The sequence below is a fragment of the Pseudohalioglobus lutimaris genome (genome assembly GCF_002866825.1).
Classification (GTDB): domain Bacteria; phylum Pseudomonadota; class Gammaproteobacteria; order Pseudomonadales; family Halieaceae; genus Halioglobus; species Halioglobus lutimaris.
Genome location: NZ_PKUS01000005.1, coordinates 230,686 through 283,738, shown reverse-complemented (window position 1 = coordinate 283,738; position 53,053 = coordinate 230,686). Strand labels below are relative to the sequence as shown.

The 53,053-nt window shown below is 58.3% G+C and carries 45 protein-coding genes; 18 read left to right on the top strand and 27 right to left on the bottom strand.

The annotated features are described in order from the left end of the window. A partial coding sequence (locus C0039_RS07180; RefSeq protein ID WP_207796389.1) for a hypothetical protein occupies positions 1–981 on the bottom strand: 981 nt, incomplete at its 3' end. A 233-nt stretch (positions 982–1,214) separates the two neighbouring features. Here C0039_RS07180 and C0039_RS07175 point away from each other — a divergent pair. The 6 genes from C0039_RS07175 to C0039_RS07145 all read left to right on the top strand — a co-directional run bounded on the left by C0039_RS07175 (position 1,215) and on the right by C0039_RS07145 (position 10,662). Further along, positions 1,215–2,909, top strand: a complete 1,695-nt coding sequence (locus C0039_RS07175; RefSeq protein ID WP_133125957.1) for a peptidase domain-containing ABC transporter — start codon at positions 1,215–1,217, stop codon at positions 2,907–2,909. A gap of 7 nt (positions 2,910–2,916) precedes the next feature. Continuing rightward, positions 2,917–5,112, top strand: coding sequence for a peptidase domain-containing ABC transporter (locus C0039_RS07170; RefSeq protein WP_101517679.1), 2,196 nt, complete (start codon positions 2,917–2,919; stop codon positions 5,110–5,112). Next, positions 5,109–6,464, top strand: a complete 1,356-nt coding sequence (locus C0039_RS07165) for an HlyD family type I secretion periplasmic adaptor subunit (RefSeq protein WP_101517678.1) — start codon at positions 5,109–5,111, stop codon at positions 6,462–6,464. The genes C0039_RS07170 and C0039_RS07165 overlap by 4 nt, the downstream gene beginning before the upstream one ends. 254 nt (positions 6,465–6,718) lie before the next feature. Next, on the top strand, positions 6,719–8,941 hold the full coding sequence (locus tag C0039_RS07155) for a sugar phosphate isomerase family (RefSeq protein WP_133125956.1): 2,223 nt from the start codon (positions 6,719–6,721) through the stop codon (positions 8,939–8,941). A gap of 57 nt (positions 8,942–8,998) precedes the next feature. Continuing rightward, the gene (locus tag C0039_RS07150; RefSeq protein ID WP_243391571.1) at positions 8,999–10,201 is read left to right on the top strand and encodes an iron-containing alcohol dehydrogenase; all 1,203 of its coding nucleotides are present in this window, start codon (positions 8,999–9,001) and stop codon (positions 10,199–10,201) included. 44 nt (positions 10,202–10,245) lie between these two features. Then, positions 10,246–10,662 (top strand): DUF6524 family protein, encoded by a 417-nt coding sequence (locus tag C0039_RS07145; RefSeq protein ID WP_076001667.1) that lies wholly within the window; start codon positions 10,246–10,248, stop codon positions 10,660–10,662. Positions 10,663–10,666: 4 nt separating this feature from the next. On the opposite strand, the gene C0039_RS07140 is transcribed toward C0039_RS07145, so the two are convergent. The 15 genes from C0039_RS07140 to gyrA all read right to left on the bottom strand — a co-directional run bounded on the left by C0039_RS07140 (position 10,667) and on the right by gyrA (position 27,717). Then, entirely contained in the window at positions 10,667–12,664 is a 1,998-nt protein-coding gene (locus C0039_RS07140; RefSeq protein WP_076002460.1) for a polysaccharide biosynthesis protein, read from the bottom strand. Between the two features lie 112 nt (positions 12,665–12,776). After that, positions 12,777–13,757 (bottom strand): MraY family glycosyltransferase, encoded by a 981-nt coding sequence (locus tag C0039_RS07135; RefSeq protein WP_101517675.1) that lies wholly within the window; start codon positions 13,755–13,757, stop codon positions 12,777–12,779. Beyond that, on the bottom strand, positions 13,757–14,680 hold the full coding sequence (locus tag C0039_RS07130; protein WP_101517674.1) for an NAD-dependent epimerase/dehydratase family protein: 924 nt from the start codon (positions 14,678–14,680) through the stop codon (positions 13,757–13,759). Before C0039_RS07130 ends, C0039_RS07135 begins: the two co-directional genes overlap by 1 nt. Before the next feature lie 55 nt (positions 14,681–14,735). After that, positions 14,736–15,098, bottom strand: a complete 363-nt coding sequence (locus C0039_RS07125; RefSeq protein ID WP_232334823.1) for a ComEA family DNA-binding protein — start codon at positions 15,096–15,098, stop codon at positions 14,736–14,738. Positions 15,099–15,203: 105 nt separating this feature from the next. Then, entirely contained in the window at positions 15,204–15,905 is a 702-nt protein-coding gene (pyrF, locus tag C0039_RS07120; protein ID WP_076001670.1) for an orotidine-5'-phosphate decarboxylase, read from the bottom strand. A 25-nt stretch (positions 15,906–15,930) separates the two neighbouring features. Next, positions 15,931–17,139, bottom strand: coding sequence for a lipopolysaccharide assembly protein LapB (lapB, locus tag C0039_RS07115; protein ID WP_101517673.1), 1,209 nt, complete (start codon positions 17,137–17,139; stop codon positions 15,931–15,933). Next, positions 17,132–17,437, bottom strand: coding sequence for a LapA family protein (locus C0039_RS07110; protein ID WP_076001672.1), 306 nt, complete (start codon positions 17,435–17,437; stop codon positions 17,132–17,134). The genes lapB and C0039_RS07110 overlap by 8 nt, the downstream gene beginning before the upstream one ends. A 75-nt stretch (positions 17,438–17,512) precedes the next feature. Continuing rightward, positions 17,513–17,809 (bottom strand): integration host factor subunit beta, encoded by a 297-nt coding sequence (ihfB, locus tag C0039_RS07105; protein WP_076001673.1) that lies wholly within the window; start codon positions 17,807–17,809, stop codon positions 17,513–17,515. Positions 17,810–18,098: 289 nt separating this feature from the next. Next, positions 18,099–19,775, bottom strand: a complete 1,677-nt coding sequence (rpsA, locus tag C0039_RS07100) for a 30S ribosomal protein S1 (protein ID WP_076001674.1) — start codon at positions 19,773–19,775, stop codon at positions 18,099–18,101. A gap of 142 nt (positions 19,776–19,917) precedes the next feature. Beyond that, on the bottom strand, positions 19,918–20,598 hold the full coding sequence (gene cmk / locus C0039_RS07095) for a (d)CMP kinase (protein ID WP_076001675.1): 681 nt from the start codon (positions 20,596–20,598) through the stop codon (positions 19,918–19,920). Between the two features lie 2 nt (positions 20,599–20,600). Further along, positions 20,601–21,905 carry a 3-phosphoshikimate 1-carboxyvinyltransferase gene (gene aroA / locus C0039_RS07090; protein WP_101517672.1) on the bottom strand — a complete coding sequence of 435 codons (1,305 nt, stop codon included), beginning with the start codon at positions 21,903–21,905 and terminating at the stop codon, positions 20,601–20,603. A 43-nt stretch (positions 21,906–21,948) separates the two neighbouring features. Further along, positions 21,949–22,857: a prephenate dehydrogenase/arogenate dehydrogenase family protein gene (locus tag C0039_RS07085; RefSeq protein WP_101517671.1), complete on the bottom strand. Its 909-nt coding sequence runs from the start codon at positions 22,855–22,857 to the stop codon at positions 21,949–21,951. 12 nt (positions 22,858–22,869) lie between these two features. Next, a complete protein-coding gene (gene pheA / locus C0039_RS07080; protein WP_101517670.1) occupies positions 22,870–23,997 on the bottom strand; it encodes a prephenate dehydratase in 1,128 nt (375 codons plus the stop codon). 4 nt (positions 23,998–24,001) lie between these two features. Then, positions 24,002–25,081, bottom strand: coding sequence for a 3-phosphoserine/phosphohydroxythreonine transaminase (gene serC, locus C0039_RS07075; RefSeq protein WP_101517669.1), 1,080 nt, complete (start codon positions 25,079–25,081; stop codon positions 24,002–24,004). Continuing rightward, on the bottom strand, positions 25,078–27,717 hold the full coding sequence (gene gyrA, locus C0039_RS07070; RefSeq protein WP_101517668.1) for a DNA gyrase subunit A: 2,640 nt from the start codon (positions 27,715–27,717) through the stop codon (positions 25,078–25,080). The genes serC and gyrA overlap by 4 nt, the downstream gene beginning before the upstream one ends. A gap of 286 nt (positions 27,718–28,003) precedes the next feature. Here gyrA and C0039_RS07065 point away from each other — a divergent pair, with 286 nt between their 5' ends. From C0039_RS07065 to C0039_RS07050, 4 genes are read left to right on the top strand one after another with little or no spacing between them, the layout of a single operon-like run. Then, positions 28,004–29,341 (top strand): TRZ/ATZ family hydrolase, encoded by a 1,338-nt coding sequence (locus tag C0039_RS07065; protein WP_101517667.1) that lies wholly within the window; start codon positions 28,004–28,006, stop codon positions 29,339–29,341. Next, positions 29,338–30,048: a bifunctional 2-polyprenyl-6-hydroxyphenol methylase/3-demethylubiquinol 3-O-methyltransferase UbiG gene (gene ubiG / locus C0039_RS07060; RefSeq protein WP_101517666.1), complete on the top strand. Its 711-nt coding sequence runs from the start codon at positions 29,338–29,340 to the stop codon at positions 30,046–30,048. The genes C0039_RS07065 and ubiG overlap by 4 nt, the downstream gene beginning before the upstream one ends. Further along, the gene (locus tag C0039_RS07055) at positions 30,045–30,755 is read left to right on the top strand and encodes an HAD family hydrolase (RefSeq protein ID WP_076001683.1); all 711 of its coding nucleotides are present in this window, start codon (positions 30,045–30,047) and stop codon (positions 30,753–30,755) included. The genes ubiG and C0039_RS07055 overlap by 4 nt, the downstream gene beginning before the upstream one ends. Positions 30,756–30,770: 15 nt before the next feature. Continuing rightward, positions 30,771–31,529, top strand: a complete 759-nt coding sequence (locus C0039_RS07050) for a YciK family oxidoreductase (RefSeq protein ID WP_076001684.1) — start codon at positions 30,771–30,773, stop codon at positions 31,527–31,529. A 34-nt stretch (positions 31,530–31,563) separates the two neighbouring features. Here the strand turns inward: C0039_RS07050 and rluB are convergent, their stop codons facing one another. From rluB to C0039_RS07025, 5 genes are all read right to left on the bottom strand, one after another. Further along, complete coding sequence (gene rluB / locus C0039_RS07045; RefSeq protein ID WP_076001685.1) at positions 31,564–32,448, bottom strand: 23S rRNA pseudouridine(2605) synthase RluB; 885 nt, start codon at positions 32,446–32,448, stop codon at positions 31,564–31,566. 11 nt (positions 32,449–32,459) lie between these two features. Continuing rightward, positions 32,460–33,359, bottom strand: coding sequence for an SMC-Scp complex subunit ScpB (gene scpB, locus C0039_RS07040; RefSeq protein WP_101517665.1), 900 nt, complete (start codon positions 33,357–33,359; stop codon positions 32,460–32,462). 1 nt (position 33,360) lies between these two features. Further along, positions 33,361–34,161 (bottom strand): segregation and condensation protein A, encoded by an 801-nt coding sequence (locus C0039_RS07035; RefSeq protein WP_232335017.1) that lies wholly within the window; start codon positions 34,159–34,161, stop codon positions 33,361–33,363. A gap of 151 nt (positions 34,162–34,312) precedes the next feature. Further along, a complete protein-coding gene (locus tag C0039_RS07030) occupies positions 34,313–34,936 on the bottom strand; it encodes an L-threonylcarbamoyladenylate synthase (protein WP_076001688.1) in 624 nt (207 codons plus the stop codon). Continuing rightward, a complete protein-coding gene (locus C0039_RS07025) occupies positions 34,933–35,784 on the bottom strand; it encodes a PHP domain-containing protein (protein ID WP_076001689.1) in 852 nt (283 codons plus the stop codon). Before C0039_RS07025 ends, C0039_RS07030 begins: the two co-directional genes overlap by 4 nt. 94 nt (positions 35,785–35,878) lie before the next feature. Here C0039_RS07025 and C0039_RS07020 point away from each other — a divergent pair, with 94 nt between their 5' ends. The 5 genes from C0039_RS07020 (at position 35,879) to C0039_RS07000 (ending at position 39,095) form a co-directional block, all read left to right on the top strand. Next, entirely contained in the window at positions 35,879–36,463 is a 585-nt protein-coding gene (locus tag C0039_RS07020; RefSeq protein ID WP_076001690.1) for a septation protein A, read from the top strand. Positions 36,464–36,547: 84 nt separating this feature from the next. Beyond that, the gene (locus C0039_RS07015) at positions 36,548–37,219 is read left to right on the top strand and encodes a TIGR04211 family SH3 domain-containing protein (RefSeq protein WP_101517664.1); all 672 of its coding nucleotides are present in this window, start codon (positions 36,548–36,550) and stop codon (positions 37,217–37,219) included. Positions 37,220–37,229: 10 nt separating this feature from the next. Next, the gene (locus C0039_RS07010) at positions 37,230–37,802 is read left to right on the top strand and encodes a peptidylprolyl isomerase (protein ID WP_076001692.1); all 573 of its coding nucleotides are present in this window, start codon (positions 37,230–37,232) and stop codon (positions 37,800–37,802) included. Then, positions 37,799–38,560 carry a pyridoxine 5'-phosphate synthase gene (locus C0039_RS07005; protein WP_101517663.1) on the top strand — a complete coding sequence of 254 codons (762 nt, stop codon included), beginning with the start codon at positions 37,799–37,801 and terminating at the stop codon, positions 38,558–38,560. The genes C0039_RS07010 and C0039_RS07005 overlap by 4 nt, the downstream gene beginning before the upstream one ends. 1 nt (position 38,561) lies before the next feature. After that, entirely contained in the window at positions 38,562–39,095 is a 534-nt protein-coding gene (locus tag C0039_RS07000) for a nuclear transport factor 2 family protein (RefSeq protein ID WP_076001694.1), read from the top strand. Between the two features lie 816 nt (positions 39,096–39,911). Here the strand turns inward: C0039_RS07000 and C0039_RS06990 are convergent. Genes C0039_RS06990 through C0039_RS06980 form a run of 3 tightly spaced genes read right to left on the bottom strand, consistent with a single transcriptional unit; the run spans position 39,912 to position 43,310 of the window. Next, the gene (locus C0039_RS06990) at positions 39,912–41,216 is read right to left on the bottom strand and encodes a sodium ion-translocating decarboxylase subunit beta (RefSeq protein WP_076001695.1); all 1,305 of its coding nucleotides are present in this window, start codon (positions 41,214–41,216) and stop codon (positions 39,912–39,914) included. A 1-nt stretch (position 41,217) separates the two neighbouring features. Then, the gene (gene oadA / locus C0039_RS06985) at positions 41,218–43,023 is read right to left on the bottom strand and encodes a sodium-extruding oxaloacetate decarboxylase subunit alpha (protein WP_101517661.1); all 1,806 of its coding nucleotides are present in this window, start codon (positions 43,021–43,023) and stop codon (positions 41,218–41,220) included. A gap of 41 nt (positions 43,024–43,064) precedes the next feature. Beyond that, complete coding sequence (locus tag C0039_RS06980) at positions 43,065–43,310, bottom strand: OadG family protein (protein ID WP_076001697.1); 246 nt, start codon at positions 43,308–43,310, stop codon at positions 43,065–43,067. Between the two features lie 175 nt (positions 43,311–43,485). Between C0039_RS06980 and C0039_RS06975 the strand changes: the two genes are divergently transcribed. After that, a complete protein-coding gene (locus C0039_RS06975) occupies positions 43,486–44,463 on the top strand; it encodes a tRNA-dihydrouridine synthase (protein ID WP_101517660.1) in 978 nt (325 codons plus the stop codon). Between the two features lie 21 nt (positions 44,464–44,484). On the opposite strand, the gene C0039_RS06970 is transcribed toward C0039_RS06975, so the two are convergent. The 3 genes from C0039_RS06970 to C0039_RS06960 all read right to left on the bottom strand — a co-directional run bounded on the left by C0039_RS06970 (position 44,485) and on the right by C0039_RS06960 (position 48,325). After that, on the bottom strand, positions 44,485–44,955 hold the full coding sequence (locus tag C0039_RS06970; RefSeq protein WP_101517659.1) for a hypothetical protein: 471 nt from the start codon (positions 44,953–44,955) through the stop codon (positions 44,485–44,487). A gap of 116 nt (positions 44,956–45,071) precedes the next feature. Next, entirely contained in the window at positions 45,072–46,631 is a 1,560-nt protein-coding gene (locus C0039_RS06965) for an acetolactate synthase large subunit (RefSeq protein ID WP_076001700.1), read from the bottom strand. Next, on the bottom strand, positions 46,628–48,325 hold the full coding sequence (locus C0039_RS06960) for a M28 family metallopeptidase (protein WP_101517687.1): 1,698 nt from the start codon (positions 48,323–48,325) through the stop codon (positions 46,628–46,630). The genes C0039_RS06965 and C0039_RS06960 overlap by 4 nt, the downstream gene beginning before the upstream one ends. Positions 48,326–48,483: 158 nt before the next feature. Here C0039_RS06960 and C0039_RS06955 point away from each other — a divergent pair, with 158 nt between their 5' ends. Both C0039_RS06955 and C0039_RS06950 read left to right on the top strand, forming a co-directional pair. Then, on the top strand, positions 48,484–50,034 hold the full coding sequence (locus C0039_RS06955; RefSeq protein ID WP_101517658.1) for a peptide MFS transporter: 1,551 nt from the start codon (positions 48,484–48,486) through the stop codon (positions 50,032–50,034). Between the two features lie 87 nt (positions 50,035–50,121). After that, positions 50,122–53,019, top strand: a complete 2,898-nt coding sequence (locus C0039_RS06950; RefSeq protein WP_101517657.1) for a hypothetical protein — start codon at positions 50,122–50,124, stop codon at positions 53,017–53,019. The last annotated feature ends 34 nt before the right edge of the window (positions 53,020–53,053 follow it).

Sequence of the window (53,053 nt, the reverse complement as noted above, 5' to 3'; positions counted from 1 at the left end):
GCCACCTTCACCGCCGGACGCCTCCTGACCTCCGCCGGATGCTCCGCCTTCCTCTGCGGCGCCTCCGCCGGTGCCAGCATCGGTGCCCTCCCCAGCGCCACCGCCGCCGTTTTCATCCCCATTCGCGTTGATGGCTTGCTCTGCACTCCCAAACAGACTCCAGTCTGCCACGCTATCGACGGGCGTACCCGCAGAAGACCCGGTGTTACTGCCGACAGACTCGGCCTCTACAGGCGCTCCCTCGTTGGCAGCAGGGTCAACTGGTTGGTTATTCGGCACCGACACGGGTGTTTTAGCGCTATCACCAGCCGCTTTCGGCTCCAACTCAGCTTCGCCATTGCTTGCCGTCGGCTCACTACCTGCAGAGGTACCTGCATCGGCGTCGGTATTGCTACCCGTATCAGCAACACCCTCTGATTCACTGGCTTGAGCAGCACTATTCCCGGAGAAAGCTGGCTGATTCTGCCCACTCTCTGCTGCACGCAGATCATCAGCGCTACCAGTGCGCGCGCTCGCGAGGCTCTCGCCGGCATCCTCCTTAAGGTCTGCGGGCTGCGAAAAGCTCGCCGTACTGGCTTCCGTCGCGCTTTGGGTTTGCGAGAAAACGGGATCAACAGCGTGATGGGTTCGCATTGCTGCGGCTGCGGAAGATAAACCTTCCTCGTCACCAGCACCCACTGAAGCTGGCGCGCGCGCAGTGTGCGCCCTCACATCATGTTCAGACGTATCAGTTCGGGGTGAATCGGTGTCGACCTGTTCCTGAATAGCCGGAGTCAGCAGCGCCTCATCGGCGTCCACCAGCCCATCATCCAACTCCGTTGATTTCTCCAGAAAGATATTCTGCAAAAACAGTTCTTCCTCAGTGGCTACCCCAGGTACAGCAGCGTCTGCAGTTTGTTCACTGCTATTGGCTTTCTTGTCTTCAAACGAAAACAGTTCGTTGCTGGCGCGGTCTCCATCGGAATGCTTTTTTTCACTCATAACTCTCACCTGTCGCTAAAGTTTCTGGCGCTTTGGTCGAAAAATCCATTAACAACGCAGCGCACGTTTGCTTGCACTCTGACAGATATTATCGGCAGATAAACGTGAGGCTTAAATAAAAAGTCATACTTTTTGCATTTATATCAAAGAGTTAGAGGCGCGAGAGCGGGTGCCCGGCCGAAACATGCCACCGCCGAAAAGCGTCGGACACTGACGACTATCAGGAGCTTGTTTTGCAGAATCACTCGCTACCCATGACCTGGCGCAGAGTAGATGTGATGGCCGCATCGTTTGCGATCAACCTACTGGCGCTCGCCTTACCGATCGTGATCCTTCAGTTTTATGACCGAATTATTCCTTATAAGTCCAACGGCACCTTTATCGCCCTGATGACGGGTATGTTCGTCGTGATAGTCCTGGACCTTATCTTGAAAACGCTGCGCTCCAAGATCCTCAGCTGGGAAGGCGCCCGCTTCGACCACCGCGCCGGCGTTGGCGCGATGGACCAGATTCTGCAGGCCGATACACTCTCCTTCGACGCGAAACCAGCCGGTTACTACATCGACAGAATCCATGCGCTGGAGAACATTCAGGAATTCTATTCTGGCCAGTCAATTCTACTGCTGATCGACCTGCCATTTGTCGTGCTCTATCTCGCGTTGATCGCCGTAATCGCCGGGCCGCTGGTGGCAATCCCAATCGTTCTGGTGCTCATTTTTCTCCTGGTGTCATGGAAGACAGGCAGCAGCCTCCACGCATCATTGAGCAATCGATCAACCATGGAAGACAGGCGACAGAACTTCGTCATAGAACTGCTGCAGGGTATCCATACGGCGAAGTCCATGGCCATGGAATCACTGATGATGCGTCGCTATGAACGCCTCCAATACCAGTCTGCTGAAAGCATCTACGACCTCAGCAAAATCAATAGTATCTCCAGCGGCGTCGGCGCAACATTTTCTCAACTGGCAATCATCAGTTTCGTCGGCATAGGGGCGGCGTCCGTGGTGTCTGGCGACCTGACCGTTGGTGCCCTGGCTGCTGGCACCATGTTGACCAGCCGCGTATTACAGCCAGGCCTGCGTGCAATGAGCGTCTGGACCCAGTTCCAGGGCGTGCGTCTGGCGATAGATAAAGTGAATGCGTTGTTTGCAATACCGCGCGAGAACTCAGGGGCGGTGAGCTGCGACAGCCGGGTCAAGGGCGCGATCGACGTAAAAAATGTCGATTTCAAGTATCCGGAGCAGGAAGAGCTGCTACTCAAGGGAGTGTCCCTGAGTATCAAACCCGGGGAAGCGATTGGCATCGCAGGAGACAATGGCGCAGGCAAAAGCACGCTGATCTCGCTGCTATCAGGCTTTATTAAGCCTCAAGCGGGTGAAATCCTCGTCGATGGCACGCCACTTGAGGAATTCAATATTGAGTTCCTGCGTTCGCAGATCGGCATCGTCCCGCAGCAAGGGGTGATCTTCGAAGGCACAATCCTTGAGAACATGACGCTTTACCGAGAGGGCGAAGCTGCTGAGCAGGCGATAAAACTAGCCGCAGAACTTGGGCTTGGCGAAATCGTCTCCAAGCTCCCGGACGGACTCGACACCTATATAGGAGGCTCAGCCGCGAGCAACCTCTCAGAAGGTGTCAGGCAGAAAATCATCATCGTCAGATCATTGGTGGGGAATCCGCGGATCATCCTGTTTGACGATGCAAATGCAAACTTTGATATCAAGAATGACAAGAAGTTGGTAAACGTGATCCAGTCGATGAAAGGTGATCGAACCATGGTTATCGTTTCTCATCGCCCCTCGGTGCTCAGGCTGTGTGACCGGTGTCTGGAGTTAAAGGGCGGCAGCCTGCATGAGGTCACCGACCAATTGGCCATGCAGCGTCCTGCAACGGCAAAACCGAAATTGACTGTGGCAGGAGCCTGAGCGAACCATGAATACCATCACTCAGAACATACCCGCTGAAAACCCCATTCTTCAGACGGGCTCGTTTGGCGACAGTAATGTCGATTCCCTGCGCGACGGTGACACGGAGGCCTTCGCAAAGGGCTCAGTGTTTGCCGCCTGCCTTCTTCCCATACTCACAGCCCTGGGTCGGGAGGGGATCAACCGGGAACTACTGGAATCCATGCCCCACTTCGCCGGTAAGCTCGACCTGACAGACCTCAGGAACATCCTGGTGAGTCAGGGCTATGTCAGCGATGCACAGACCCGGCGGATCAATGCTATTCCCGCAGAACTGTATCCGGTACTTTTCACCGCGCCGGGTGAAGACCCGAAAGTGCTCACAGAGCGCAACGGGGAATACATCGAGTACTACGACACAGGCACTCGAAGCTATCGGTCAGAGCTGGCAAAGTCCATGGACAACCCGGGCACAGCCTACGTGTTTACCGACAAAAGCCCCTCTCACGGCGTAAAGCAGAATCAAACCGCCAACGCCTGGTTCAGCACGATGCTATCCCGCTTTCGCGGAATGATCTGGCAGTTGCTGATGATCACCGGCGTGGTGAACGTCACCGCTCTGTGCGTGCCACTGTTCATTATGATGATTTACGACAAGGTTATTGGCGCACGGTCTCTCGACAGCCTGCCAATGATTCTGACCGGCGTCGGCATCCTGATGCTGTCGGACCTCATACTGCGGTACCAGAAGGCCAAGGCAATGGGTGCCATTGCGGGCAGAATGGACTATCTGATCGGCGTTGAAACCTTCAAACACCTGTTGCTCTTACCCCCAATGTTTACCGAACGCTCAACCGTCGCAGCACAGCTGGCAAGGCTGAAACAGTTCGACTCTCTACGCGACTTCTTCACCGGTCCCACGGCCGCACTGGTACTTGAACTGCCATTCCTGATCCTGTTTCTGGCCGTAGTGGCAATACTGGGCGGTGAAATCGCGTTCATTCCCCTGGCCATGCTGGCTGCCTTTGTGCTGCTAGGGGTGATTGCGCAACCGACGCTGAAACGTCGTGTTGAACGGTCCGGCAAGGCGCGTACAGACAAACAGGCCATGCTCATGCAGACCTTTGAGGGTCGACGCGAGATTAAGGCAATAGGCGGAGAAACCGTCTGGCGCGAACGTTTCCGCGAACTGTCTGGCGAAGCAGTCGAATCGAACTACCAGACGTTTATGGCCAATGCCCTCATGACCAACATCTCCCAGGCGTTGATGACCCTGGCCGGGGTCGGGGTTCTGGCCCTGGGAGCCGTAAAGGTCATGAACGGCACGATGTCAGTCGGTGCCCTGATCGCCACCATGACGCTGGCGTGGCGGGTGCTCACCCCATTACAGGGCCTGTTTCTCTCCTTCAGCCGGCTGCAGCAAATGAAGCAGTCCGTACAGCAAATCAACAGCCTGATGAAACTGAAACCGGAAAAGGACGAGAGCAACACCGAACTGCCCCAGGAGAAAATACAGGGCAACCTCAAGGTGTCGCGCGTCAGCTTCCGCTATGAGGCCGATAGAGACCCTGCACTGCTGGGCGTTTCCTTTGAAGCGAAGCCCGGTGAAATGATCGCCGTCGTGGGGTACACCGGATCCGGTAAATCCACACTGCTGAAGCTGATCGCCGGACTATATCGTCCACAAGCCGGGGCACTGCTGTTGGACGGCGTGGATTTACGGCAGCTTAACGCCATGGAACTGCGTCGTTCCATCGCCTATGTTCCTCAAGAACTGAAAATGTTTCACGGCACCATTGCCCAGAACATGCGCCTTAACAACTGTATGGCCAGTGATGAAGAGCTATACGCAGCCGCTGAAAAGGCCGGCATCCTGCGCGACATTCTGGCCTTACCCGCGGGCTTCAATACCCGATTGGGCGACAAGTCGATGAACCGCTACCCGCCAGGCTTCACTCGCTCACTGTCCATTGCAAGGGCCTTTACCAGCCGCGCAGAGGTTGTATTACTGGACGAGCCAGGCGCGTCACTCGATGGCGCCAGTGATGCGCGTTTCATGCGGCAATTGCAGAACCTGAAAGGTAAACACACTGTGGTTATGGTCAGTCACCGGCCAAGCCATGTGCGACTTGCAGACCGCGCCGTATTGCTGGACGAGGGTACGGTCAAACATGTTGGCACCCCGGAAGCCGCGATTGAACTAATGATGAGAGCAGAGACATGAACTATTCCGTTGAGCAACCTAAAAAGAAGTCTCACGCAGGCATGCCCCGCGCCAGAGCCCGCTTTCTTGCGCAGGCCATAGAACTGGAGGAACAGGGCATTGCAGACGTCGTGAAGGTATCTATCTACACCATCATGGCGCTGATTGCGGCCATTCTGGTCTGGATGAGCCTGACCGAGATCGGGGAAGTAACCGTAGCCAAGGGCAGCGTGGTACCCGCAGGTTATGTGCACAATATCCAACACCTTGAAGGCGGGATCGTAGACAGCATCAAGGTGCAGGATGGCGACCGTGTCGAAGCCGGAACAACGCTGGTAGTGTTTGCACCGCCGGCGTCTCAATCGGACCTGGATCAGTTGGCCATTCGTCAGACCATATTGCAGCTGGACATGGCCAGACTGAAGGCCCTGAAGAGCGGGGAAGATGCTGATTTCGGTGACTTTGCCCAGGACCACCCGGAGTTGGCCGTTAACGAAGAGCTGGCACTGAGAACGCAACGGGCCAGCCGAAACTCTGAGCGGGAACTCGCTGACGCCAGTATCGAGCAGCGCATGAGTGAGCTGACCCGCGCACGCAACCAGGTAACAGTCCTCAAGCGGGAGTCTGCGCTACTGCAGGAACAGGTTAATATTCGCCAGGAACTGGCCAAACGCAACGCTATTTCACAATCGGACCTGCTGCGAATGAAAAGTGAACACGCCTCTGCCCAGAGTGACCTGAAGTCTGCCGTTGACAGCGTTCTGGTCGCCTCACATGCTCTGACCGAGGAACGGAAAAGGCGTGCAGAACTGCTTGCACGCCAGGAAAAGGCTCTGGAGCACGAATTCGAACAGGCACAGAATGAACTCGCGACAGTCCACAGCGCGATGGTAAAAGCCAGGGACAAGGTGGATCGTCTGCGCGTTACTGCCCCGGTCACAGGCATTGTCCAGGGCATTGCCGTAAACACGATCAATGCTGTTGTCCAACCGGGCGAGGTGATTATGCAAATAGTGCCTGTGGAGGATGAACTGATTGTGGAATCACGCTTGATGCCCAACGAGGTAGGCTACGTGCGCGCCGGCCAATTGGCCGACGTACGCGTAGACAGCTTCGATTCAACGCGATACGGCACGATAAAGGGAACTGTACGGCAGGTATCTCCCTCCACTTACCTGGACGAGAACGCCAACCCCTATTACAAGGTCAAGGTTGGGCTGGAGCGTTCCTGGCTGGGAGAAGATCCGGCTCGAATGACCGTCATTCCCGGAATGAGCGTGCAGGTAGATATCCTTACCGGGTCCAAGACCATCATGCATTACCTGCTCAAGCCAGTGACTCGAGGCTTCCACAGCGCTTTCACGCAACGCTAGGGTAGCACTGTACTCATCCCCGGGCCCTGCAGCGTCCCTGGGCTCGCGCCAAATAGCCCTCGCCACCCTACCGGTGGCGAGTCTTGTCCCGGCATGTCGCTCTCATCGCCAGAAAAAGTCGCCCGCTTACTTTCCACCGCCGCACTGCTCGTGCCGGTCCAATTTAATATGATTTGGCAGGCTATCTTGAAAAGATAGAGCTCAACCTCCCAAAGCTGTGCCAAAATACCCTCACTCCAGTAAAGTGATTGCGTATGAAAGTTGGCAAGAGAAAAACCGACACCTTCGCGTTGATTCAGGAAGAGGCAGGAATCCATGTGGGCATTTCGGCCAGCCTTCCTCTCGCAGGCAGGCACGCAGCTCAGATTATGCAAGAGCAGTACACTCGCTGGCTGGAAAAAGGCCGGTTCAATGCCTGGGGGCAGTATAAACGCGATTACTTCACCGTCGCCGTAGGTGGCGGCAACACAGTCAAAGCGCAGTATCGCGCCTTGCTGGAAGTGCATACCTTCAGCGTTGACTGGCTCACGCGTGTGCGCTTTTTCTTCCTTGAAGAAAGCGCCGGAGACCCGGCCTGGGAGAGTGCAGAGCAGTCACTGATAATGAATTTTATCGTACCGCTAACCCGGAAATTGTGTAAACGCCGTGGCCGGCGAAACATTGCCCGTACGCTTGGCCTACCCAACGCCGCCGATGAGAACGATATCATTGATGCCGCCGTTTTCAGGCTGGTCAACCCGATCAACATGGCCCCTGTAAGCCAGGCACTGGACAGTGGCAACCGCCGCAAAGCCCTACAGCAGGCTCGTCTGGAGGCCCAGCGCTATGGCGATGACATACGCAGCAAGCTGGGTGAGTCCATGTCTTTCCACTGTATTGTTAGTGGAATAGGCAAGGAGGGTACGCTGGGCGCGTTTTCTCCGTACGTGAAGGAATTATCCTTACTCCAGCCTGACGCGTTGATACTAAAAGAGGATTCCGGCGCTCTGCGCATCGCCCTCAACCGCGGCGTGTTAACCAACGCTGAAAGGGTTTCCCTGATCGTGGCGGGAACTCATAAGCTGAAAGCCCTGGGCCGATTCGAAATGGAGGAAGCGGCTGACTTTGAACAGACGGTAATGGAAACCCCATTGCGTATGTTGCGTGTGAACCGTGATATAGCCGAAAAGGTCTATATATTCGCTGACGAGCAAGCCCTGAACTTTGACGAAACCGTGTTCGAATACAGCGAACGCGGCCAGGCGGTGCAGATCAAGGCTGAAACACGACCCGGGGATGAAGATAACGGTGTGCACATATTGCTGCTACACGGCTTTATGGGCTTGTTCAGCTTCGCCAATCTGCTGATCAGGTTGCCCAGCGCATGGACAGTTTCTGCTTTGCACCGGGGCAGCCGCGCCAAATTCCTGGAGAACGATGAGATATTTCCGCACTATGCGCTGGCGTTGCGCAAGGCAATTCTCAGCAACTGGCGCAGGGGCCGCCCGGTACCCATTGCCGGTCACTCTATCGCCGGGGTAATCTCCGATCACCTGCTGCTCTCGGTCCTGAATAGCTATGATGCAGAAATTCCTGCTTACGAGGACCTGGGCAAGGAAAACAAGCAGCTTATCGATGCACTTCGCGCCTCAGGAATCATCCACCTGGCGACCTGGTCGCCTTGCGATGGGCCGAATACCGGCGCCAACGTAAAATCCCTGGTCGACCACCTGCGGCGCAATACAGAGCTGGACTATGGTGGACTGGATCGCACCTATGACCTTGACCGCTCCGGGCGGCTTAGCCCAACTTATACGGAAGAACTCGCGGAGAGCGCTTCCAATATGGCCGCGTTGGACAAGTTCCTGAAACGTCGAATTTCCCGCCCCCTGATCAATGGCATGACCGTCGGATTGAGAAGCCTGTTAAACAACCAGACGGTTCAGCAGAGGATGCTTAACTCTGAAATGCCCTACGTTTTAAGGCTCGTTGGTGGGCGACTGCTGAAAACCGCGTCTCTCTATGGCCTGGCGAAGGAGGTGAACGCCGCCCTGCACGACCCGGTCGAATACCAGAATCGCCACCTGAAGGCGCTGGACGTTCTCCTTGCCTACGACATTCCATTCCTGGCGATAGTGCATGAAGACGACTTTCTGGTTTCCGCACGCAGGCACTCAGAAGAGCACCGCTATCTGGTCAAAGCTCGCATGGCCAGGGAAGGCGTCAGTAGAGAGGCCGACTTACAGATACCAGCTCGTCTGGTCATCCTGAAACGGGAGCAGAACGAGCTGGCGGCCGACCCACTGAACCCTCACTTACTGGTAATGTCCACCTCCCCCGAGGGCAACAGCATGGCTCGCCAGATCACCGCAGCCATGACTCGCTTTGTCAACGAGAACGTGTCCAGGGCGATCAAGGCAAAGTCGATAAAACACCTTCCCAGCATAAGCCTCTGGCAGCGCAAGCAAAAGCGACCCAAACGTCGCAAAGTAGCCTGACAGCATCTCCACGGGGTATCATGGGCCACAGCCTAATCAATCACAGGAATCCCGATCGTGAAACTGTTTTACTATAAAATAAGGGCCTTTGTCGTCACCTGGCTGTTACGGCTGCTACCACGCAATGCGCCCGTAGTATACATGGGGCCGGGCTCTGCACTGGTACTCGCGGAGCAGGTCTCCGTCCTGGGTTTACGCAAAGTGCTCATCGTTACTGATAATTTTCTGGGCTCGTCAGGCATCCTCGACGGGATCAAACAACAGCTGGACAATGATGGGGTAGCCTACGCGATATTCGACGGCGTACTCCCCGACCCCGCTTTTGACCAGGTGCAGGCCGGCGAGGCATTGCTGCGTACTGAACGATGCGATGCTGTCGTCGCAGTAGGCGGAGGTTCGGTGCTTGATGCCGCCAAGCTGATCGCTCTGCTGCACAACAATCCCGGCGATCTGCAATTCTTCGACGGGATACAGAAGTCGAAGAACCCGGGGTTGCCGCTGTTTGCCATTCCCACTACCGCCGGCACTGGCTCAGAGATCACCCTGGCGTCGGTTATCACCGATCCGGTAACCCATCGAAAAGTACCGGTGGTAGACAGCAAGCTGATCCCCGGATACGTCGCGCTGGACGCCGACATCATGAAAGGCATGCCTCCGGGCATTACCGCCGCCACCGGCATGGATGCACTGACCCACGCAGTAGAATCCTACCTGTCCAAAGCATCCAATGCTTCCACTGAACTGCAGGCGAAGGCCGCTATCAGATTGATATTTCAACACTTGACCAGGGCATGGCACGACGGCAACGACCTCAAAGCCCGGGATGCGATGGCCGTAGCCTCTTTCTACGCCGGTTCAGCGTTCGGCCGCACATCGGTAGGCTATGTCCACGGTGTGGCACATCAGCTGGGCAGGGTCTGCCATACACCCCACGGCAACGCCAACGCCATGGTATTGCCAGAAGTACTGGCGGCCTATGGCAATTGTATTCACCCACGGTTGGCAGACCTGGCTGTGCTGGTAGGGCTGGGGACTGAGACGGACCCGCCCTCCTCCCTGGCGCAGAAGTTTATCCAGGCCATTGTCGATATGCGTGCCGAGATGGAGCTACCGTTAAAGCCCAAAGGACTACAGGCGAGCGACGTGCCAGGCATTGTCGAAGATGCTCTGGCCGAGGCCGGAGACTTGTATCCCGTTCCAAGATATATGTCGGAAGCAGAGATTACAGCCATCGTCAGGGGCTTGCTTCCAGCGAACTGAGTCGCCTATCCTGAGCCCATCCTAATTCAAAAAGGAAAGCATCAATGGCCAAAGAGTTTACTGTCGGCAGTTTTTTGGGGCGGATGTTTTTCGCCATCGTTCTGGTCTTTGGAACGTACAACCCAACGGACTATTCCTATGTCAGTTGGATAATGGCGGAAGGCACTGAACTTGGCCCTATACAGGCTTTGGTGGGGGTCGTACTGCTGATCGCCTGGATTATCTATCTACGCGCAACCTTCCTGTCTATGGGCTGGCTGGGCATTATTCTGGGCGCTGCGCTGTTTGGTTGCGTGGTGTGGCTGTTTGTAGACCTGGGCTGGCTAAGCATTGATTCGAGCAGTGCAATAAGCTGGGTGGCTCTGATACTGGTAGCTTTCTTGCTGGCCGTAGGTATGTCGTGGTCTCATGTGCGGCGTCGCCTGACCGGGCAATTCGATGTGGACGACATCGAAGACTGACGCTTCAGGAGGACTTTTCAGGAAAAAGTTCTTTCACGTTAGATGTAACTGCGGGAACTTTGGGCTGGGCGCCCTGCTCAGCCTGTTTGTTCCACAGGTAGTCATGGCGCACTTCCTGTTCGCTGAAACCACTGACAGCTTTACGCAACACGGCAGTGATGCCCGCGCAGTCCAGGGCATCACAGCAGCGCATTAACTCAGCAACATATCCATGTATCTGGCCGAAGGACAGACACTCCTCCTGTGCACGCATTATCATCGGGTGACCCGTGCCGGCCACGTTACTACCCAGCAACAACTCTTCATAGAGTTTCTCGCCAGGTCGCAGGCCGATAAATTCGATATCGATATGATGGCCGACGTGATCGTCGTGATCCATCTCGTAGCCGCTGAGACGAATCATCCGCCGGGCCAGATCAACGATCCTGACGGGCTCACCCATATCCAGAACAAACACGTCGCCACCAGTACCCATTGCGCCGGCCTGCAGGACCAGTTGGGCTGCCTCGGCAATACTCATAAAATAACGTGTGACTTCAGGGTGCGTGACCGTAACCGGTCCTCCGCGTTCAATCTGTTCACGGAACAGCGGCACTACCGACCCGGATGAACCGAGAACGTTACCGAAGCGCACCATGCAGAAGCGCGTTTTGGTTTCGCGCTGTGCGAGTCCCTGCAGCAACATTTCTGCAAATCGCTTGGAAGCCCCCATAATGTTGGTTGGGCGAACCGCTTTGTCAGTGGAGACGAGCACAAAGGTATCAACCCCGGCCTTTCGCGCTGCCTCAGCGGCATACCAGGTGCCAAACACATTGTTCGCCACACCTTCCGCGACATTATATTCGACCATGGGCACGTGCTTATAAGCTGCGGCATGGTAAACCGTTTGCACCTGATAGGTGCGATAAACATTTTCCAGCCTGCGACCGTCCTGAACCGAGCCCAGCAGCGAAACCAACTCACAATTAAGCCCTGCCGATTCCATTAACTCGCGCAATTCTCGCTCAATGTTGTAAAGCGCGATCTCAGAATTATCCAGCAGCACCAACTCACGTGGCCCCGACTTCACAATCTGTCGGCACAGCTCTGACCCTATGGAGCCACCTGCACCGGTCACCATCACTACCTTTTCGGTAATACAACGGTCAATCAATTCAGGGTGCGGTGGCACCGGGTCGCGACCGAGCAGGTCGTCCAGGTCGACATCCTGAATTTGATTGACGCTTGCCTCACCAGCCACCAGGGCCGCAATCCGCGGCACGGTGCGCACATAAACAGGCAGACCGACGAGCGAGGTAATAATTTCCTTGCGTCGATCAGCGGATGCAGAGGGGATCGCCAGCAACACCTGGGTAATGTCGTATTCGGCGATAAGCTGCTCAATTTCTTCCGGGCGCGCGACCTGCAAACCATTGATAACGGAATGATGGAGACGCTGGTCGTCATCCACAAATACCACTGGACGATACTGATCGCCGTGGTTCAGCGCCGTGAGCAACTGCCGCCCTGACTCACCCGCCCCGTAAATGATGACGTTTTCTGAAAGTGAACGCAGCTTGGCCTGATAATAGGCGCGCACGCTCAAGCGGGTGCCGCCAATACCCAGCATTGCGAGCCCCCAGTAGATAAAGGGCATCGAGCGTGGGACGTCGGCCTGGGTAAAAAATACTGTAGCGCCCAGAACGAGCGAGGAATAGCTGACGGCGGTGATTACCGCCCAGATTGCCTGTTGCCCCATGAAACGAATGACCGCTCGATAGAGACCCAAACGAAGAAAGATTATGGCGCTTGCCAGAACCGTGAAAGCGGCGCAGAAGATCTCAACAGGGCCAAGCGTGAAGTCAAGGTGGCCGAAGCGGAAGGCAACCGCTGACCACATAGCCAACGTCACAAAGCCCATGTCCAGGGCAAGAAGACAGGCCTGTTTGATATTCCTGGGCAGTTCGACGAGTTTTTCCAGACCGCCGCTGAAGCTGCCGAAGATTCCGGAAGCTGCGCGCATAACGATACGGCCAAAATAGTTCAGCAAGCCCCTTCCTCACTCTGTACGGTCTAAATGGTCTACCAAAACGCTGCTATATAGTAGTTTTTGAGTGCAGCGCAAAGAATAGATACTAGCCCAATTTGGCCGTTTTAGCCATGCCTGCCAGCAAAGGAAGATAGGCCAAAATTACCAAGAAAAGCCCGTACTTGGGGCATAAACCTGCCAACCAGGCGAGGGGAAACAACCACAGCACGACTATCGCTATCAGCATCAATACGACGGGTCTATGCCCCCCGTAACGGCGACTTAGCCGCTGATAGGCGTGCAATCGATGAGGCTGCGTAAAGCGCTGTCCGGTGGCAATACGCCAGGCAAGAGTGGCCGATGCATCGACGATGAATGGACCCAGCAGAATCAACCAGCACGCCAATGGAAGATAGCCGCGAACGCTACCCAGTAGCGCCAGGGCTCCCAGCAACAGACCGGTGGGCACGCTACCGGCATCGCCCATAAACAACTTCGCCGGTGGCCAGTTCCAGACAAGAAAACCGGCCTGCGCCGCCAACAGCAGCAAACAGAACTGCCGGTAAGCAGGATCCGCCCCCGATTGTGACGCGATCACCCACGCCCCGGCGCAGGCCAGCATACACTGCACTGCTGCGAAGGCATCAATACCGTCCATAAAGTTATACAGATTCAGCAGCCACAACAAGGCGACTACAGTCAGCAAACCCAGGGCCCAGGCAAGGACCGAGGGTTCAAGGATAAAGTGGTAGAGCGTGTTCACAACAATCAGGCTACACGCACTATAGAGCGCAAAGCGCAACCCAACGCCGAGACTGCGCAAGTCGTCGACCACACCGATAACGACCAGCGCGGCTGCGGTGCCTAGCATTACCAGGTACTCGACACCCCAGTCGACGCCTGCAGCCGAGGCCAGCCAGGTGCCCAGCAACAGGGCGGCAATCGTTGGCACTCCGCCGCCATGAGGCGTTGGCATGGCGTGTGAGCTGCGCTCGTTAGGCAGATCGAGAATCTGCCATCGGCGCGCCAGAATCAGGTACCCACCACACAGGCACGCCGACAGAATCATCGTCAGCAATGGGGCCATCACGGCTCTTCGCCTCTGGACAGGTATTCCTCGAGACGCAAAACCGGTCGCCAGGAGGTGGACCGCAAAACCGAGTCATTACTGTAGAGTTCGCTGCCGAATAACTTGCTCCACGCGGACTGCGCTTCGCGATTTCGCCGATCTTGCAATGAGCACGCGAGTGCCCATAGCCAACGCGGGCACCAGGCAAGCCCCCTGCCCCGCCCACGGGCACGGCGAATGGCATCGTACATCCTTCGCAGGCTATAGACTTCACCGTCGCTGGCAATATACGTACTCACGCCTGCTTTCCTTTGTTCAGCAAGCGTCAGCATCAAACGGCACAGGTCACCTACGGCGATCATAGATCTGCCGCCGATCTCGGGTGGCCGCGGTAAACCACGGTTGATGCCTCGTGCCAGCCGCTGCAGATTGCCTTTGACATGTGGGCCGTAAACCAGTGTGGGACGGATAATACAAACGGACATATCACCGCCTCGAAATTCACGACTCAGTGCCGACTCCGCCAACCACTTCGAAAGCCCATAGTCATCAAGGGGTAACACGCCGTCACCCTCTGCACGCGCAGCGGGGCCAGGTGCCGTGCCCATCGCTTTGACGCTACTGAGGAAAATAAACGCTTTCACGCCTGCAATGCGCGCCTGCCTGGCCAATCTCACCACCGCCTGGTGATTGACCTTTTCGTAATCAATAGCCGGCGCCTGCTGGTGGGCGATACCCGCGAGATGGAAAACCACGTCAGCGCACGCCATATCTGATTCATCTGGACTGTCCGTACGCAAATCGATTGGAATAGTCGCAGTGCCGTCGTCGAGGGCCTGGCCTGAGCAACTATAGGGCACGATTTCGTGGCCGGCCGCGGCCAACTGCTGGCATAACTCGCGCCCGATGAAACCGGTGGCACCGGTTACCAGGCACTTCACAGAGAATTATTAAAAGTTGGGGGCATAAGCCCCCGATGATACGGATGCCGCCGTCTTAATCCAGTGTTATCCGCGCACGATTTTTATCGAGCGTGGCTTTACCTATACCCTTTACCTCGGACAGCTGCTCCACCGTGGTAAAGGGCCCGAACTCTTCCCGGTACCGAATGATATCCTCGGCACGAGAAAGGCCCACCCCGGTGAGCCCGTCGGCCAGCACCGAGGCGTTGTCGCTGTTGATATTAACTGACTGCGATGCCAGCGCGGGCATTTCACCCTGCTGGGCCTGAACGGGGTCCGCACCCAGCACAAGGACCAACATCAACGCAGTCAAGAGTAAAACGAAGCGAATGGGTTGAGACCGCGAGACGCGGCCTCGTTCATTCACCAGTGGTATTGCAGATAATTGTATATTCATAATGTGATCTCCCTGATCAGTTTGCTGCTTCCGTGCAGGCATCCGTATCAGGGAGCAGTCTAGCAGCCCGTGAATGGACTCACGGCAGCCTGCCCGGATTTGATGCTACGCCAGCGAACCCAGTTCCCGGTGCACGCGCTGCAGTGCCTCCAGCGGGTCAGCTGCGCCGGTGACAGAGCGACCAATAACCAGGTAGTCAGCACCATTGGCGATGGCATCGGCAGGCGTCAGCACCCTGCGCTGGTCACCGGCATCATCGCCGGCCAGGCGTATCCCCGGGGTTACCAGGCTAAAGTCAGGGCCACACTGCGCACGCAATTCAGGCGCCTCCATTGCCGAGCAGACCACACCGTCAAGACCGCACTCGCGGGTAAGCGCCGCAAGCCGCAGAACCCGCTGCCCTGCCGATTCGGTATAGCCCATTTCACGCAAATCCTCGTCAGACATGCTGGTTAACACTGTTACGCCAATGAGCAATGGTGCGTGAGAGGAAGACTGCAACGCTTCAGCGGCGGCGACCATCATCCGCCGACCACCCGCCGCGTGGACATTGACCATCCATACGCCCAGGTCCGCGGCTGCGCGCACGGCTCCCGCTACGGTATTGGGGATATCGTGGAACTTGAGGTCGAGGAACACATCGAAGCCGCGATCCTGCAAACCCGCTACCAACGCCGGGCCACAGCGCGTGAAAAGCTCCTTGCCGACCTTGAGTCTGCAAAGCTCGGGCGACAGTCGCTCAGCCAGTGCCAGGGCAGGTTCCGCCGAGGGAAAGTCTACAGCGACAATAACGGGGTTTTCGTTCATAAGTTATCTCTTGCAGGTGGTGTATCTATTCCATGCTGGTGCCACGAATCGGGCTGATAGTCCCCCAGTACTTGCAGCCAGGACAGAACCAGTGCAGGTGGCGCCCTGCGAAACCGCAGTGACCACAGCGGTAGGAAGGGCGCTCTTCGATCAGGCGCTGCACCAGGCGTTGCAGCAATCCAAGGTTTTCCCGGATATCACCCTCGTGACTGTCAGCCTGGAGGCTGACCAGTTTCTCCAGGCCGCGTAGTGACGGCATTTTTTCAAGCTGCTCCACCAGAAAGCGTTCAGCGACTTCCTGTCCCTCCACTTCGCGAAGGTCCTCCACGGTGGCCAGCAACAACGTCGGCGACGGATAGAGCTCCAGGCATTCCATCAGGTAAGAACGCAGGGCTTTCTCTTCTCCCAGTTCGCGAAAACAGGCGCGCAGCGTGGCCACGGACTCACTGACATACAGAGGGTCCTGCTGGCGCACCCTGCGCAACGCTTTGATTGCTTGCTTGTAGCGCCCGGCATCGTACTCAACAGCGCCGAGCATGATCGAGGCTCGCACGCACTGCTTATCGCGCGAAAGCGCCTCTTGCAACAGATAGCGCGCGCTGACCAGATCCCCGGCCTGATGGTGTTCAGCCGCCAGTTCACAATAATAGTGGGAGAGCACTACCGGAACAGGCTGCCCCGGATCCTCAGTGGCGTCATTGCCCGAACCGCCCAACAGAGATTTGCGCGGCAGGAGATCCCCAGCGATATCGATCGCCTGCTGCCACTCCCGCTCACTCTGGTAAATATCCATGAGGTGCCATTGACTGGCCCGCCGCTGCACGGGGGACTCCGTCACCAGGTCCTTGAGCAGCCGCTCGGCCCTGTCCAGCAAACCAGCGCTGATATAGTCCCTGGCTAACTCCAGGTGCGCCCGGTGAACCTGCGCCCGCGGCAAACTCGGCCTGGCCAGCAGATTCTGGTGAATACGAATTGCACGATCAACCTCACCTCGCTTACGCAACAGATTGCCTAGTGCGATATGGGTTTCCAGCGTTTCGGTGTTGACTTCCAACGCATTGATAAATGCATCTACCGCGCCATCAGGGCGGCCATCAAGCAGGTAATTAAGACCCTTGTAATACTGACCCGGAAGGTCACGAACGGGGGACGACAGATTCCGGTTGCGCCGACCCAGTAACCACCCTATGGCAATCGCAATAAAAAATAGTGCGAAGACAAGGTAATCATTCACCGTCTTTCAAGCCCGCCGTGCGCAACTTGTCCACTTCCGCTTTACACTTTGCCAATTGTCGATTTACCGTAGCCAGCGCAGCGCGCTTGCGCAGCATCAGCGCCGACGACATCACCAGGCCGAGCACGCCGCCCAGAGCAAATGCAATCAGCAACCAAAGCGCCAGGCTGCGCGGCTCGAAGGTATAGACCAGCACATCCAGCGGAACGGGGGCTTCATTCTGCAATGCAAACAGGGCACCGACTGCAGCCATAGCCAGTACCACGGCAATATAGATGAGATTGCGAAGCAGTTTCATGAGTTAGTCCGATAGGTAAGATAAAAAAAACGGTATGACCTCGCGATCATACCGTCTGTATTTCTCAGAGCAAGCTCACAGCCCCATTTGCAACCCGAGGTTCACTCTTTCACGCAACTCTTTGCCGGGTTTGAAGTGCGGAACGTACTTTCCGGTCAGCTCAACGGCATCGCCGGTCTTGGGGTTACGTCCACGCCGCGGCTCGCGGTAATGCAGCGAGAAGCTGCCGAATCCACGGATCTCTATGCGCTCGCCATCTGCCAGGGACTGGGACATGTGTTCCAGTATGGTCTTCACAGCCAACTCCACATCCTTGGAGGACAGCTGCGCTTGCCTGGCGGCGATAGTCTCGATCAGTTCACTTTTCGTCATCGGTCTTATACGGCCGTTTTTTGCATCAGGCCTTATTGTGACCCCAGTTTCTATCTTTCGCAAGTCCTTATTTTATATAGGAAAAGTTACATTCTGGTTGGGGCAGGACCTGCTGTTCACTGTCAGGTGTGGCACCCGGTAAGGTGCTATTGCGCGCCACACGCGGAGAACTCAGGCACTGAAAGGAGTAATTTCCTACCGGGAAGGGATTCGTGAACCAAAAAAAAGGGCTCACATTTGTGAGCCCTTTCGAATTGAAACGGGCCGCAGCCCGAAACGTAACCGACGATTACTTGTCGCTCATTTGCGCCTTGATCAGGTCGCCAATGGTACCTGGAGAAGCCGATTCCTGCTCGGCATCCTTCAGGGACTTCACAGCCTCCTTCTCGTCGTCGTAATCCTTGGCCTTGATGGACAGTACTACGCCACGGTTCTTGCGGTCGACAGAGATGATCTTGGCCTCTACAGAGTCGCCAACCTTGAACGAGGCACGCGCATCTTCCACTCGGTCGCGAGAGATGTCGGATGCCTTGAGGATACCCTCAACTTCGTCGGCAAGCTTGATGATCACTTCCTTGGCGTCAACTTCAGTGACTTCGCCGGTGACGATAGCGCCGCGGTCATTCACTGCAATGTAGTTACCAAAGGGATCGTCTTCCAGTTGCTTGACGCCAAGGGAAATACGCTCACGCTCGGGGTCGATTGACAGGATAACTGTCTCGATCTCGTCGCCCTTCTTGTAGTTGCGTACCGCTTCCTCGCCCACTTCGTTCCAGCTGATATCGGACAAGTGCACGAGGCCATCGATGTTGCCTTCCAGGCCAATGAAGATGCCGAAGTCGGTAATGGACTTGATAGAGCCGGCAATCTTGTCGCCTTTGCTGTACTGCGATGCGAAGGCATCCCAGGGGTTCTGCATGCACTGTTTGATACCGAGGGAGATACGACGACGCTCTTCGTCGATATCCAGAACCATGACTTCCACCTCGTCGCCCAGCTGGACGATCTTGGAAGGGTGGACGTTCTTGTTGGTCCAATCCATTTCGGAGACGTGTACCAGACCTTCCACACCCTCTTCCAGCTCGGCGAAGCAGCCGTAATCGGTAAGATTGGTGATCTTGGCCTTGACGCGGCTACCCTCGGGGTAGCGACCGGTGATTTCCACCCAGGGATCTTCACCCAGTTGCTTCAGACCCAGTGATACACGGTTGCGCTCACGGTCGAACTTGAGGATCTTGACGTCGATTTCCTGGCCCACTTCCACAATCTCGGAAGGATGCTTGATGCGCTTCCAGGCCATATCGGTAATGTGCAACAGACCGTCCACACCGCCCAGGTCAACGAACGCGCCGTAGTCGGTCAGGTTCTTGACGATACCCTTGACGGACATGCCTTCCTGCAGGGTCTCCAGCAGCGCTTCGCGCTCCTCGGAGTTGGCCGCTTCCATAACAGCGCGACGGGAAACCACCACGTTGTTGCGCTTCTGGTCCAGCTTGATGACCTTGAATTCCAGTTCCTTGCCTTCCAGGTGCACCGTCTCGCGAACGGGACGTACATCTACCAGGGAGCCCGGCAGGAACGCGCGAATGCTGTTGATGTCCACGGTAAAGCCACCTTTGACCTTGCCGTTGATAACACCTGTGACCACTTCTTCTGCTTCGTGAGCAGCTTCCAGTTCTTTCCAGGCTTCAGCACGCTTGGCTTTCTCGCGGGACAGTTTGGTCTCACCAAAGCCATCTTCCACGGATTCCAGGGCTACCTGTACTTCATCACCGATACTCAGTCCACACTCGCCAGCGGCATCGTTGAACTGGGAACGGGGGATCACACCCTCTGACTTAAGGCCCGCGTGAACGGTAACCCAGTCGTTGTCGATATCAATTACCACGCCGGTGACAATGGCACCTGGCTTCATATCAACCGTCTTCAGACTTTCTTCAAAAAGTTCAGCGAAGGATTCGCTCATTACACATTACCTGTTGGTTTGGTCATCCGTCCCTCCAGCCGGGTACGGGGTTCGTTTGTCATCACTGTCAACTGCGGCCATGACTGGATTCAACCGCAGAGACAATGTTTGCCGTATAAAAGGAGATCGACACGGTTAGCCGCTAGATAATGCCTTTTAGCGTCACTTCCTTCATCACCTGTGCAAATACCTGCTCGATATCCGCGCCGGTACTGTCGATAACAACGGCGTCTTCCGCAGGTACCAGAGGGGCAACAGCACGACTCGAATCACGCGCATCTCGCTCCTTGATGTCCTCCAGAAGGCGCGGGAGACTAACACTTTCCCCCTTTAGAATCAACTGCTTGTAGCGTCTCTCGGCCCGCTCCGCGGCGGATGCGGTAAGGAAGAATTTGAGTGGCGCATCGGGGAAAACCACTGTCCCCATGTCGCGGCCATCCGCTACCAGTCCGGGAAGGCGCCTGAAGTCGCGCTGCCGGGCCAGCAGCGCACGACGCACAGCAGGAATGGCTGCCACGGTGGACGCCCCACGACCACCCTCTTCCGTGCGGATTGCCGCGGAAACGTCTTTGCCTTTATAGGCCACCAGGACCTCGCCATTTTCAGCGGCACTGAAGCTCACATCCAGACCACGGGCAATTTCAGCGACTCTGGCTTCGTCTTCCCAACTGACCCCCTCGATAAGACAGGCCTGGCCAGTGACGCGATAGAGGGCGCCGCTGTCGAGAAAATGCCACCCCAACTCAGCGGCGAGCAAATGGCTGACCGTGCCTTTACCTGCCCCGCTGGGCCCATCGACAGTAATCACCGGTGCCGCAGACATGCTCAGTCAGCCTGCACGCTGATGCGCAGACCGAGTTCACTCGCCAGCACGTCAAAACCGGGGAAAGAAGTGGCCACGTGATCGCAATCCAGCACGACGATCGGCTCCTGCGCCCGCAGGCCCGCTATGGCAAAGGACATGGCGATACGGTGGTCCATGTGGGTGTGTATTTCGCCGCCGGCCAGCGTACCGCCTTCTATAATAATGCCATCATCCAGAACGTCATTCTCAATCCCCAGGGTGGTCAGGCCTTCAGCCATGGCAGCGATGCGGTCGCTCTCCTTGACCCGTAGTTCTTCAGCGCCGCGTAACACGGTACGCCCTTCAGCACAGGCTGCAGCGATGAACAGTGCCGGGAACTCATCAATGGCCGGTGGCACCTGGTCTTCGGGAATCTCGATACCGCGCAGAGGCGCATAACGCACACGAATGTCGGCCACCGGCTCCCCGCCAACCTCTCTTTGCCCGCTCAGGGTGATGTCGGCACCCATAAGGCGAAGAATATTGATCACGCCGGTGCGCGTGGGGTTGACGCCGACATGAGTGAGCAGCAGGTCCGAGCCCGGGGCGATACTGGCCGCCACCAGAAAGAAGGCTGCGGATGAAATGTCTGCAGGCACGTCTATATCTGCCGCCTCCAGGCACCCACCTCCCTCAAGGCTGATGACACCGTTCTTCCGTTCAACCGGGTAGCCAAAGCCGCGCAGCATGCGCTCGGTATGATCCCGGGTAGGCGCCGGTTCGGTGACCGATGTCCGTCCGTCAGCATAAAGACCTGCCAGCAACACGCAGGACTTCACCTGCGCACTGGCCATCGGCAAATCGTAGTGAATGCCCTGCAGAGCCCGTCCGCCCGATATCTTCAGGGGGGGACGCCCCCCTGCCTGCGCATCGATTTTTGCGCCCATCAACGTGAGCGGATCGATAACGCGGCCCATCGGGCGCGAACAAAGAGAGGCGTCGCCCGTTAATTCACAGTCGAAGGACTGGCCGGCCATCAACCCGCAAAGCAGGCGCATACCGGTGCCTGCATTGCCCAGGTCCAGGGCGGCCGAAGAGGCTTCGAGTCCATGGAGGCCAACACCCTGGACAACCACCTCGCCAGCACTGTGGCGCTCTATCTCGACACCCATGGCGCGAAAAGCGCTGAGTGTAGCCAGGGCGTCCTCCCCCTCAAGAAAACCACTGACCCTGGTCACGCCCTCAGCCAGCGCACCCAACATGATAGACCGATGGGATATGGACTTGTCTCCGGGAACGCGAACTTGTCCGCGGATGTTGCCGCCTGGCGATAATGTGAAGCGCATAATAGTTTAATCCGGGGTCATCAACGCACGCAGCGGTGACCGTTCAATTGGGTTTTCCCTGTCCACGATCAGCGAGGATTCTGGCAAAATCATCGCGCGCGGTCTTGGCACGTGTAAAAGTAGCGTGCAGGCCTTCGGCATCCTCTTCACTGACGGCCTGGCGCAGTTGCCCCAGGTGATTACTAAAAAGGTCAATTGCCTGCAGCAAGGCGGACCTATTGGCGATAGCGATGTCCCTCCACATCACCGGGTCAGAGGAGGCAATACGGGTAAAGTCCCTGAAACCGCCTGCAGCACAGCGAAATATTTCATCACTCTCCGCAGACTGGGCCAGTGCGTCGACGAGCGAATACGCCAGCAGGTGCGGCAAATGACTGGTAGCAGCCAGTACAGCATCGTGCCTGTCCACTGTCATTTCCACCACGTCAGCGCCCGTGGCCAACCACATTGCATGCACCCGGGCCACAGCCGCTGCGTCATTTTGTGGGACGGGCGTCAGAATAACCCGGTGGTTGTTATACAGGTCAGCCTTTGCTGCCTCTACCCCACTGCGCTCGGAACCGGCAATAGGATGACCCAGCACCAGATAGGCTGGAAATTCTCCGCAGATTCTCAGCGCCGCATCACGCAGACTCCCTTTCACACTGGCGGCGTCAGTGATCAACGGAGGTTCGGCCATGGCTTGCGTTTGCGGCAGAATCTCGCCCAGCACCTCAGCAGCCACCAGGGTCGGTGTGCAGATCACAATGATATCAGCAGTGTTGATCGCTTCGCCCAGGTCAAGGGTAAATGCGTCGATCACGCCCAGTTCAAGACCTCGACGCAGCGATGGTTCACGGTGTCCATAGCCGATCACGCGGCGACAGAAACCGCTCTTGCGCAGTGCCTTCGCCAGTGAGCCACCGATCAGCCCCAGGCCAAGGATAGCGACAGTATCGACTTGCGGTTTCATATGCTGCGAAACTTACAGTACCGCCTGCGGGTAGGACCCCAGGGGCTTGAGCAGAATGGACTGTTCCTCCAACTCGCTGACAATGGCGGCGATTTTCTCGTCCTGCAAATGCCCTTCAAACTCAATAAAGAACACATAGGCCCACTTTTCCGTGCGCGACGGCCGGGTATCAATGCGGGTCAGGCTGACACCTGCCTTGCGGAAGGGGTCGAGGAGTAAATACAGCGCACCGGGCTTGTTGCGGCTGGAAACAATAATCGAGGTTTTGTCGTTACCAGAGGGCGGCACTTCTTCACGCCCGATAATCAGGAATCGCGTGGTGTTATCCGCGTAGTCCTCTATATGCTGTGCGAGTTTATCCAGGCCGTAAAGCTCAGCCGCCATATCGCCTGCAATCGCTGCCACACCCGGGGATTGAGCAGCGATCCTGGCGGCCTCTCCATTGCTGCTCACCGCTTCTCGCGGAACAGCCGGCCAATGCTGGTCCAGCCAATTACGACACTGCGCCAGCGCCTGTTCATGTGCACAGATGCGGGTGACATCCTCGGCCGACGTCGCTGCAGCTACCAGCAGGTGGTGAGTGATCGCCATTTCCACTTCGCCGGAAATCTTCAGCCCGGAGTCCATGAAGTTGTCCAGCGTATGGCTGACCATGCCCTCGGTAGAGTTCTCCACCGGCACCACGCCATAATTACATTCGCCTGACTCGACCTGGGAAAACACGCTGTCGATAGTGGGCTGGGATACGCAGACTGCTGCGTGGCCGAAGTGCTTGATCGCCGCAGCCTGGGTGAAGGTGCCCTCGGGGCCCAGATACGCCACCTGCAGCGGTTTCTCCAGCGCCAGACAAGCGGACATGATCTCTCGAAACACGTGAGCGACCGTCTCGCCTGCAAGCGGCCCCTGATTGCGCTCCATAATGCGGTGCAACACCTGCGCCTCGCGCTCGGGGCGGTAGTAAACCACTTCGGCTGTGGCGTCACCGGCCTCACGGGCCGCCAATACCTCGGCCAGTTTTATATCGGCTACACGCTGTGCACATTTGGCGCGGCGGCTGATCAATTCCTGTATCTCGCGGTCGATAGCGTCGATATCCGCCCTGACCTGATCCAGGCTCCGTTTGTCCGGTTTGTCCGTCATGTATTCAGCCGTTACGCCGCTCAAAGTCCTGCATGAATGCGATGAGTGCATCCACCGCATCCTCGCCGACAGCGTTATAGATACTGGCACGCATACCACCCACGCTGCGATGGCCTTTGAGATTGAGCAGGCCGGCCGCCTCTGACTCTACCAGGAACGCCTTGTCCAGGTTGGCATCGGCCAGGGTAAACGGTATGTTCATCAGGGACCGGCTCTGCAGCTCAACGGGATTGGCATAGAACGCAGAGCCGTCAATGGCGGCATACAGTTTCTCAGCCTTGCGACGGTTGATCACTTCCATGGCGTCAAGACCGCCCTGCCCCTTGAGCCACTCAAATACCAGGCCAGCGAGATAAAGGGCATAGGTAGGCGGAGTGTTGTACATGGAATCGTTATCTGCCGCGGTCTTCCAGTCGAGCATGGCCGGGCACCTGGCATCGGCCTTGCCCAGCAGGTCCTTGCGGACGATGACCAATGTCAGCCCAGCCGGCCCGATGTTTTTCTGCGCACCGGCGTATATGACGCCGTAATCCGCCACGTTAACCGGGCGGGAAAGGATCGTGGAAGACATATCCACAACCAGCGGTGCTTGCGTTTCGGGTACCCAGAAGTATTCAACACCACCAATTGTTTCGTTGGGGGTGTAGTGCAGGTAATCGGCACTGGCCGACAACTGCCATGTCTCCCGAGCAGGAATCGTGGTAAATCGGGTGTCCTCGGAACTGGCGGCGACGTTCACGTTGCCGAAGCGTTTGCCCTCGGCGATGGCCTTCTTCGACCACTGCCCTGTGTTGACGTAGTCGGCAACACCCCCCTCGCTCAACAGGTTCAGCGGCACGGCAGCAAACTGTGTGCTGGCACCACCCTGCAGGAACAACACGGCATAGTCATCACCAATGCCCATCAGATCACGCAGGGTTGCCTCGGCGCGCTGGGCCACACCAACTATTTCAGGACTGCGGTGACTCATCTCCATGATGGACAGGCCGGCCCCGTGCCAGTCGAGCATCTCGTCGCGAGCCTGCTCCAGAACCGGCTCGGGCAGCGCGGCAGGGCCAGCGCAAAAGTTGTAACGACGGGTCATTCTTCTGGTTCCTTGTCTTCATTTTCCGCTGGCGCAGCATCAGGAGAAGCGACTGCGGGCGGTACGGCACCCCCGGTATCAACATCAACGGAGTCGGTCTCATCGACCGCGGGCTCATCGATACGCTCAACGCTCACCAACGACTCGCCGTCCTTGGTGCGGATGACGCGCACACCCTGTGTATTCCTGCCCAACACCGAGATTTCGTCGGCACGGGTACGCACCAACGTTCCCTGGTTGGAGATCAGCATCAGCTCGTCGCCCTCGAAAACCTGTACACCGCCGACCAGGCGGCCATTGCGGTCACTGGTCTGCATGGCAATCACACCCTTGTTACCGCGGCCCTTGGTCGGGAACTCACTCATTTCAGTACGTTTGCCATAACCGTTTTCAGACACCGTGAGCAACCGCCCATCCTCGCGGGGGATGATCAACGAAATCATGCTGTGGCCTTCGCCGAGCTTGATACCGCGCACACCCCGGGCTGTCCGGCCCATGGCGCGCACGTCGCCTTCGCGGAAACGCACCGCTTTACCCTCACTGGAGAGCAGCATCACATCACAGTCGCCGGTGGTAACGGCCGTGCCCAACAGCACATCGCCCTCCTCCAACTCCAGCGCGCGCAGACCTACGCTGCGCTGGCGAGAGAAATCAGTAAGGGCTGTCTTCTTCACCGTGCCATTTGCGGTGGCCATAAAGATGTAGTGGCCCTCCGTATACTCCTCAACGGGAAGAATAGACGTCACTCTCTCGCCTTCTTCCAGGGGCAGCAGGTTCACCATGGGACGACCACGGGAATTACGCCCTGATAGCGGTATCTGGTAGACCTTCAGCCAGTAGACCTTGCCCTGGTTGGAGAAACACAGAATCGTGGCATGGGTGCTGGCAATCAGCAGATGCTCGACAAAGTCTTCGTCTTTCACTGCGGTAGCAGACTTGCCTGTGCCGCCACGACGCTGGGCCTGGTAATCCGACAGCGGCTGCGTCTTGGCGTAGCCTCCGTGAGAAATAGTGACCACCCTGTCTTCCTCGGTAATCAGGTCTTCCACCGTGAGGTCATGCTGGGATGCGGTAATTTCAGTCCGCCGCTCGTCGCCATACTCCGTGACGATTTCTTCCAGTTCCTCGCGGATCACCACTTTCAATCGCTCGGGGTCAGAGAGTATCTCGAGGTAACCGGTAATCTCTCGAAGCTTTTCCTCGTACTCCTGCAGCAGCTTTTCATGCTCCAGGCCCGTCAAACGGTGCAAACGCAGTTCGAGAATAGCCTGTGCCTGCGCCGGTGAAAGGTGGTATTCCCCTTCACGCAGCCCGTACTGTGCTTCGAGACCGTCCGGGCGGCAGGCATCCTCGCCCGCTCGCTCCAACATACCCATGACGTCACCGGGCAACCAGGGGCGCGCTATCAGCTTTTCCTTGGCCTCGGCGGAGCTGGGCGAGGACTTGATCAGTTCGATCACCGGATCGATATTTGCCAGGGCGATGGCCAGGCCTTCAAGCAGGTGCCCGCGCTCCTTGGCCTTGCGCAACAGGTAGACTGTGCGCCGGGTTACCACCTCGCGCCGGTGACGAATAAAGGCTTCGATGATCTCCTTGAGATTGAGAATCTTCGGCTGCCCATCGACCAGCGCCACCATGTTAATGCCGAACACGGTTTGCAGCTGGGTCTGCGCATAGAGGTTATTGAGTACAACATCACCCACCTCACCACGGCGTAACTCGATCACCACGCGCAGGCCGTCCTTGTCGGACTCGTCTCGCAGCTCGGTGATACCCTCGATTTTCTTTTCTTTCACCAGCTCGGCAATACGCTCGATCAGTCGCGCCTTGTTCAACTGATAGGGCAACTCGTGAATGATAATGATGTCCTTACCGCGCTTCTCATCATGAATCACTTCCGCGCGGGCACGCACGTATATCCGTCCGCGCCCAGTGCGGTACGCCTGGATAATGCCGGCTCGACCGTTGATGATGGCAGCAGTGGGGAAATCAGGTCCCGGGATGTGTTCCATGAGCTCATCGACAGTCAGGTCGGGGTTGCCCAACAAGGCCAGGCAGCCGCTGACCACTTCGGTCAGGTTGTGCGGTGGAATATTGGTTGCCATACCCACGGCGATACCGGAGGAGCCATTGATTAGTAGATTAGGCACCCGGGTAGGCATAACAGCCGGAATACGCTCCGTGCCATCATAGTTGTCGACAAAGTCCACGGTCTCCTTGTCCAGGTCTGACAGGATCTGGTGGGAGATTTTCTGCATGCGGATTTCGGTGTAACGCATCGCGGCGGCGTTGTCGCCGTCGATGGAACCGAAGTTTCCCTGGCCATCCACCAGCATGTAGCGCATGGAGAAGGGCTGGGCCATACGCACAATGGTGTCGTAAACCGCCGAGTCCCCATGCGGGTGATATTTACCGATCACGTCACCCACCACACGCGCGGACTTTTTGTAGGCCTTGTTCCAGTCGTTATTAAGCTCATTCATCGCGAAGAGCACCCGGCGATGCACCGGTTTGAGGCCATCGCGCACGTCTGGTAAAGCCCTGCCGACGATCACGCTCATCGCGTAATCAAGGTAGGACTGCTTCATCTCGTCTTCGATATTGACGGGAAGAATTTCTTTGGCTAAATCACCCATGTTGAGAAGGTTTCCTTCAGGTCAAGCTTACAGGCTTTATTATGCTTGCGACTTCACCCGGAAGGACTCCGGGAAGGCTGCAAAGAAAATGTAGAACGCCCCTAAATACAAGCGGCACATTATACGGAAAATGGCTTCTAACTACCATGTTTTTAAAGAATTTCACCGACAATCGGGGGCAGCTGCGGTTATACTCTGCACGGTCCGGCGGGTTCAGTCCCGCAGCGTCATTTGCTGACGCTTTTTTCACCGCAATTCAACCGCCCGGAGTCAACTGAGACCATCCATGAGCACCTCGCCGTCCACCGTCGACACGCTGCTGCATCCGGACTGGATTGTCCCGGTAGTACCCCGCGGCGCCGTGCTGACCAACCATAGCCTGGCCATTCACGACGGCCGCATCAGTCACATTCTGCCGCGAGCCGAGGCCGCCAGCCTGACTGCCGCCCGGGAATTGGCACTGCCGGGACAGGCCCTGATACCGGGAATGATCAACACCCATGGCCACGCGGCCATGAGCCTGCTGCGTGGCTACGCTGACGACCTGCCGCTGATGCCGTGGCTGGAGCAACATATCTGGCCTGCCGAGGGCGCCCACGTCAGTGCAGACTTTGTTCGCGATGGCACTGAACTGGCAATTGCCGAAATGCTCCGTGCCGGGACAACCACTTTCAGCGATATGTACTTTTTCCCGGATGCCGCCGCAGCGGCCGCGGTCGATGCCGGCATACGCTGCCAGATCGTCTTCCCCATCCTCGACTTCCCTACCGCGTGGGCCAGGGATGCCGACGAATACATCAGCAAGGGGTTGCGCCTGCGCGACGAACTGAAGCATCGAGGCCTTGTCCAGATCGGCTTTGGCCCTCACGCCCCCTACACCGTATCGCCCCAGAACCTGCTGAAGGTCGCCACCTACGCCGCTGAACTGGACCTGCCGGTTCAGATCCACCTCCACGAGACCGCAGGCGAGGTACTCGCAGCGGTTGAAGAACACGGTGAGCGACCGCTGGACAGCCTCAATACCATGGGCCTGCTTGGCCCGCGCACCCAGTGTGTGCACATGACCGACCTGGGTGACCAGGACATCGCCCTGCTCGCCGCCACCGGTGCTCATGTTGTTCATTGCCCGCAATCCAACATGAAGCTGGCCTCAGGCGCCTGCCCGGTGAGCAAGCTGCTGGACCGCGGCGTGAATGTTGCCCTGGGCACAGACAGTGCGGCCAGCAACAATGACCTGAACCTGTTTGCCGAAATGCAAACAGCCGCATTGCTGGGCAAGCTCACGGCGGGGGACGCCGCTGCGCTGCCAGCGGCTGACGCACTGTATATGGCGACCATGGGTGGCGCCCGTGCCATGGGACTGGAGCAGGAAATCGGCAGCCTGGAGCCGGGCAAGCAGGCAGACATTGTCGCTGTGGACCTTTCCGGCCCCGAGTGCCAGCCGCTTTACAATCCGCTCTCGCAGCTGGTCTACGCCTGTAACGGCAGCCAGGTCTGCCACAGCTGGGTAGCCGGGGCACAACTGCTCCATAATCGCCAGCTCACGCGTATCAATCTCAAGGACCTGCAGCAGCGCACCGCTGCCTGGCAGGAAAAAATCAGTTCAACCGGCAAAAATCAATGAACAGCACAAACAACGTAGACCCCGCAGAAATCGCCAAATTCGAGGCGCTGGCCTCACGCTGGTGGGACCGCAACAGCGAGTTCAAACCCCTGCACGAGATCAACCCCCTGCGCGCCAACTACATCGACGGGCACTCGCCTGTTGCCGGCAAGCGACTGATTGACGTGGGCTGTGGTGGCGGCATCCTGGCCGAGTCAATGGCCCAGCGCGGCGCCACCGTGACGGGTATAGATATGGGCGAAGCGCCGCTGGCGGTGGCCAGACTGCACCAACTTGAGTCAGGTGTGGACGTTGAGTACCTGCATAGCACGGCGGAACAGCGTGCAGATGAGACGCCCGCCAGTTTTGACATTGTCTGCTGCCTGGAAATGCTGGAGCACGTCCCCGACCCGGGCTCGGTGATCAAGGCCTGCGCCGCGCTGGCTATCCCCGGAGGTAACCTGTACTTCTCAACGATCAATCGTAATCCCAAGGCTTTCCTGTTCGCCATTGTCGGCGCCGAACATATTCTCAAGCTGTTACCCGCGGGCACCCATGAATACGACAAGTTCATCAAGCCCTCGGAGATGGCTGCCTGGATTCGCGATGCTGGATTGATACTGGAAGACATGACCGGGCTAATCTACAACCCCATCACCAGGCACTACCGACTGAGCCCCGGGGACGTCAGCGTCAACTACATGATCAGGGCGGTTAAGCCGGCGTGACCCGCGACAAGCTCAAAGCCGTTCTCTTTGACCTCGACGGAACCCTGGTGGATACCGCTGATGAGTTCGTGGTGGTGGTACAGCAACTGCGAAGCGAACATGGCATGAGCGCCATGGACCCTGCCCGCATTCGCGCCTCCGTATCCAATGGCGCACGCGCTCTGGTTGCGCTGGGCCTGGGCATCGATCCGCAGGACCCGGTCTTCGAAAGCAAGCGGCTGCGCCTGCTCGAGCTCTACAGCGATGTACTGGGTAGCGCTGCCCTGCCCTATCCCGGCATTCCGCCACTGCTGACCGCCCTGGCCGAGCGCGGCATCGCCTGGGGTGTTGCCACCAACAAACCGAGGGCCTATGCAGAGCCACTGATGGTCGCTCTCGGCCTGTTACCTGGACCGGATGCCAATGCAGCAAGCACGCGCTCTACTGCAGAATACTGTGGCAGCCTGGTCTGCCCGGACGATGTGAGTGAACGCAAGCCTCACCCGGAGTCGCTCTACCTGAACTGTCGAGAACTGCAATGTGCACCCCATGAAGCTATTTATGTAGGGGACCACCTGCGCGATATTGAAGCGGGACGGCGCGCGGGCATGTACACCGTGGCAGCTGCCTACGGCTACATCGAACCGGATGACAATGCTGACGACTGGGGCGCCAACGCCCGCGTTGACTGCAGTCACCAGCTGACCGACCTGATTCTCAACCTTTAAGACCGGATCAAAGCCATGAATGTCCAACGCCTGCCTGCCGATTACACCCCCAGCCCCAGCCTGCTCAAGGGTAAGACGATTCTGGTAACCGGCGCCGGTGACGGCATCGGCAAAGCCGCCGCCCTCTGCTTTGCCGAGCACGGCGCTACTGTCATTTTACTGGGGAGGACGGAGAGTAAACTGGAAGCGGTCTATGACGCGATTGAAGCCGCGGGTCACCCCAAGCCGGCACTGGTGGAGATAGACCTGGCTAAAGTGACTGAAGAGCAGTGTATGCACCTTGCGCAAGGCCTGGGTGAGGAGTTCGGCCACCTTGATGGCCTGCTGCACAACGCCAGTATGCTGGGAGAGCGCCGCCCCATAGAAAGCGCCACGTTCGCGGCGTGGCAAGAGGTGATGCAAGTTAACGTGAACGCGCAGTTTGTGCTGACCCGCTACCTGCTCCCTCTGCTGCAGGCGGCGCCCTCGGCTTCAGTCGTCTGCACCTCGTCCGGCGTCGGCCGCACAGGTCGAGCATTCTGGGGTGCTTACGCGGTGTCCAAGTTCGCCACAGAAGGTTTTATGCAGGTACTCTCCAGCGAGCTGGAAAACACCTCCAATGTGCGCGTGAACTGCATCAATCCGGGCGCCACCAACACCGTAATGCGCAACACTGCCTATCCCGCTGAACGGCCTACGGACAACCCCTCACCTGCAGAGATCATGGCTACTTACCTGTACCTGATGGGAGAGGACAGTATCGGGGTCACTGGAGTTTCGTTCGACGCCCAGTAACGCTGCCGGGCCGGGAAACGGAAAGTGCAAGGAATCAGGACTTACCCCGGCCCCGGGCAGACGCGGGCCCACGACGCTTGGCAAACTGACGCTGCATTTTTTCGCGCTCCTTCATTGTCCCGCGCTTTTGCTGCTTGAGCGGCATCTCTGCCATGCGGTAAAGCGATTTGACTTCCTTGGGCTCAAGTTCAACCCACTGCCCCTGCTTCACCTTTGAAGGAATGAACACATCGCCGTAGCGCACCCGCTTGAGTCGCGACACCGTCAACCCCTGCGACTCCCAGAGCCTGCGCACCTCGCGGTTACGACCCTCCATCAGCACCACGTAGAACCAGTGGTTGATGCCATCGCCGCCGCCGTCCTGGATATCAGTGAAGCGCGCCATTCCATCATCCAACATAACGCCCTCCAGCAGACGCTGCAGCATGGCCTCGTCCCACTGGCCCATAACCCGCACCATATACTCACGCTCGATGTTTGAGGAAGGGTGCATCAGTTTGTTGGCCAGCTCACCATCTGTAGTAAACAGCAGCAGGCCCGAGGTGTTGTAATCCAGACGGCCGATCGATATCCAACGCCCAGCCCTGGGTTTGGGTAAGCGCTCAAACACAGTCCGTCGACCCTGGGGATCCTTGCGTGAGCAAACCTCCCCTGTGGGTTTATGATAGAGAATGCAGCGCGTTTCCTGGGCGGATGCCGTATCCAGTGGCTTACCATCCACCGCAATTCTGGCGGTATTGCCGACCCGGTCGCCCAGCCTGGCGGGACGGCCTTCCACGGTCACTCGACCCTGCTCGATCCAGCGCTCCATCTCACGCCGCGAACCAAGCCCGCTGCGGGCGAGCACTTTTTGCAGTTTTTCCCCGGAAGGGTTGTTAGCCGGCGCGTCTGCGGCGCCGGAACCGGCTTTTTCTTTCATACGACGCGAACCTAGGCCTGGCTCTCGGGCTTTACGGCCTCGATATCGTCGGACTGCTCCGTGTCCGCAGCCCCTTCAACGACCTCCTGTGCGTCACCCGTTGCCGTCTCACCCGTGACCTGCAAACCTTCCATGGCTTCGGCCAGGTCGCCGGCGCTTTCCGGCTCTTCCTCGGTGGGCGTTTCACTGTCCTGGTCTGTGTCTGTGTCTATGTCTGTGTCTGTGTCTGCCCCCGACGCTACGGTGGACACCGGGTCGGCGCCCGGGTTGTGGTCGATGCCGCCAACTACAGTGAGTTCCGGGCTGCCCTCGCCCGGGGTGCCGCCAGCCTCATCATCTTTCTCCTTCACGGGGTCAGTGAAGCCGAGTTCGGCGTTGAGTGTGTCGAGGTCGCGGATCTCCGCCAGCGCAGGCAGTTGATCCAGGTTTTTCAGATTAAAATAATCGAGGAACTGCCGCGTAGTCGCGTACATCGCTGGTCGACCGGGTACATCACGGTGGCCCACAACCCGAATCCACTCGCGCTCATGCAGCGTCTTGATAATATTGGAACTCACCGCCACACCACGAATCTCCTCGATCTCGCCGCGGGTTATGGGCTGGCGATAGGCAATCAATGCCAGGGTTTCCAGCAGCGCCCGGGAGTATCGCGCGGGGCGCTCATGCCACAGCCGGGCTACCCAGGTGCTCAACCCCTGCCGCACCTGGAAACGAAACCCACTGGCCACCTCGACCAGTTCAAAGCCCCGATCCTCACACCGTTCTGCGACTTCTTGCAATGCCTCGCGGATCTGCGCATTCTCGGGCCGCTCATGTTCTTCGAACAGCTCACCCAACTGCGCCACGGTAAGGGCCTTACCCGCCGCCAGCAGCGCACCTTCGACAATCTGCACCAGACCTGTTTCCGCCATCTTATTCTGACCTTGCCTTGACGTGGATAGGACCGAAGGGGTCGGTCTGCACAATCTCCACCAGTGATTCCTTGATAAGCTCCATGACCGCCAGGAACGTAACGACGACGCCGAGACGCCCCTCTTCCGCGCTGAACAATGCCACGAAGGGCAGAAACTGCTGGCCCGCCAGCTGCTCCAGCACATCAGACATGCGTTCGCGGGTGGACAGGGCCTCGCGCTGGATGTGGTGGCTTTCATACATGTCCGCGCGACGCAGCACTTCGGACAAGGCCACCAGCAGTTCGCGCATGTCCACATCCGGGTCCGGGCGGGCACGATTAATGTCCGGCGGGTTGGCGCTTCCAACCCAGGTGTCGCGCTCGATGCGCGGCATCTCCTCGATATCCTCGGCAGCCTTCTTGAAGCGCTCGTATTCCTGCAGGCGACGGATAAGCTGTGCCCGCGGGTCCTCCTCGTCTTCTTCCACATCGCTGGAACGCGGCAGCAGCATGCGCGACTTGATTTCCGCGAGCATCGCCGCCATCAGCAGGTATTCCGCAGCGAGCTCAAACTGCACCGCATCCATCAATTCCACGTACTGCATGTACTGGTGGGTGATTTTGGATACATCAATCTCGAGGATATCGAGGTTCTGACGCTTGATCAGGTAGAGCAGAAGGTCCAGCGGGCCCTCGAATGCCTCGAGGAATACTTCCAGCGCCTGGGGCGGAATGTACAGATCCTTGGGCAGTTCAGTCATCGCCTGGCCCATGACCACAGCGAAGGGCATTTCTCCCTGTTGGGGCTGACTGGGGTGAATGTGGGCTGTGTGCCCCGGGGCTGCCGACTGGGCGCCATCAGCTTGCCGTGGCGCCGCGGAGGGCTTGTCCTCGGTCCCGGTCTGCGCTTCGGAATTGGGTTCGTTAACTGACACGGGGATACCTTTGCTTACTTGGCTGCAGTATACCTGATCAATTCTCAAATGGGGCAATATCTCCCTTGCCAGCACGCAGCACCAGCGGGCTGTCTTCAACCAGGTCCACCACCGTGGTGGCCTCCATTCCGCAGTAACCGCCGTCTATCACAGCATCGACGTCATGCTGCAGGGTCTCGCGAATGTCGTAGGGGTCAATCAGGGGGTAATCGTCGCCGGGCATGATCAAGGTAACGCTCATCATTGGCTCGCCCAGGTCGGCGAGCAGTGCCTGGGCAATGTTGTTTTCCGGGACCCGCAGGCCCACGGTTTTACGCTTCGGGTGCATGAGTCGACGCGGCACTTCAGAGGTCGCGCGCAGAATAAAGGTATAGGGCCCAGGCGTGCAGTGCTTGAGGAGGCGATAAACAGCATTGTCGACCCGGGCATAACTGGCAATCTCCGACAAGTCGCGGCAAACCAGGGTAAAGTTGTGACGATCGTCGAGCTTGCGGATACGGCGAATGCGGTCAAGGGCATTCTTGTCGCCGATATGGCAACCGATCGCGTAAGCGGAGTCCGTGGGGTAGACCACGACGCCGCCATCACGGATAACATCCGCAGCCTGGCGCACCAGGCGCGCCTGGGGGTTATCCGGGTGGATTTGGAAAAACTGACTCACTGCTGGCCCTCGTCAACTGCCTGCCAACGCTGCCAAACGGCGGCGCGGCCCTCAAGACGGCGCAATTCTACACCTATCTCGGGGTTGTAGGGACCATCCCGGTGAAAATCACTGCCGGCGGAACTCAGTAGCTCGAACTCACCGGCCAGCCGCTGCAGCTGTGCTACCTGGTCCGCTGTTTGCCGGCCGCTCAGCACCTCAATTGCGCTGCCCCCGGCAGCGATGAAGTCCAGCACCAGGCGCCGCAGCTTCATGCGCGTAAACTTGTACTTGAGCGGGTGGGCGAGTACTGCCACGCCGCCTGCGGCGACTATCCACCCGACTACCTCTGCCAGTTCCGGCCAGCAGGCTTTAACATCTCCTGGCTTGCCCTGGCCCAGGTACTTGTCAAAAGCTGCCTGTGGATCCTTCACGTGCCCTTCTTTCACCATCCATGCGGAAAAGTGCGGGCGCCCCAACTGACTCTCACCCGCTTCAGCCAGCGCCCCTTCCAGCGCGCCATGGTAGCCCCGGCTTTCCAAACGACTGGCGATGATCGTGCCCCGCTCTGCCCTGGCCTTATTCAGGTACGCCAGCGCTTCGCGCATCGCGGGATGGTCGAAGTCCACGCCCAGGCCCACAATATGAATGGTGGTCCCCGACCAACGGCAGGATAGCTCGACACCGGGTATCAGGCTGACATCGGGGTAGTTATCGCGCAAGGTGCAAGCGGCGCGGTATCCGGCATCCGTGTCGTGATCCGTGATCGCCAACAGGCCTACGCCGCGCTCAGCAGCGCGGTCGAGTAGCTCGGCCGGGGTCAACGCCCCATCGGAAGCTGTGGTATGGGTATGGAAGTCGATCAGCACAATCTTTACACTTGGCGACCCCGGAACCACTAAAGGCGTCCGCGGGAGCATTAAAGAAGACCCCAATGATAACAGGCAAGGTACCCGGCACACCATGAAGCAACTGGCAGAATTCGTCCCTATCGCCCTGTTTTTTATCGTCTACCAGCTCAACGGCGAGGCAGTGTCGCTGGGCGACTGGCGCTACACCTTTGACGGCATATACTCGGCCACTGCTGTATTAATGGCCGCCACGCTGGTCCAGGTGGCCCTAACCTATGCAATTACCCGCGAATTTGAGAAACGCGCCGTGTGGATGCTGCTGGCCGTGTGCGTTTTCGGCGGCGCTACATTAATTCTGCGCAATGAACTGTTCATCCAGTGGAAGCCGACCATTTTTAACTGGGCACTGGCTATTGCTTTTGGTGCCTCACAGTTCATCGGCGAAAAGAACCTGATGGAGCGGACGCTGGGCAGCCAGATTCGCCTGCCCAAGCCTGTCTGGACCAGGCTAAACCTGCTCTGGGTAAGCAACTTTGCCATCGTAGGCGCACTCAACCTGGTGGTTGCCTATGGTTTTTCCGAGGCCACCTGGGTCAGCTATAAACTCTATTCTGCCATTGGCTTTACCCTTGCCCTGACCGTGCTGACGGCACTGCTAATAAGCCCTCACCTGAAAGAAGAGAACCCGCAGGGCTAGGTCGCCGCGGCGAGTGCCTACAAATCTCGATGTATCGGCGGTAAACTAGCGCCGCTTTTCGTTACGCTGACAAGGAAACCGGTTGTGTTGCGTTTTATTAAAATATTTCTTTTTTCACTATGCGTGGCACTGCCCGCCGCGGCTCAGGATGTGCGTTATATCAGCGACGAAGTGTTTGTGGTGCTGCACACCGGGCCTGGTAAGGAGTACCGCTGGGCCGGTAAGCTCAAACCTGGAGCCCGCCTGGACGTTGCCCGCACCAGCGGTGATGGCAAATGGGCAGAGGTTACCACCAGCCGCGGCACCACCGGGTGGGTCACGACCGAATTCCTCACCGCTACCGCACCGGCACAGGTCAAGCTGCCCGCAGCAGAGGCGCGTGCGGAACAGCTTTCGACGAAAAACAAGCAACTAAGCGCACAGTTGTCAGCCCTGCAGACAGAAAAAAGCCAGTTGGCCAGCAAGGCGAACACCACGGGTTCAGAACTGGACAGCGTTTCCAGGGAACTGGCAGACTTGAAAAAGATTTCTGGCAAAGCGGTGAAACTGGACACCGATAATCGCAGGCTGGTACAGGAAACCGAGCACCTGCGATCCGAGGTGGACATGCTGGAGGCGGAGAATGCGCGCCTTGGGGATAAGCTGGAAAGCGAAGATTTTCTTAACGGCGCGCTGGCAGTCCTGCTGGGCGTCATCATTACACTAGTGGTCCCTAGGCTGTGGCCCAAGCGCCGTAAAAGCTCCAGCTGGGCCTGAGGAGATACCCATGTTACGTACCCTGTTTTTCACCCTGACCTGCCTGATTTCAACACTGTCTCTGGCAGAAGAGAGCCATGCACCCAATCCGCTGGTTACATTGAAAACGTCAGACGGAAGCATCACCCTGCGACTCTTCCGGGACAAGGCACCCGCCACGGTAGACAACTTCCTCGCCTATGTGGATGCGGGCTTTTATAACGGCACCATCTTCCATCGCGTCATTCCCGACTTTATGGTCCAGGGCGGTGGCTTCCTGCCGGATATGAGCGAGAAAGAAACCCGTGAACCGGTTGCCAGCGAGTCAAACAACCGCCTGCACAATACCCGCGGTACCGTGGCCATGGCGCGAACCAATGACCCCGACTCCGCCACCTCCCAGTTTTTTATCAACGTGCGCAATAACCTGCGCCTTGACTGGTCACCAGGCCAGCCCGGGTACACCGTTTTTGGCGAAGTGATAGAAGGCATGAGCGTGGTCGACTATATCGTCACCGCGCCCACCGGCAATGTGGGTGGCCACCAGAATGTGCCGCTGCAGCCGATTACCATTCTCGAGGTGACCCGCCAGTCACTGCTATGATCGCGCTCTCGGTCAACCTGAATAAAATCGCACTGATTCGCAATTCTCGGGATACCACCAACCCCAGTGTCCCGGCACACGCACAGCTGTGCATAGACGCCGGCGCCGACGGTATAACTGTTCACCCAAGACCAGACCAACGCCACATCCGCGCCAGTGACTGCTTTGATCTCGCCGCCATGCTGAAGGTGGAGTTCAATATCGAGGGAAACCCTTTCACCTCTGCACGCAAGAGCGAGCGCCCGGGTGTTGGCGACTATCCCGGTTTCATGAACCTGGTGCGCGAAATCCGCCCAGCGCAATGCACTCTGGTGCCGGACACAGACGGGCAGCTCACCTCTGACCATGGCTTCGACCTGCGACGGGATGGGGATCGCGTAGCGCCATTGGTGGAAGAATTACGGTCCCTGGGTATTCGCACAAGCCTGTTTATGGATCCGGACCCACAACAGATTCGCCTGGCAGCACAAACGGGAACCGATCGCATCGAGCTGTACACAGAATCCTACGCCCAGGCCTACAGAACAGGACAAAAAGTGGACGCCGTGTTCCAGCAGTTTGTCAACGCCGCAGAGGTTGCGGCGGAAGTTGGCCTTGGCGTGAATGCCGGTCACGACCTTGATCTGGACAACCTGCCTCGCTTCGCTTCACTTCCGGGCCTGTTGGAAGTGTCCATTGGCCATGCACTGACGGTGGACGCGATTCGCATGGGCCTGGCAAACGCCGTCAACGCCTATCAGGCTGCACTGGGAAAATAAAATGGACGCAAGACTGCAAGCCCTGCTCGACAAGCAGGACATCACCGATCTGGTTTATGCCTACTGCAACGCATCGGATCGTCATGACCTGGATAAGCTGAGACAACTCTATCACCCCGACGCGACAGATGACCACGGCGGTTTTTTCAAGGGGCTGGCAATGGAATTCATAGACCAGCTCCCACAGATACAGGCGCCGATGGAGATTCTCCATCACAATGTCACCAACATTAATCTCGCTCTTGATGGCGATTACGCAGAAGGCGAGATTTACGTATTGGCATTCCACAGGATACGAACCGACGCAGAACCCATGGACCTGCTGATTGGTGGACGCTACTTTGACCGCTATGAAAAACGCGAGGGTGTATGGAAGTATTCGGCACGCGCGGTGGTGGCAGACTGGGCAACGGTGAACAACCCCTCTACGGTGCAACTGGACCACCCGCTGGTGCAGGGTTCGCATATCGGCAAACCCGGCCTGGACGATCCTTCCTATGATTTCTTCAAATTGTTAAAATGGGGTGAACGATAACGTCTGCGAAACGCAGCCGGGCCTGTACATCTGCTCCGCTGAATGTCGGGCCGCCGCGAAACGCAGCCGGTCCTGTACAGCTGCTCCGCTGAATGTCGGGCCGCCGCGAAACGCAGCCGGTCCTGTACAGCTGCTCCGCTGAATGTCGGGCCGCCGCGAAACGCAGCCGGTCCTGTACAGCTGCTCCGCTGAATGTCGGGCCGCCGCGAAACGCAGCCGGTCCTGTACAGCTGCTCCGCTGAATGTCGGGCCGCCGCGAAACGCAGCCGGTCCTGTACAGCTGCTCCGCTGAATGTCGGGCCGCCGCGAAACGCAGCCGGTCCTGTACAGCTGCTCCGCTGAATGTCGGGCCGCCGCGAAACGCAGCCGGTCCTGTACAGCTGCTCCGCTGAATGTCGGGCCGCCGCGAAACGCAGCCGGTCCTGTACAGCTGCTCCGCTGAATGTCGGGCCGCCGCGAAACGCAGCCGGTCCTGTACAGCTGCTCCGCTGAATGTCGGGCCGCCGCGAAACGCAGCCGGTCCTGTACAGCTGCTCCGCTGAATGTCGGGCCGCCGCGAAACGCAGCCGGTCCTTTGCAAGCGCTCTGCTTTGTAAGCGGCCACATGCTCCGCTGGGTTTCCAGGCCGCTGCGGAACTCGGCATAGGTTGCTGAACGCAACCTATAAACGCCTCAGACAGTCCTCGCGGAAGTCCCCTGAAAACCCAGCTGCGCTAAACACGTGGCCTGATGGCTTCCAAAACAGTGCGCTTGCAAAGGACCTCCTGAAGTTAACAGGGGGACCTATCAGTGTAATTCGAAGACCTTTGGCCTGCGCTAACCACCGACCAGGCTGATCATCACTCCAGCCGCCACCGCAGATCCGATCACACCGGCGACATTCGGCCCCATCGCGTGCATCAACAGGAAATTGTGCGGATTAGCCTCCAGCCCGACCTTGTTACTGACACGCGCGGCCATGGGCACGGCAGAAACTCCGGCAGAGCCGATGAGCGGATTCAGCGGCGTACTGCCGAAGCGGTTCATCAGCTTGGCTATGAGCACACCGGAAGCGGTGCCAATGGCGAAAGCGACAATGCCCAGTCCCAGGATACCCAGTGTGTTGATGTCGAGGAACTTGTCGGCCACCAACTTTGAACCTACGGAAAGGCCCAGGAATATCGTGGTGATATTGATCAAGGCGTTCTGCGCTGTATCAGAGAGCCTGTCGACCACGCCGCATTCTTTCATCAGATTCCCAAAGCAGAACATACCCAACAGGGGCGCCGCGTCGGGTAACAGCAACGCCACGAGGATCAGCAGTACCAGTGGAAAGACAATTTTCTCGCGACGTGAAACCGGCCTGAGCTGCACCATCTCGATCTTGCGCTCCGCCTCGGTAGTGAGCGCACGCATGATAGGTGGCTGTATCATCGGCACCAGCGCCATATAGGAATAGGCGGCGACAGCAATGGCGCCCAGCAGGTCAGGTGCCAGTATGGATGAAACGTAAATCGCGGTGGGGCCGTCGGCGCCGCCGATAATCCCGATAGCTGCCGCGTCGGCGATAGAGAAGTCCATCAGCCCTACAGAGGTCAAGCCCACGGCACCGAGCACCGTGGCAAATATACCAAACTGGGCGGCAGCACCCAGGAACAGTGTCTTCGGGTTGGCTAACAGCGGACCGAAATCCGTCATCGCGCCCACCCCCATGAATATGACCAGTGGTGCAACACCACTGGCGATAGAGACTGTATAAAAATTGTAGAGCATGCCATTGCCGAAACCGGCATCCAGTGCCCACTGGTGAATAGCGAGGTGCGTGGCCGAGTCGACGGCAGCGTATGCGGCAAGCAGTTCCTTGCTACTGTCGACAGCGACGATACCCAACAGGCGGGTCAACTCGACAATCTGAGCCGGGTCAGCGCCCTGCACAGCGTTCTCCACCGCTGAGTAGGCCAAACCGGCCCCCGGGATATTGGCGAGAATACCGCCGAAACCTATGGGCACAAGCAACAGGGGCTCAAAGCCCTTGCGAATTGCCAGAAACAGCAGCCCGAGGCCAATGAGCATCATAAAAGCTTGCCCAAAGGTCATCTGGGCCAGCCCGGAGGCGCTCCACAGTGTAATCAGGTTATCCATATCAGCCCAGGGTGACCAGGGTGTCGCCGACGGCAACGGCGTCGCCAACTTTCACATCAATGCTGACAATGCTGGCATCCTGGCTGGCGCGCACTTCCGTTTCCATTTTCATGGCTTCAAGGATCAACACCACATCACCTGCGGCGACCGCGTCACCGGGGCTCACCTCTATTCTGATGATATTGCCAGCCAGCGGCGCCTTGAGCGGCTCACCGGCAGAAGGCGCGGGTGCGGCTGCAGCACCGGGCACCGCCGTCGGTGCTGGGGAAATAGCCGTAAGCTCGCCTCCCTCGGCGACCTCCACGACGTAGCTGTTGCCGTTCACTTTCACCGTGTAGACCTCAGGTCCGCCTGCAGGCGCAGCGCCCACGGAAGCCGCAGGAGTCGGCACCGCAGCTGGCTCATCGCCCGGTGCCGGTTCAAAGGCACCGGGGTTTCCGCGGTTTTCCAAGAACTTGAGACCAACCTGCGGGAACAACGCATAGGTCAGCACATCGTCAATCTCTCCCTCCCCGGTCGTCAGGGTAATGGACTTCTCTGAGGCCAGCTTGCGCAACTCATCTGCAAGGTGGTCCAGCTCCGCCTCCAGCAGGTCCGCCGGACGACAGGTAATAGCCTCGCCGCCTTCCAGCACTCGCGACTGCAGGTCTTCGCTAACCGGTGCGGGTGTGGCGCCGTATTCGCCCTTGAGCACGCCCGCGGTCTCACGGGATATCGATTTGTAACGCTCGCCCGTCAGCACATTGATCACCGATTGTGTGCCGACAATCTGTGAGGTAGGCGTGACCAGGGGGAGAAACCCCAGGTCCTTCCGAACCCGTGGAATCTCTTCCAGCACTGCGTCCAACTTGTCTGCGGCGCCCTGCTCCTTGAGCTGGCTTTCCATATTGGTGAGCATGCCTCCGGGTACCTGCGCTACCAGGATCCTTGAATCCACGCCGCGCAGTGCCCCCTCGAATTTTGCGTACTTCTTGCGCACGGCACGAAAATAGGATGCCACTTCCTCCAACTTGCCAATGTCCAGGCCTGTGTCCCGGTCCGTGCCGGCGAGCATCGCCACCACCGATTCAGTAGGCGAGTGACCGTAGGTCATGGACATAGATGAAATGGAGGTATCCACATTGTCGATACCGGCCTCCACACACTTGAGAATTGTGGTCGTGGACAGGCCAGTGGTGGCATGGCAATGCAACTGGATGGGGATGGCACAGGCGGCTTTCAGGCGAGTGACCAGTTCGTACCCGTCATAGGGATGCAGCAGACCGGCCATATCCTTAATGCATATCGAATCTGCACCCATGTCCTCGATGCGCTTGCCCTGCTCTACCCAGGAGTCGATATTATGCACCGGGCTCAAGGTGTAGGAGATCGTACCCTGGGCATGCTTGCCCACCTGCTTCACCGCCTGCAGAGCGACCTCTATATTGCGCATGTCGTTCATGGCATCAAACACCCGGAACACATCTATACCGCTGACGGCGGCGCGCTCCACAAACTTTGCCACCACGTCGTCGGCATAGTGACGATAGCCGAGAATATTCTGACCGCGGAACAGCATCTGCTGCGGCGTATTGGGCATCGCCTTTTTCAACTCACGCATGCGCTCCCAGGGATCTTCCCCGAGATAGCGGATACAGGCATCAAAGGTGGCGCCACCCCAGGACTCCAAAGACCAAAAGCCAATCTGGTCCAACTTCGCCGCGATCGGCAGCATATCCTCCAATCTGACGCGCGTGGCCAGCAGCGACTGCGATGCATCGCGCAAAACCACATCGGTAATGCCCAGGGGGCGCTTGTTATCGACCATGGGTGAAACCTCGTGTTCACATATTCTGGGTGGAACGGAATCTACTTCTCTTGTCGATGCCGGTGAATTGCCGCACTGATGACGGCGACCAGTTCCGGGTCATCCGTCTCCAACGCACGCGCCGGGACGGGCCTGACCCTGGGCAGCTGCTGCACTTCGGCAAAAAAACGACCGACAAAAGCGGACATGGCGGTGGTGGCCACAACGAGAAGCGCGAGAAACACCACTACGGTACCCATACCGTAGATCATGAGTTCGACGCCCTGAGCCATGATGTTACCCTGCATATCACTCCTACCTGCAGCCGCGTTACTGCCTGCCCCGTCAGCACGGGAAAACCCAACTATAAAGCAGCTGATGAACTAGTGCCATCGCCAGTACGCGGGAGTCGCTGTGCCTGCTGCGGCAGCTGGCGTATAATCCGCGACTTCTTCCCCTGAATGACCGTAAAAACCCGGACACATGCGCCTTTTACTTGCCCCCATGGAGGGAGTTGTCGACCACACCATGCGCGAGCTGCTCACATCACTGGGCGGGCTGGATCGTTGCGTCACGGAGTTTGTACGGGTCAGTGAACGCCTGTTGCCGCCCAGAGTGTTCTATCGGTTGTGCCCGGAACTGCACAACGGTGGAAACACCGTTTCCGGTGTGCCCGTGTACCTGCAACTACTTGGCGGCCAGCCCGGTGTACTCGCTGAAAACGCTGCCCGCGCTGCAGAGCTGGGCGCACCGGGCATCGACCTGAACTTTGGCTGCCCGGCCAGGACAGTGAACAAGTCAGACGGCGGGTCCATCATACTGCGCCAACCTGAGCGTGTAGCCGCGATTACCGCCGCCGTGCGCGCAGCGGTGCCCGCTGAAGTACCTGTTACCGTGAAGACCAGGCTGGGCTATGAGCACCACGAGCAGTTTCTGGAGATCGTACAGGGCATAGCCGCAGCGGGCGCAACCGAACTCACCATTCACGCGCGCACCAAGCGCCACGGCTACCGCCCCCCGGCCTACTGGGAGGAGATCGCCAGGGCCCGGGAGGTCGTGGACATACCGCTGATAGCAAACGGGGAAATCTGGAGCACTGATGATGCCTTGCGCTGCCGACAGGTGAGCAGCTGTGAAGACCTGATGCTGGGCAGGGGCGCGCTCTGCCGGCCAGACCTGCCGCGCCTGGTGCGTGCAGCGCATGCTGGAGAGGATGTCCCCTCGCTCACCTGGACACAGGTGCTGCCCCTGCTAATGCGCTACTACGAACTCACCTTGACGCACTATGACGCGGCTTACGTCGGCAATCCTATCAAGCAGTGGCTGGTATACCTGCGTACGTACTACCCTCAGGCTGCCGTGCTTTTCGAACGCATCAAACGCCTGCGTGGTGCACACGATATAGGCGAGGGCCTGAGCCGGGAAATAGCAGACCATGGCAGTCGACCGGCTGCAGCCTGAGCCCTCTGGGGCAGCGTGCCCCTAGGCTGTAAGTCGCCCGGACTGCGCCACTTCAAGCTCCAGTTCATAGAGTTCCTGTCGCAGTTGCTCCAGTTCCCGGGTTGCCACGGCGCGCCAGTCAGCACAGCTCTCTTCCTCGGTTTCCAGTTGATGCGCGACATCCAGAGCGTCCTGGTTCAGATCCAGACTGGCAAAGTCATGACCCCTGCCCGGCTCACCGACGCCGCTCTGGAACGCGGACAGCATAAGGTACCCGGCCTTGAGGTGCTCCTCCAGCCGGGGATCGGAGCTATTGCCGATACAAAACAGCAGGGCGTCACGCAGCATGGCCTTAGCGTGGGGGAGCCGAGCCGCATCTACGATCTGTCCGGGCATGGGTGCCGAGCACTCCAGATAACGGGCGTAGTCCAGCACCATACGCTGGGCACCAACATAGTCCATTTCTCGTGCGCCACCGCTGGGCTGGCCGAACAAACGGGTGAAGAGATTCATAGTATGACTCCGGTGCAGGCTGCTGAGTTGTTATCAGCTATTGGAACCTAACCGGCGTATTGCGCGTATGGCCACCCGCGCCAGTTGCATGGCCGCGGGCGACAGCTTCGCCTGTGCTAGAAGATCGTCGGGACCATCGCGTCGATCAGGCGGGGCCCGCGTTGCGTCATGGCTTCAGCGAACTGGGCATTGAACTCTTCGGCAGTGGTCGCGCGACTGGCTTGTACGCCCATACCGCTGGCCATAGAGACAAAGTCCATATCGGGGCTGCCGATATCCAACGTGCTGGCAGCGCTGGGGCCGGGCACGCCGCCGCGGGCACCGGTGCGGCCAAACTCCATTTCAAGGATGGAGTACTTGCGGTTATTGAATATGACGACAGTGACGTCGGCATTTTCCCGCGCCATGGTCCACAACGCTTGTATGGTGTACATGGCACTGCCGTCCCCTTCCAGGCAGACCACCTTGCGATCCGGAACCGCGATTGCTGCACCCAGGGCCGCGGGCAGCCCCCAACCGATACTGCCACCGGTCTGGTTGAGCTGGTCATGGGGTCGTGCAGTTGCGGTGAACATATTGACCATCATGCCCGAGGTAATGCCCTCATCCACCAGCACCGCGTCCTCGGGGAGGTAATGGGCGATGGCCATACCCACCTTGGCCGCATCCAACTCGCCTTCCGGCAACTCAGGCAAATTCAGCGCATGCACCCGCGGCTCAGCCTCCTCGGCTCCACATTCGCGGGCCAGGGCCTGCAGCGCTGCAGTAATATCATCGTTGGGCCCGGCCATGACAAATCGGTCGCAGGTATCCGGGGCAATCGCGCTGGGCACACCCGGGTAAGCGAAGAATGACACCGGGTCGGAAGCGCCGACCAGAATCAGTTGTTCAACATCCTTGATGCTGTCAATCGCCAGTTCGGCAAGGTAGGCCAGGCGATCGATAACCGCCGTGCCAGCACCCCGGGCTACCTTGCCCGGCAGCACCTCGATCAATGCCTGCGCACCGGTCGTGCTGGCAATACGATCCAATAACAACCCCTGTTCCCGCGTCACCTCGCGCCCACCGATAAGAATCAGGCTGTTGCTGCTCGAGCGCAGTCTCTGTGCCGCTTCACTCACTCGCTGCGCCGGCACATCCGCCAGACCGGCTACCTGCACAGGGCCCTCGGCACCGTTGGGGTTATCTCCCCAGGAGACATCAGCGGGCAGCACCAGCGTGGCCACCTGGCCAATGCCAGCCTGCAGCACCGCCTCTGCAGCGTCGCGGGCAATATCGGCCGAGGACTTCGATGTGTGTACCCAATGGGAAACCGGGCGCGCTATACCTTCAATATCCGAGGTCAGTGGCGCATCGTATTCCAGGTGATAGGTCGCGTGATCGCCGACGATATTGACCATCGGTGAATGGCCCTTTCTGGCGTTGTGGACGTTGGCCAGTGCATTGCCCAGACCGGGGCCAAGGTGCAACAGAGTGGAGGCCGGCTTACCTTTCATACGCGCATAGCCGTCGGCGGCGCCACTGAGCACCCCCTCGAAAAGGCACAGCACGCAGCGCATTTCCTCCACTTCATCCAGTGCGGCGACGAAATGCATCTCGGAGGTACCCGGGTTGGTAAAACACACTTCTATCCCGTTGTTGGTCAGGGTGGTAAGCAAACTCTGTGCACCATTCATTGTCCGTTCTCCGTGTTTGACGGCGACGCGGGGGCGGCCATGGTCGCCTCGCGGGTTGCCTTGAACTCTACTTTGTCGTTCCACCGGGGAAAGTCGCTGTTGTTCGCCAGTTTATTGCCCATGGTGAACAGCAACTGCACCTCCTGTACCGCGCCGCGAAGGTCCCAGTCCGGGGAGTATTCGTCCGATGGCTTGTGATAATGGTCGCGTATATAGCGATTCAAACGGGCCGCGCCCCATTCCTTGCCGTGCTCGATACTGTCGGTGGAACGAGTGAGGTAGAGCGCTGGCACACCTACCCGGGCCAGGGAGAAGTGATCGGAGCGGTAGTAGAAGCCTTTTTCCGGAAAGGGCTCCTGAACCACGACCCGGCCCTGCTCCTGCACGGCGTCCAGCAGGTAGTTTTCCAACTCGCTGTTGCCAAACCCCACCACCGCTACATCCCGGGTGAGACCCAGCTGGCCTGCAGCGATATTATCCATATTGAAATTCGCCACGGTTTTTTGCAGTGGAAAAACAGGGTTCTCGCCATACCACTTTGAGCCCAGCAGGCCGGATTCTTCGGCGGTCACCGCCAGGAACATCACAGAGCGTTCAGGCGGCGTATCCTGATCTTTAAACATGCGCGCCAGGGAAAACAACGCAGCCGTGCCCGATGCATTGTCGCTGGCACCATTGTATATATCGTCGTCTCCCTCATTCGGCCGAACACCCAGGTGGTCCCAGTGCGCGGTATAGATCACCACCTCATCTGGCGACTCGCTCCCAGGCAACAGGGCAACGACGTTACGGCTGACCATGCTGTTGACCTGGTTATTCAAAGTGACCGACGCAGCGATGTCGCCCAGCGGCCGTGCGCGAAAGCCAGGCCTGGCAGCTGCTGCTTTCATCTGCGCGTAATCCATTCCTGCAGCGGCAAACAGGCGCTCCGCCTGCTCAACCGGAATCCAGCCCTGGACGGCGGCGCGATCGGCATTCCTGTTTTCTGCGGTAAGGCCGATCTGGCCAGCGGACCAACTGCTGCGCACCACGTCCCAGGCATAAGCCGCCGGCGCGGTCTCGTGAACAATGATTACACCGGCCGCGCCCTGGCGCGCCGCCTCTTCGTATTTATAAGTCCAGCGGCCATAGTAGGTCATGGCATTCCCATTGAAGACGTCCGGGTCCTGGGTGGCGTAGCCCGGATCATTGATCAGGACCACCACGGTTTTGCCGGTCACATTCACATCGGCATAGTCGTTCCAGCCACGCTCGGGCGCATTGATGCCATAACCCGCAAATACCAGCGGCGAATCATCCAGCCTGGTAGACGCCATCTGCTGCAGGGTAAACAGCATCATGTCATCGCCAAAGGCGAGGTCGGCGCTGAAGTCGCTACCCCTCAGGGACAGTACCGCATCGTGAGAGGGAACCACGGAGGTAATCGGAACATCCTGGAGCCATTCACCCTGGTTCCCCGGTTCCAGCCCCAACGCCTGAAACTGCTCCACAAGATAGGCGATGGTTTTTTCTTCCCCTGGCGTGCCCGGTGCCCTGCCCTCGTAGGCATCGGAAGCCAACTCGGCAATATGGCGATGCAGTTCCGTTGAAATAGCATCCGCGCCGGACTGCAGTGCCCCTGTGTTATTTTGCGGGTCATGGGCACAGGCGGTGATAGCGGCGGCGGCGCCGATTGCCACAAATAGCTTCTTCATCAAAAACCCCGAATAGTGTGTAAAGAGCGCTATCATACTGGCAATCGTAGCGTCACGCCCAGAGCGACCTGCGCTGATAACAATACAAATGTTCGACCTGCGCTGACCACCTGTACCCTTGAGTCGGCTCGCGCTTATAACAACAAGGACACTGGTAAATGACCATAACAACCGCCTACAACCCGGCTCAGGATACGGGCTTCTTTGGCCACCCCCGCGGCCTGTTCGTCTGCTTCGCTACTGAATTGTGGGAACGTTTCTCTTTTTACGGCATGAAGTACCTGCTTCTACTCTATCTCACCAAGTATCACCTGTTCAGCGACAGTAACGGTCTGGAGGTACTGGGCAGCTATGCCGCGCTGGTTTACGCGATGCCAGTAATAGGCGGGTTGCTGGCAGACCGTTACCTGGGAATGCGCAAGGCGGTGATTTTTGGCGGGGTCCTGCTGGTCCTGGGCCACCTGGGCATGGCGGTAGAGGGCGAACAGGCGCGCTTGATAGAGGGCCAGGTAGTCCGCGACGAGGGCGCCCTGCAGGTGTTCTATTTTTCACTGGCGCTCATCGTCGTTGGCGTAGGTTTTCTCAAGCCGAATATCTCCACTATTGTCGGTCGGCTGTACACTGAGAGCGACCCCCGGCGCGACTCCGGCTTCACCATCTTTTACATGGGCATCAATATCGGCGCCTTTGCCGCCACCCTCCTCTGCGGCTACCTGGGCGAAACCTACGGCTGGGCTTACGGTTTCGGTGCCGCTGGTATAGGCATGCTGGTGGGTCTGGCCACCTTTATCTCCGGGCAGAAACACCTGCATAACCACGCCGAGCCTCACCAACCCGCCCTGCTCGAAGAACGCAGCTCCATCGGTCTCAACAAAGAACTCACTATTTACCTGGGAGCCCTGGTCGGCGTGGCAGTTGCCTGGCGCATGCTGCAATTTCACGGGGCCGTAGGCATGACGCTCAACCTGCTATCGGTGGCAGTGCTTGCCGGGTTGACCTGGTTCATCGCCACCCAGTGCGACAGTGTTGAACGGGATCGGATGATCGCCCTCGTCGTGCTGACCATGTCTACCGTGGTGTTTTGGGCCTTGTTCGAGCAAGCGGCGGGCTCCATGACCCTGTTTGCCGATCGCGTGATGGACCGCACTTTACTGGGCATGGAACTGACAGCAGCACAATATGGTTCTCTCAACTCCCTCTTTATATTTCTGTTTGCCCCCTTCTTCGCCTGGTTGTGGACCGCCCTGAACAAACGCGGACTGGAGCCCGGCACACCGGTCAAGTTTGCGCTGGGCATAGGCCAGGCCGGCCTGGGTTTCGGGGCGCTGGTGTGGGGGGCCGCCAACCCCGACGCCAGCGGACTGGTGGCCAGCTACTGGATGGTGCTGGCCTACCTGTTACATACCTGCGGTGAGCTGTGTCTGTCGCCAGTAGGACTTTCTGCCGTGACTCGGCTCGCCGTGCCCCGCGTTGTCGGGGTGATGATGGGCGCATGGTTCCTGGCCACTGCCTACTCCGAGTTCGTCGCCGTACAGCTGGCCAAGTTAGCAGCGATAGAGACGGTTAACGGCAGCGTCACCGATGTGGGCGCCGCACTGGAAAGCTACAGCAGCCTGTTTAATGACCTGCTCTATGTCGGCCTGGGCATGGGCGTACTGCTGCTGTTGCTCTCGCCATTACTGAAGAAACTCATGCACGGAGTGCATTAATCACCAATGATGGCTTGGCAAAACAACACGGTTCACCGTACATTGGCCCTATAAACACAGGCCACAACACGGGGACAATTGCGCGGGGTGAACAAGTTTAACCTCACGTTCAGGGGCGAGGTTTTGCCGGGCAAGGATCCCGACAAGGCCAGGGCCGGTTTTGCCGCCTTATTCGATATCCAGGACCCCGAACGACTGGAGCAGTTTTTCAGTGGTAAAACCATCATTCTGCGTCGCAACCTGGAGCGCAAGGCCGCCGCCGAGTACTACCTGAAGCTAAACCAGCTCGGTTTAGAAGCTGAGCTGGTCAAGCCGGGACCGGAAAATGATGTGGAATCCACCGAGACGACTCAACAGTCAGGGGCTCCGCAGGATGCAGCCGGGCGCAAGGCACAGAAGAAAAGTGACAAACGCTTGCCGACGCGCAAGCAAGGGGCGCAGGACTCCAGAACCTCTGGTGCAGAAAAGCAGCGCCGCAAGCGGGAAGCGCTGGCACAGTTGCAACACGCAGCAGCACAGCGCAAGGAAGCTGCCGCTGAACGGGAAAGACAGCACATTGCCGAACAGCTAGCGAAGGAACAGGCCACGAAACGCGCGGCGGAGGAAACCGCCCGCAAACTGGCCAGGGCGGAAGCCGAGCGACAACGCAAGGCTGAAGAAACGGCACTTAAAAAAGCCGAGGCAGAAGCCGAACGGCAACGCAAGGCCGAGGAAACTGCGCGTAAAAAAGCCGAGGCAGAAGCCGAACGGCAGCGCAAGGCCGAGGAAACGGCACGTAAAAAAGCCAAGGCAGAAGCCGAACAGCAACGCAAGGCCGAGGAAACGGCACGTAAAAAAGCCGAGGCAGAGGCCGAACAGCAACGCAAGGCTGAGGAAACGGCGCGTAAAAAAGCCGAGGCAGAGGCCGAACAGCAACGCAAGGCTGAGGAAACGGCACGTAAAAAAGCCGAGGCAGAGCGGCAGCGCAAACTCGAAGAAACTGCACGAAAAAAGCAAAAAGCTGAAGCAGCCGCGCGCAGAAAAAGCGAGGCGGATGCGCAACAACAACGCAGGCCAGATGCGGCCTGCCAAAGTACAGGCGCAGCAACGGGCAAGCGCCCTTCCACGGCCAAGCCGACAGCGCATACTAGCGCCCTGGAAGAAAAAGCCATAGAGGCAGGCGCCCGGGCTCTGGCCGGCACGCCCAGCTTGAAGCGCACTACCGCCAGGGTCAAATCGCGTCTGGAGTTGCCGCGGAGGAATGACACGGTCCGCAGCGGTGGCAATAATAACCCGCCGGGATCGCCCAACCCCTATCGACTGCTACCCTTTCGCAGCACCACAGAAATTCGCCAGCGCTCAACAATCGCTGCACAGCAGAGTCGCAGGGGTGTCCTGATGGGGTGCATCGCGCTGGCGATGCTACTGATGCTTCTTGGGCGATTCCTGAGCCTGAACCCCGCAACCCCGCCACAGGGACCATCTGCTATCGCAGCGAGTTCAGCCGGCAACCTGGTTATCCTCGCCGGCGATACCTTACTGCTTCACAACCGGGCGGGCGTACCCACGGAGTCACTGCGGGCGGAGACGCTCGCGCTGCGCGACCTGTCCGGGCCAATAGCCTTCGACCTGCAGGGAGACTTGTTAATTGGCGCCCGCGCTGCGGGCACAGACAGCAGTCCGAGAGCGATGTGGCGCTGTAAGCTTGATGAGCGCAGTTGTCAGCCTGTCACCGAGCCACAATTCAGCCCTCCGCCGACGGCCCTCACAATGAATTCGCTCACCGGCGAATGGTTTATCGCCGCTGAAGAGCGTTTGAGCAAACTGGGCAGCGATGGTGAGCTACGCGCAAAACTGGAGTTACCACTGCCCACGCAACCGACCCTGCGCCTGGACTCGGGCCTGCTGTTCATGAACAGCGCCCAGGCACCGGCTATCAGCGTATTCCGCTACGAGGACAAGGCCTTTGGCCAGCAGTTGGATGAAATTCTCCTGTTGCCTCCACCTGCACTGCAGCGAGAGCAAACTCGCGTAGGCGACTTTATTCGCAATGGCGACTTCTGGTGGGTCAATATGCATAACCCGGATACCGAAACCGCAGGGCTATACCTGTTCGACCGCGACTGGACGTTCATTCGGGAACTGCCGCGTGGCGCGGTTCTGGGACAGGGACAACTGGTCAACTGGGGGGAACGGGTTTTACTGTTCAGCGACCAGCAAGAAAGTGTTTTGCGCTTTAGCCGCCTGGGCCAGACAGAAGTACCGCTGCAGTCCGAATCCCTGGCGCAGCTGATTGACCAGGCTTCAGGCCAACTTACCTGGACGACCCTGGCGTGGCAGGCAACCCTGCTACTGCTGCTATTATCCAGTCTCGGCGGATTTTCCTGGGCCTATTTGCAGTCAACGCGAGCGTTGGTCTACAGCAGCAGGCCCACCCATGGCGCGCCACCCCTGGATGACGTGGCCGAGGACATTCATTGGCTGCAGAGCGCTCCGCATCGTACCCGGCAGTGGCGCCAGCGCAACATTGCCTGGGCTGCACTCGCCATCGCCTGCCTGATAGTACTGATCGGGCTTGGCGTTTCCCTGGTGCAATTGATGGCAGCGGCGACGGCGCTCGCCGGCTTCGCCGTGGCCCTGCAGATCATGTTGCGCAGTGAGCCCGAACACGCAGGCCTGCTGGCTGAACAGCTGGTACTGGCAGACCACAGGGAGATGTACCACCTGGCAACAGGGCCCCGCATACACTACCGGGGGCCGTTCGTTGTTGTTGATGATGTCATTATTTTCACCGGCAACAAGTGGTTTCCGGGCTTGCATCAGCAACAGGTAAAGAGAGAACTTGAACCACGGGTAACAGCGGGGGTTCGCGTGGACCGCAAAACGATTGCGGTAAAGCTGCTGCAGAGCAGGCATCCTGTCGCCAAGAGCGGTATTGCCATCGCCGTGGGTGCCATACTGGGCGCATTGTTCCTGGCGATCAGTTTTCTGCCCTGGCAGGGCTAGAGCGACGGCCAGAATCCGATATACTTGGCCCTCT

Bases quoted from the DNA above. Each gene is read 5' to 3' on its own strand.
- C0039_RS07170 (WP_101517679.1), top strand. From the start codon at position 2,917: ATGAATACCATCACTCAGAACATACCCGCTGAAAACCCCATTCTTCAG.
- C0039_RS07165 (WP_101517678.1), top strand. From the start codon at position 5,109: ATGAACTATTCCGTTGAGCAACCTAAAAAGAAGTCTCACGCAGGCATG.
- C0039_RS07155 (WP_133125956.1), top strand. From the start codon at position 6,719: ATGAAAGTTGGCAAGAGAAAAACCGACACCTTCGCGTTGATTCAGGAA.
- C0039_RS07145 (WP_076001667.1), top strand. From the start codon at position 10,246: ATGGCCAAAGAGTTTACTGTCGGCAGTTTTTTGGGGCGGATGTTTTTC.
- C0039_RS07140 (WP_076002460.1), bottom strand. From the start codon at position 12,664: ATGCGCGCAGCTTCCGGAATCTTCGGCAGCTTCAGCGGCGGTCTGGAA.
- C0039_RS07135 (WP_101517675.1), bottom strand. From the start codon at position 13,757: ATGGCCCCATTGCTGACGATGATTCTGTCGGCGTGCCTGTGTGGTGGG.
- C0039_RS07125 (WP_232334823.1), bottom strand. From the start codon at position 15,098: ATGAATATACAATTATCTGCAATACCACTGGTGAATGAACGAGGCCGC.
- pyrF (WP_076001670.1), bottom strand. From the start codon at position 15,905: ATGAACGAAAACCCCGTTATTGTCGCTGTAGACTTTCCCTCGGCGGAA.
- C0039_RS07110 (WP_076001672.1), bottom strand. From the start codon at position 17,437: ATGAAACTGCTTCGCAATCTCATCTATATTGCCGTGGTACTGGCTATG.
- ihfB (WP_076001673.1), bottom strand. From the start codon at position 17,809: ATGACGAAAAGTGAACTGATCGAGACTATCGCCGCCAGGCAAGCGCAG.
- rpsA (WP_076001674.1), bottom strand. From the start codon at position 19,775: ATGAGCGAATCCTTCGCTGAACTTTTTGAAGAAAGTCTGAAGACGGTT.
- cmk (WP_076001675.1), bottom strand. From the start codon at position 20,598: ATGTCTGCGGCACCGGTGATTACTGTCGATGGGCCCAGCGGGGCAGGT.
- aroA (WP_101517672.1), bottom strand. From the start codon at position 21,905: ATGCGCTTCACATTATCGCCAGGCGGCAACATCCGCGGACAAGTTCGC.
- C0039_RS07085 (WP_101517671.1), bottom strand. From the start codon at position 22,857: ATGAAACCGCAAGTCGATACTGTCGCTATCCTTGGCCTGGGGCTGATC.
- pheA (WP_101517670.1), bottom strand. From the start codon at position 23,997: ATGACGGACAAACCGGACAAACGGAGCCTGGATCAGGTCAGGGCGGAT.
- serC (WP_101517669.1), bottom strand. From the start codon at position 25,081: ATGACCCGTCGTTACAACTTTTGCGCTGGCCCTGCCGCGCTGCCCGAG.
- gyrA (WP_101517668.1), bottom strand. From the start codon at position 27,717: ATGGGTGATTTAGCCAAAGAAATTCTTCCCGTCAATATCGAAGACGAG.
- C0039_RS07065 (WP_101517667.1), top strand. From the start codon at position 28,004: ATGAGCACCTCGCCGTCCACCGTCGACACGCTGCTGCATCCGGACTGG.
- ubiG (WP_101517666.1), top strand. From the start codon at position 29,338: ATGAACAGCACAAACAACGTAGACCCCGCAGAAATCGCCAAATTCGAG.
- C0039_RS07050 (WP_076001684.1), top strand. From the start codon at position 30,771: ATGAATGTCCAACGCCTGCCTGCCGATTACACCCCCAGCCCCAGCCTG.
- rluB (WP_076001685.1), bottom strand. From the start codon at position 32,448: ATGAAAGAAAAAGCCGGTTCCGGCGCCGCAGACGCGCCGGCTAACAAC.
- scpB (WP_101517665.1), bottom strand. From the start codon at position 33,359: ATGGCGGAAACAGGTCTGGTGCAGATTGTCGAAGGTGCGCTGCTGGCG.
- C0039_RS07020 (WP_076001690.1), top strand. From the start codon at position 35,879: ATGAAGCAACTGGCAGAATTCGTCCCTATCGCCCTGTTTTTTATCGTC.
- C0039_RS07010 (WP_076001692.1), top strand. From the start codon at position 37,230: ATGTTACGTACCCTGTTTTTCACCCTGACCTGCCTGATTTCAACACTG.
- C0039_RS07005 (WP_101517663.1), top strand. From the start codon at position 37,799: ATGATCGCGCTCTCGGTCAACCTGAATAAAATCGCACTGATTCGCAAT.
- C0039_RS07000 (WP_076001694.1), top strand. From the start codon at position 38,562: ATGGACGCAAGACTGCAAGCCCTGCTCGACAAGCAGGACATCACCGAT.
- C0039_RS06990 (WP_076001695.1), bottom strand. From the start codon at position 41,216: ATGGATAACCTGATTACACTGTGGAGCGCCTCCGGGCTGGCCCAGATG.
- oadA (WP_101517661.1), bottom strand. From the start codon at position 43,023: ATGGTCGATAACAAGCGCCCCCTGGGCATTACCGATGTGGTTTTGCGC.
- C0039_RS06980 (WP_076001697.1), bottom strand. From the start codon at position 43,310: ATGCAGGGTAACATCATGGCTCAGGGCGTCGAACTCATGATCTACGGT.
- C0039_RS06975 (WP_101517660.1), top strand. From the start codon at position 43,486: ATGCGCCTTTTACTTGCCCCCATGGAGGGAGTTGTCGACCACACCATG.
- C0039_RS06970 (WP_101517659.1), bottom strand. From the start codon at position 44,955: ATGAATCTCTTCACCCGTTTGTTCGGCCAGCCCAGCGGTGGCGCACGA.
- C0039_RS06965 (WP_076001700.1), bottom strand. From the start codon at position 46,631: ATGAATGGTGCACAGAGTTTGCTTACCACCCTGACCAACAACGGGATA.
- C0039_RS06960 (WP_101517687.1), bottom strand. From the start codon at position 48,325: ATGAAGAAGCTATTTGTGGCAATCGGCGCCGCCGCCGCTATCACCGCC.
- C0039_RS06955 (WP_101517658.1), top strand. From the start codon at position 48,484: ATGACCATAACAACCGCCTACAACCCGGCTCAGGATACGGGCTTCTTT.